The sequence below is a fragment of the Solibacillus sp. GQ1 genome (genome assembly GCF_059758555.1).
Genome location: NZ_JCAXEX010000001.1, coordinates 461374 through 519044 on the forward strand (window position 1 = coordinate 461374; position 57671 = coordinate 519044).

General features: G+C 40.0%; 52 protein-coding genes, 1 pseudogene and 1 other annotated feature (2 of these 54 only partly in view). Of the genes and pseudogenes, 52 read left to right on the forward strand and 1 reads right to left on the reverse strand.

Translation table 11 applies throughout. The features are described from left to right. From ftsL to AC6CH1_RS02315, 41 genes are all read left to right on the forward strand, one after another. Positions 1-246 carry the 3' portion of a cell division protein FtsL gene (ftsL, locus tag AC6CH1_RS02115; RefSeq protein ID WP_498316213.1) on the forward strand. Its footprint begins 135 nt before the window's first position, so the window shows 246 of its 381 coding nt (coding positions 136-381); its start codon lies off the left edge, out of view; the stop codon is at positions 244-246. Positions 247-284: 38 nt separating this feature from the next. Continuing rightward, a complete protein-coding gene (locus tag AC6CH1_RS02120) occupies positions 285-2474 on the forward strand; it encodes a penicillin-binding protein (RefSeq protein ID WP_251689505.1) in 2190 nt (729 codons plus the stop codon). 59 nt (positions 2475-2533) lie between these two features. Next, on the forward strand, positions 2534-4450 hold the full coding sequence (locus AC6CH1_RS02125; RefSeq protein ID WP_251689504.1) for a penicillin-binding transpeptidase domain-containing protein: 1917 nt from the start codon (positions 2534-2536) through the stop codon (positions 4448-4450). A 141-nt stretch (positions 4451-4591) separates the two neighbouring features. Next, on the forward strand, positions 4592-5566 hold the full coding sequence (gene mraY, locus AC6CH1_RS02130; RefSeq protein WP_251689502.1) for a phospho-N-acetylmuramoyl-pentapeptide-transferase: 975 nt from the start codon (positions 4592-4594) through the stop codon (positions 5564-5566). Next, entirely contained in the window at positions 5563-6915 is a 1353-nt protein-coding gene (murD, locus tag AC6CH1_RS02135) for a UDP-N-acetylmuramoyl-L-alanine--D-glutamate ligase (RefSeq protein WP_498316214.1), read from the forward strand. Before mraY ends, murD begins: the two co-directional genes overlap by 4 nt. A gap of 42 nt (positions 6916-6957) precedes the next feature. Further along, positions 6958-8016 carry an FtsW/RodA/SpoVE family cell cycle protein gene (locus AC6CH1_RS02140; RefSeq protein ID WP_251689498.1) on the forward strand — a complete coding sequence of 353 codons (1059 nt, stop codon included), beginning with the start codon at positions 6958-6960 and terminating at the stop codon, positions 8014-8016. A gap of 5 nt (positions 8017-8021) precedes the next feature. After that, the gene (locus AC6CH1_RS02145; RefSeq protein ID WP_427711047.1) at positions 8022-8879 is read left to right on the forward strand and encodes a cell division protein FtsQ/DivIB; all 858 of its coding nucleotides are present in this window, start codon (positions 8022-8024) and stop codon (positions 8877-8879) included. After that, the gene (locus tag AC6CH1_RS02150) at positions 8860-9600 is read left to right on the forward strand and encodes a DUF881 domain-containing protein (RefSeq protein ID WP_251689494.1); all 741 of its coding nucleotides are present in this window, start codon (positions 8860-8862) and stop codon (positions 9598-9600) included. The genes AC6CH1_RS02145 and AC6CH1_RS02150 overlap by 20 nt, the downstream gene beginning before the upstream one ends. Before the next feature lie 23 nt (positions 9601-9623). Continuing rightward, positions 9624-10331 (forward strand): DUF881 domain-containing protein, encoded by a 708-nt coding sequence (locus tag AC6CH1_RS02155; RefSeq protein ID WP_498316215.1) that lies wholly within the window; start codon positions 9624-9626, stop codon positions 10329-10331. A gap of 14 nt (positions 10332-10345) precedes the next feature. Continuing rightward, positions 10346-10711: a small basic family protein gene (locus AC6CH1_RS02160; RefSeq protein ID WP_251689491.1), complete on the forward strand. Its 366-nt coding sequence runs from the start codon at positions 10346-10348 to the stop codon at positions 10709-10711. Between the two features lie 102 nt (positions 10712-10813). After that, positions 10814-12109, forward strand: coding sequence for a cell division protein FtsA (ftsA, locus tag AC6CH1_RS02165; RefSeq protein WP_251689489.1), 1296 nt, complete (start codon positions 10814-10816; stop codon positions 12107-12109). Between the two features lie 40 nt (positions 12110-12149). Further along, positions 12150-13313, forward strand: a complete 1164-nt coding sequence (gene ftsZ, locus AC6CH1_RS02170; protein ID WP_251689487.1) for a cell division protein FtsZ — start codon at positions 12150-12152, stop codon at positions 13311-13313. 318 nt (positions 13314-13631) lie between these two features. Beyond that, positions 13632-14453, forward strand: a complete 822-nt coding sequence (locus AC6CH1_RS02175; RefSeq protein WP_498316216.1) for a sigma-E processing peptidase SpoIIGA — start codon at positions 13632-13634, stop codon at positions 14451-14453. A gap of 13 nt (positions 14454-14466) precedes the next feature. Continuing rightward, entirely contained in the window at positions 14467-15177 is a 711-nt protein-coding gene (gene sigE, locus AC6CH1_RS02180; protein WP_079525036.1) for an RNA polymerase sporulation sigma factor SigE, read from the forward strand. 90 nt (positions 15178-15267) lie between these two features. After that, positions 15268-16038 carry an RNA polymerase sporulation sigma factor SigG gene (gene sigG / locus AC6CH1_RS02185; protein WP_008403388.1) on the forward strand — a complete coding sequence of 257 codons (771 nt, stop codon included), beginning with the start codon at positions 15268-15270 and terminating at the stop codon, positions 16036-16038. Between the two features lie 121 nt (positions 16039-16159). After that, positions 16160-16399 (forward strand): PRC-barrel domain-containing protein, encoded by a 240-nt coding sequence (locus tag AC6CH1_RS02190; protein ID WP_079525038.1) that lies wholly within the window; start codon positions 16160-16162, stop codon positions 16397-16399. A 75-nt stretch (positions 16400-16474) separates the two neighbouring features. After that, on the forward strand, positions 16475-17143 hold the full coding sequence (locus AC6CH1_RS02195) for a YggS family pyridoxal phosphate-dependent enzyme (protein ID WP_498316217.1): 669 nt from the start codon (positions 16475-16477) through the stop codon (positions 17141-17143). 11 nt (positions 17144-17154) lie between these two features. Further along, positions 17155-17691, forward strand: coding sequence for a cell division protein SepF (locus AC6CH1_RS02200; RefSeq protein ID WP_251689481.1), 537 nt, complete (start codon positions 17155-17157; stop codon positions 17689-17691). A gap of 22 nt (positions 17692-17713) precedes the next feature. Continuing rightward, complete coding sequence (locus tag AC6CH1_RS02205; RefSeq protein ID WP_079525044.1) at positions 17714-17974, forward strand: YggT family protein; 261 nt, start codon at positions 17714-17716, stop codon at positions 17972-17974. A gap of 197 nt (positions 17975-18171) precedes the next feature. After that, positions 18172-18960 carry a YlmH family RNA-binding protein gene (locus tag AC6CH1_RS02210; protein ID WP_498316218.1) on the forward strand — a complete coding sequence of 263 codons (789 nt, stop codon included), beginning with the start codon at positions 18172-18174 and terminating at the stop codon, positions 18958-18960. A gap of 95 nt (positions 18961-19055) precedes the next feature. Then, positions 19056-19601: a DivIVA domain-containing protein gene (locus AC6CH1_RS02215; RefSeq protein WP_251689476.1), complete on the forward strand. Its 546-nt coding sequence runs from the start codon at positions 19056-19058 to the stop codon at positions 19599-19601. A gap of 66 nt (positions 19602-19667) precedes the next feature. After that, positions 19668-19890, forward strand: a binding site (T-box leader). A gap of 243 nt (positions 19891-20133) precedes the next feature. Further along, positions 20134-22899, forward strand: a complete 2766-nt coding sequence (gene ileS / locus AC6CH1_RS02220; protein ID WP_498316219.1) for an isoleucine--tRNA ligase — start codon at positions 20134-20136, stop codon at positions 22897-22899. Positions 22900-22990: 91 nt separating this feature from the next. Further along, positions 22991-23707: an AzlC family ABC transporter permease gene (locus AC6CH1_RS02225; protein ID WP_498316220.1), complete on the forward strand. Its 717-nt coding sequence runs from the start codon at positions 22991-22993 to the stop codon at positions 23705-23707. After that, a complete protein-coding gene (locus tag AC6CH1_RS02230; RefSeq protein WP_251689470.1) occupies positions 23704-24030 on the forward strand; it encodes an AzlD domain-containing protein in 327 nt (108 codons plus the stop codon). The genes AC6CH1_RS02225 and AC6CH1_RS02230 overlap by 4 nt, the downstream gene beginning before the upstream one ends. A 270-nt stretch (positions 24031-24300) precedes the next feature. Continuing rightward, entirely contained in the window at positions 24301-24777 is a 477-nt protein-coding gene (lspA, locus tag AC6CH1_RS02235) for a signal peptidase II (protein ID WP_079525056.1), read from the forward strand. After that, positions 24777-25679 (forward strand): RluA family pseudouridine synthase, encoded by a 903-nt coding sequence (locus AC6CH1_RS02240; protein ID WP_251689467.1) that lies wholly within the window; start codon positions 24777-24779, stop codon positions 25677-25679. Before lspA ends, AC6CH1_RS02240 begins: the two co-directional genes overlap by 1 nt. A gap of 753 nt (positions 25680-26432) precedes the next feature. After that, a complete protein-coding gene (pyrR, locus tag AC6CH1_RS02245) occupies positions 26433-26975 on the forward strand; it encodes a bifunctional pyr operon transcriptional regulator/uracil phosphoribosyltransferase PyrR (protein WP_350477203.1) in 543 nt (180 codons plus the stop codon). A gap of 22 nt (positions 26976-26997) precedes the next feature. Beyond that, the gene (locus AC6CH1_RS02250) at positions 26998-28296 is read left to right on the forward strand and encodes a solute carrier family 23 protein (RefSeq protein ID WP_498316221.1); all 1299 of its coding nucleotides are present in this window, start codon (positions 26998-27000) and stop codon (positions 28294-28296) included. A 248-nt stretch (positions 28297-28544) separates the two neighbouring features. Further along, complete coding sequence (locus AC6CH1_RS02255) at positions 28545-29462, forward strand: aspartate carbamoyltransferase catalytic subunit (RefSeq protein WP_079525064.1); 918 nt, start codon at positions 28545-28547, stop codon at positions 29460-29462. After that, positions 29425-30699: a dihydroorotase gene (gene pyrC / locus AC6CH1_RS02260; protein WP_079525066.1), complete on the forward strand. Its 1275-nt coding sequence runs from the start codon at positions 29425-29427 to the stop codon at positions 30697-30699. The genes AC6CH1_RS02255 and pyrC overlap by 38 nt, the downstream gene beginning before the upstream one ends. Beyond that, a complete protein-coding gene (locus AC6CH1_RS02265) occupies positions 30699-31799 on the forward strand; it encodes a carbamoyl phosphate synthase small subunit (protein ID WP_251689457.1) in 1101 nt (366 codons plus the stop codon). The genes pyrC and AC6CH1_RS02265 overlap by 1 nt, the downstream gene beginning before the upstream one ends. Beyond that, positions 31792-34989, forward strand: a complete 3198-nt coding sequence (gene carB, locus AC6CH1_RS02270) for a carbamoyl-phosphate synthase large subunit (RefSeq protein ID WP_427711023.1) — start codon at positions 31792-31794, stop codon at positions 34987-34989. The genes AC6CH1_RS02265 and carB overlap by 8 nt, the downstream gene beginning before the upstream one ends. A gap of 1 nt (position 34990) precedes the next feature. Then, a complete protein-coding gene (locus AC6CH1_RS02275) occupies positions 34991-35764 on the forward strand; it encodes a dihydroorotate dehydrogenase electron transfer subunit (RefSeq protein WP_498316222.1) in 774 nt (257 codons plus the stop codon). Next, on the forward strand, positions 35761-36672 hold the full coding sequence (locus tag AC6CH1_RS02280) for a dihydroorotate dehydrogenase (protein ID WP_427711019.1): 912 nt from the start codon (positions 35761-35763) through the stop codon (positions 36670-36672). The genes AC6CH1_RS02275 and AC6CH1_RS02280 overlap by 4 nt, the downstream gene beginning before the upstream one ends. A 1-nt stretch (position 36673) precedes the next feature. Further along, positions 36674-37381: an orotidine-5'-phosphate decarboxylase gene (gene pyrF, locus AC6CH1_RS02285; protein WP_427711017.1), complete on the forward strand. Its 708-nt coding sequence runs from the start codon at positions 36674-36676 to the stop codon at positions 37379-37381. A gap of 1 nt (position 37382) precedes the next feature. Beyond that, a complete protein-coding gene (pyrE, locus tag AC6CH1_RS02290; protein ID WP_251689447.1) occupies positions 37383-38015 on the forward strand; it encodes an orotate phosphoribosyltransferase in 633 nt (210 codons plus the stop codon). A gap of 502 nt (positions 38016-38517) precedes the next feature. Beyond that, a complete protein-coding gene (locus AC6CH1_RS02295) occupies positions 38518-39528 on the forward strand; it encodes an ABC transporter ATP-binding protein (RefSeq protein WP_251689445.1) in 1011 nt (336 codons plus the stop codon). Further along, positions 39525-40472: an ATP-binding cassette domain-containing protein gene (locus tag AC6CH1_RS02300; protein WP_008403359.1), complete on the forward strand. Its 948-nt coding sequence runs from the start codon at positions 39525-39527 to the stop codon at positions 40470-40472. Before AC6CH1_RS02295 ends, AC6CH1_RS02300 begins: the two co-directional genes overlap by 4 nt. 1 nt (position 40473) lies before the next feature. Then, positions 40474-41436 (forward strand): oligopeptide ABC transporter permease, encoded by a 963-nt coding sequence (opp4B, locus tag AC6CH1_RS02305; protein ID WP_008403358.1) that lies wholly within the window; start codon positions 40474-40476, stop codon positions 41434-41436. A gap of 40 nt (positions 41437-41476) precedes the next feature. Continuing rightward, positions 41477-42391 (forward strand): ABC transporter permease, encoded by a 915-nt coding sequence (locus tag AC6CH1_RS02310; protein WP_251689441.1) that lies wholly within the window; start codon positions 41477-41479, stop codon positions 42389-42391. A 17-nt stretch (positions 42392-42408) separates the two neighbouring features. Next, positions 42409-44244 carry an oligopeptide ABC transporter substrate-binding protein gene (locus AC6CH1_RS02315; RefSeq protein ID WP_251689439.1) on the forward strand — a complete coding sequence of 612 codons (1836 nt, stop codon included), beginning with the start codon at positions 42409-42411 and terminating at the stop codon, positions 44242-44244. Positions 44245-44295: 51 nt separating this feature from the next. Here AC6CH1_RS02315 and AC6CH1_RS02320 read toward each other — a convergent pair whose 3' ends face one another. Next, on the reverse strand, positions 44296-45978 hold the full coding sequence (locus tag AC6CH1_RS02320) for an Rqc2 family fibronectin-binding protein (protein WP_498316223.1): 1683 nt from the start codon (positions 45976-45978) through the stop codon (positions 44296-44298). A gap of 448 nt (positions 45979-46426) precedes the next feature. Here AC6CH1_RS02320 and AC6CH1_RS02325 point away from each other — a divergent pair, with 448 nt between their 5' ends. The 11 genes and pseudogenes from AC6CH1_RS02325 to pknB form a co-directional block, all read left to right on the forward strand. Then, complete coding sequence (locus AC6CH1_RS02325) at positions 46427-47302, forward strand: YicC/YloC family endoribonuclease (protein ID WP_498316224.1); 876 nt, start codon at positions 46427-46429, stop codon at positions 47300-47302. Between the two features lie 16 nt (positions 47303-47318). Next, positions 47319-47936: a guanylate kinase gene (gene gmk, locus AC6CH1_RS02330; protein WP_079525094.1), complete on the forward strand. Its 618-nt coding sequence runs from the start codon at positions 47319-47321 to the stop codon at positions 47934-47936. Positions 47937-47940: 4 nt separating this feature from the next. Beyond that, the gene (rpoZ, locus tag AC6CH1_RS02335) at positions 47941-48165 is read left to right on the forward strand and encodes a DNA-directed RNA polymerase subunit omega (RefSeq protein WP_008403352.1); all 225 of its coding nucleotides are present in this window, start codon (positions 47941-47943) and stop codon (positions 48163-48165) included. 89 nt (positions 48166-48254) lie between these two features. Beyond that, positions 48255-48800 (forward strand): annotated as a pseudogene (coaBC, locus tag AC6CH1_RS02340) (bifunctional phosphopantothenoylcysteine decarboxylase/phosphopantothenate--cysteine ligase CoaBC); the annotation flags it as partial. A gap of 14 nt (positions 48801-48814) precedes the next feature. Next, complete coding sequence (gene priA, locus AC6CH1_RS02345; protein ID WP_498316225.1) at positions 48815-51223, forward strand: primosomal protein N'; 2409 nt, start codon at positions 48815-48817, stop codon at positions 51221-51223. Between the two features lie 23 nt (positions 51224-51246). Then, positions 51247-51738: a peptide deformylase gene (gene def, locus AC6CH1_RS02350; protein WP_251689432.1), complete on the forward strand. Its 492-nt coding sequence runs from the start codon at positions 51247-51249 to the stop codon at positions 51736-51738. A 3-nt stretch (positions 51739-51741) separates the two neighbouring features. Further along, positions 51742-52683, forward strand: coding sequence for a methionyl-tRNA formyltransferase (fmt, locus tag AC6CH1_RS02355; protein WP_498316226.1), 942 nt, complete (start codon positions 51742-51744; stop codon positions 52681-52683). Continuing rightward, positions 52680-54041: a 16S rRNA (cytosine(967)-C(5))-methyltransferase RsmB gene (rsmB, locus tag AC6CH1_RS02360; protein ID WP_008403347.1), complete on the forward strand. Its 1362-nt coding sequence runs from the start codon at positions 52680-52682 to the stop codon at positions 54039-54041. The genes fmt and rsmB overlap by 4 nt, the downstream gene beginning before the upstream one ends. 3 nt (positions 54042-54044) lie before the next feature. Further along, positions 54045-55193: a dual-specificity RNA methyltransferase RlmN gene (gene rlmN / locus AC6CH1_RS02365; RefSeq protein WP_285848811.1), complete on the forward strand. Its 1149-nt coding sequence runs from the start codon at positions 54045-54047 to the stop codon at positions 55191-55193. A gap of 10 nt (positions 55194-55203) precedes the next feature. Next, the gene (locus AC6CH1_RS02370; RefSeq protein WP_498316227.1) at positions 55204-55950 is read left to right on the forward strand and encodes a Stp1/IreP family PP2C-type Ser/Thr phosphatase; all 747 of its coding nucleotides are present in this window, start codon (positions 55204-55206) and stop codon (positions 55948-55950) included. 2 nt (positions 55951-55952) lie between these two features. Then, a protein-coding gene (gene pknB, locus AC6CH1_RS02375) for a Stk1 family PASTA domain-containing Ser/Thr kinase (RefSeq protein WP_251689426.1) crosses the window boundary here: on the forward strand, positions 55953-57671 show its 5' portion. Its footprint extends 258 nt past the window's final position; only the first 1719 of its 1977 coding nucleotides appear in the window; its start codon is at positions 55953-55955; the stop codon falls past the right edge of the window.

A 57671-nucleotide genomic window follows, 5' to 3' on the forward strand; every position in this document is an offset into this window, starting at 1 on the left:
TTCCTAGTACTTGCAATCGTAGTAGCATCTTTCGCTATTTCCATATTACATACTCAAGGAGAAATCCAAACGCTCAGTATGGAAATCCAAAAAATCGAACGCGACATAACTGAAGTCAATAATAATAATACAGATTTAAAAGTACAAGTAAGTGAACGCTCCACTCACCAACGTATTTGGGAAAAAGCGAAAGAACTCGGATTAACACTAAATGAGAAAAATGTGAAAGTAGTGCCGGGAGAATGAAAAAGAGAAGATTTCGTTACCAGATAGGAGCCTTTCTAATGTTTATATTCTTTGGAGGGCTCTTTTTACTATTATATTGGCGTTTTGCAACAATCCAGGCGACAGGAATGGTAAAAGGGCATGAATTGGAAGAAGAAGCATTATCAAGGTACGAAACTGGATATGTGTTATCTGCAGATCGTGGGAAGATTCTGGACCGCAATGAAAATGTGATTGCCGAAGATACATTAAGCTACCGTCTTGTAGCGGTAATTAAAGAATCGGCAACAGAAAATAAAAAAAATCCAAGGCATGTCGTCGATAAAGCAAAAACAGCAAAATTATTGGCGCAATACCTTCCGATGGAAGAAGAAAAAATTTATGAAAGACTAAACCCTTCCAAAGATTTATATCAAGTCGAGTTTGGACTGGCAGGGCGCGGCATCAGTCATGAAGTGAAAAAGAAGATTGAAGAGCTTGATCTGCCTGGCATTCTATTATATAGCGACAAAAAACGCTATTATCCGAACGGCGCCTTTGCCTCTCATCTTATAGGTTTTGCATTGCGTGAAACCGATGATGACGGAAATTCTTCGGTTGTCGGGAAAATGGGGCTTGAATATATTTATGATAAGCAGTTAACAGGAACCGACGGTAAGTTAACCTACCAGCGTGATGCACGTAACTATTTATTGCCAAGCAGTGATAAAGTTATACAGGAAGCACAGGATGGAAACGATATTTATTTAACAATCGATAAAACAATCCAAAACTTCCTGGAAGAAGCAATGACACGTGTTAACGACAAATATAATCCGCAGTCAATGGTTGCTGTCGTTGCGAACCCAAAAACAGGAGAGATTTTGGCGATGTCACAACGGCCAACGTTCAATCCTGACACGCGTGCAGGGTTAGATGGCAACTGGCTAAATGATGTTGTGGAAAATACGATTGAACCGGGTTCCACATTTAAAACATTTACGGTTGCAGCCGCAATCGATTCAGGGAATTGGCATCCGAATGCCGAATACCAGTCAGGCCAGTACAAAGTTTATAAAAACACGGTACGTGACCATAATACACACGGCTGGGGGAGAATTTCCTATTTAGAAGGCATTCAGCGTTCTTCGAATACAGCAATGACGAACTTGCTTGATATTATGGGATGGGAAACGTATGAGAGCTATTTAAAGGATTTTGGTTTCGGCCAAAAAACAGGTATTGACTTACCAAATGAAGCGAGCGGCATTATTAACTCACGCTATCCTTTAGAAAAATATACGACAACATTCGGTCAAGGTTCGACTGTTACACCGATTCAGTTAATTCAAGGGGTAACGGCAGTTGCAAATGACGGGAAAATGATGCAGCCATACGTAATTGATAAAATTGTCAATCCGAACACAGGTGAGATTGTAGTAGATTCAAAACCTACTATAAAAGGTGAACCAATTTCGGCAGAGACAGCACAGAAAACACGTGAAGTTTTAGCTTCGACTATATACGGTGAAGCAGGGAATGCGAAGCGTTTCCAAATTGAAGGTTATAAAGTAGCGGGGAAAACAGGGACTGCCCAAATGCCGAAAGCAAATGGTATCGGTTATGACTGGGGGAAAAATGAATTCCTTTATTCATTTTTAGGAATGGCACCTGTAGAAGATCCGCAACTGGCGGTATTTATTGCCGTTGCAAAGCCAAAACTAGGTGCAACCGAAATAGGTTCTGACCCAGTTTCACAAGTTTTCAATTCGGTTGTATTGAACAGTTTGAAGTATATGAATATCAATCCGTCAGACGTAGCGGAAGTTGAAACAACAAAAATTGAGGATTATGTAGGGAAGCAGACAGATACGGTCATGACTCAACTGGAAGCAGAAGGGCTGGTTCCTGTAATAATTGGTCAAGATGGAGAAATTACAGAACAGTTCCCTGCAGCAGATGCATCATTAACAAGTGGGAGCATCGTTTTCTTAAAGACAGATGGAGAAATTACATTACCATCGTTTAGTGATTGGTCACTACGTAATTTACTTGTTTATAAGTCACTATCAAAACTGCCGATTGAAATTGTCGGGGAAGGTTATGTTGAAAGCCAAAGTGTTTCTCAAGGGACGCCGATAACAGATGATTCACCGATCGTCGTCAAGCTAAAAACCCCTGAGGAGAAGCATTTGACCCCTCCGGCAAAGGATATGGAGCTTGAAGAAGAGGAAGACGAAGAATTTAGTGAAGAACTTCCACAAGATTAGTGAGATTTGAATACAAACTTCATCTTTAACATACGTTGTTTTAGGTGAGGTGTCATATTATGAAATGGGTAACTACAAAATCTAAAAAACGTTTAACATGGATCGCCATCGCACTTGTACTATACGGCGTGGCGATTTTTGTTAAATTAGTATCCGTTCAAATTATTCAGTATGATGAGCTTTCGACAAAGGCAAAAGAAAACTGGGACAGGGAAATTCCGTTCCATACACAGCGAGGCGAAATTACTGACCGAAACAATGAAGTAATTGTAACGAATAAACTTGCCCCGACTTTGTACTTCATGCCTTCACAAAACGAAGATAAAGAACAAGCAGCAGATGCCATTGCAAACGTGCTCAATAAGGATCGAGCCAAAATATTGGAAAGACTGCAGCAACGGGTATCCCTGGTAAAACTTGCTCCGGAAGCTAAAAACATCACTTATGAGGAAGCGGAAAAAATTCAGCAGCTCCAAATTCCGGGTTTATACAGTGGTGTCGATTATGTAAGATCTTATCCGCACGGTAATTTGCTCGCACGCTTTTTAGGGTTTACAGGTGCAGATAACCAAGGTTTGGCAGGAATCGAATACGAATATGATGAATTATTAAAAAGTTCGGATGCAGCTATTCGGTTATTTACTGATGCAAAAGGGAATGCATTGGAGCATGTGGATGATGAATGGAAAGACGGAAAAGACGGTGCGACAATTCAGCTGACAATTGATTTAAAGCTTCAGAAAATTGTCGAACGTGAATTATCGCAGGCGATGCTGGAGTATGATGCAGATCAGGCATTGGCCATTGCCATGAATCCAAATAGTGGTGAAATACTGGCGCTTGCATCATTCCCGACATACGATCCGACGAAATTTTCGGAAGTAGAGCCAAGTATATATAACCGTAATCTTCCTGTATTTATGTCTTATGAGCCGGGTTCAACATTTAAAATTATTACGCTCAGTGCTGCTATTGAAGAAGGTGTAGTCAACATGGAGGAAGAACATTTTCATGATCATGGCTATACAATGGTCGAGGGGGCACGATTGCGCTGTTGGAAACGTGAAGGACATAAAGATCAGACTTTTTACGAAGTTGTACAAAATTCCTGTAACCCTGGATTTGTAGAACTAGGACAACGAGTTGGTTCAACAAAGTTGCTTGAGTATATTCACAAATTCGGATTTGGGAAAAAAACGGGTTCGAATATTTCCGGTGAATCAACAGGCATATTATTTTCAAAAGAAGCATTTGGTCCGGTAGAGCATGCTACGACCTCGTTTGGTCAGGGTGTTTCCGTTACGCCGATTCAGCAGATGCAGGCGGTCTCAGCAGCAATTAATGGTGGTACATTATATACACCGTATACGGTTTCGAAAATACTGGATTCCAAAACAAACGAAGTCATTATGGAGCAAAATCCGGAAGCGAAAGTGCAGGTTATCAGTGAAGAGACATCGGAAAAAGTGCGTCATGCTCTGGAGCTTGTAGTTGCAAAAGGTTCTGGTCGCCAGGCATTTCGAGACGGCTTACGCATTGGGGGCAAAACAGGGACAGCACAAAAGGTGGAAAACGGACGCTATAAGGACGGAGACTATATTGTATCGTTCATCGGTTTTGCGCCGGCCAATGATCCGGAAATTATCGTTTATGTTGCGATTGACAATCCGAAAAGTTCTTTGCAATTCGGAAGTGTTATCGCTGCACCGATTGTAGGCCGCATTATTGAAGATGCAGCACCGCTGTACAATATCGAAAAGCAAAAAGATCAAATAGAACGGAATTACGTTTGGGGCGATGAATTGACGGAGCGTACACCAAACTTTATTGGAATGACAAAAGAAGAAGTAATTCCACATTTATATCCTTATAAGATTGAATGGCACGGAGAAGGCGAAAAAGTAATTCAGCAAGTCCCATCAGCTGATAGTCTCATTCTCCAAAGTGGTAGTGTCCATTTATATTTAGGAAATTAAATTGAAATTCCATCTTTCAAAATGCAACTAAAACAACTATTATAGTGAAGGACGTTTTTTCACAATAATATCTTAAGGTCGTAATCGTTGAAAATCAAACGTTCCACCATATTCAGACAGAAGTTTTAAAGGAGATATATTATGACATTATCAACAACATTGACCATACTCTTTTCATCATTTTTAGTAACGGTCATTTTAGCACCAGTAGGAATCCCTCTTTTACGCCGATTAAAATTCGGGCAAAGTATACGTGAAGAAGGCCCTCAATCACATATGAAAAAAGCGGGTACACCTACAATGGGTGGTTTAATTTTCTTGTTAGCCATTATTATTTCGACAATTATCGTAGCAATGATTTTCGACTTGTTTACAACACAAACGATTGTATTATTACTTGTTTTAGTTGGATTTGGCGTAATTGGCTTTTTAGATGATGGGCTAAAAGTTATATTTAAACGTAATTTAGGATTGACTTCTCTTCAAAAATTAATTGGTCAAATCGCAATTGCAATTGCGGCATTCTTACTATTACGTCTAGGTTCATTTGATACATCTGTAGGGATTCCGTATACCGATGTATCGATTGATTTAGGAATTCTTTATGTTGGGTTTTTAATTTTCTGGCTAGTAGGTTTTTCAAATGCAGTCAATTTAACAGATGGTTTGGATGGGCTCGTATCAGGAACGGCTTCAATCGCTTTTGCAGCATTCGGTGTCATTGCATTATTTAACGAGCAAGCCGATATCGCCTTATTTGCATTTGCTGTAACTGGTGCATTACTTGGATTTCTGATTTTTAATGCAAACCCAGCAAAAGTGTTTATGGGAGATACAGGTTCCCTTGCGCTTGGCGGTGCATTGGCAATGATTTCGGTACTGGTAAAACAAGAATTGTTGTTACTGTTAATCGGTCTCGTATTTGTTATTGAAACATTATCCGTTATTTTACAAGTAGGTAGCTATAAACTCCGTAAAAAGCGTATATTCAAAATGAGTCCGATTCATCACCATTTTGAATTATCTGGCTGGTCAGAATGGAAAGTCGTACTAGTATTTTGGTCAACAGGGTGTATCGTAGCACTTATAGCAGTATTAGCGGAGGCGTTATTATGATGGAATATGAAGGATTAAAAGCTAAAAAAGTACTCGTTTTAGGATTGGCGAAAAGTGGTGTTGCGGCTGCTGAACTTTTGCATCGGTTAGGTGCATTTGTAACAGTCAATGATGCAAAGCCATTTGATGCAAATCCTGAAGCGCAGGAGCTTTTGTCGAAAGGAATTACCGTAATTTGTGGACGACATCCAGAAGATTTGCTTGATGAAGGTTTTGAGCTTATCGTAAAAAACCCTGGGATTCCATACACAAATCCGATCGTTGCCGATGCGATAACAAAAGGTCTGCCTGTTATTACAGAAATGGAACTTGCCTATTTAGTAAGTGAAGCGCCATTTATCGGTATTACCGGTTCGAATGGTAAAACAACAACGACAACATTACTTTACGAAATGCTGAAAGTAGGCCGTTTAAAACCATTAATCGCCGGGAATATTGGAACCGTTGCTTGTGGTGTTGCAGCAGAAGCAAAAGCAGATGAGGTCATCGTTACCGAATTATCATCGTTTCAGTTAATGGGAACACGTGAATTCAGACCACATATTGCAATTTTGACAAATCTTTATGAAGCCCATCTAGATTACCATGGGACATTTGAAGAATATGCTGAGGCTAAATTTAGGGTCACACGCAACCAGACAGCTGAAGATTATTTTATTTATAATGCGGATCAGGAAGTTGTGGCGAAATATGCCCAAAAATCAAATGCCCAACTCGTTCCATTTACGACAAAAGGTCATGCAAAACAAGGAATCAGTGCTGATAAAGAAAACATTTATTGGCAAGGCGATGTGATCTTAAAACGTGATAATATTGTATTGCCGGGCGAGCATAATTTAGAAAACATTTTATGTGCTGTAGCAGCAGCGCTACTGCAGCAATGTCCTGTTGAAGCAATTGAAGAAGTTTTATCAACATTTGCAGGGGTACGTCACCGTACGCAGTTTGTCCGTGAATGGCAAGGACGTAAAATTTATAATGATTCAAAAGCAACAAATGTACTGGCAACGAAAAGTGCCTTGGCTGCATTTGAGCAACCGATTGTATTATTGGCCGGCGGATTAGACCGTGGGCATTCATTTGAAGAGCTTCGTAAAGAAATGACACGTGTAAAAGCAGTTGTCGCGTTTGGCGAGACTGCACTTCGCTTTATCGAATTTGCAAAATCATGTGGCATTACGAATATTGTGCGTGCAATTGATGTAGAAGATGCAGTCGGTTACGGAGCAAAAATGTCTGAAGAAGGTGACATCATTTTACTGTCACCGGCATGTGCAAGCTGGGATCAACATGCGAGCTTTGAAATTCGGGGCGACTTATTTATAGATCGTGTTATGAAACTTTCATAGGAAAGGATAGTTACACTGTCGCAAAAAAATCAACAGTATTTTATGATCACTGCGATTGTATTGTCGCTTATTGGTATTCTCTTTATTTATTCTGCAGGTACATATTGGGGGAATGTTCACTATGATGGACAAACCCCGTTTTACCTGAAGCAGTCCATTTATTTCGTCGTTGCACTTATCATTTGTGCAGCCATTATGAACTGGGAGTTTCTACAGCAACCGAAAGTGTGGAAGATTTTTTATATCATCTCGCTTGGCTTACTTGTTGCTGTTCTTATTCCGGGTATCGGGATTGTCCGAAATGGTTCTCAAAGTTGGATTGGAGTCGGTCCTTTAACGATACAACCGGCTGAAATTGCGAAAGTAACGACAATTATTTATATTAGTGCATTATTAACACAGCGGAAATCGTATGAGCGCATTGTTCAATTGAAGCATTTTCTCATATTGATCCTTCCGGCAGCCTTAATTATGCTTCAGCCTGATTTCGGTGCTGTCTTTATTTTAGTTGTAGTTGTTTTAATTATATTTTTTATTGCACAATATCCGTTGCGCTTATATGTTGTCCTCATCACTTTAGGTATAGGGGGCCTTGCCGGGTTAATTATCGCGGCTCCATATCGTCTTAAACGGATCGAAGCGTTTATCAATCCTTGGGCAGACCCGTTAGGAAGCGGCTTCCAAGCTGTACAATCTTTATTTGCGATAGGTCCGGCAGGCTTGTTTGGACATGGATTATTAAAAAGTAGACAAAAGTATTTATACTTACCGGAACCGCAGAACGATTTTATATTTGCAATTATTTTAGAAGAAATCGGCCTTGTCGGTGGAATGGGACTGCTGCTTATTTTTGCGTGCTTTTTAATTCTTGGATATCGCTTGGCATTACAATGTAAGCATGTATTTCATTTTTATGCAATATGCGGGCTTACAACGATGATTGCTGTACAGGCAGCGCTGAACATAGGGGTAGTTATTAATTTACTGCCTGTAACAGGTGTAACACTGCCATTTATAAGCTATGGCGGAACATCGCTTGTTGTTGTCTGGGTAACAGTAGCGCTTATTTTAAATTTCTCTTATGAAAGAAGGAAGGAGTAAGGATAATGGAAAAAGTAATCGATATTACAGAACGAGTACCAGCTATGAAAAAACGCAGAAGACGCCGTACAAATTTTAAATTTTTAGCACTAGTGACGATTTTTCTTTTTATCATTATCATCCTTCTTTATTTTCAATTACCTTATAGTGATATAAAAAAGATTGATATTAAAGGGGCAGCCCTTAAGGAAGATACGTACTATATCGAACAGTCAAATTTAAAAATTGATGATTCGTTATGGGGCTTTAAAATTTCGGAAGTGGAGCAGGCAATTGCTCAGCACGAATGGGTAAAATCCGTAAATGTCGAAAGAAAATTCCTGAATGAAGTTCAAATTACAATAGAGGAATGGCAAAAAGTAGCCTATATTTCACAAGACGGGGAATTTTACCCTATGCTTGATAATGGCATTGTTTTTGAAGAATCCAATGAAATTGTTCCGATCGATGCCCCGATTTTTCGGGACTTTGAAAATGAGTCACTTCGAAAAAAGCTGTTAAAGGAACTTGCGAATCTAAAACCGGAAGTACTGTCGCTCATTTCACAAATTAATGCAAATCCTACAGAAGCGGACCCGTATTCAATTACGCTATTTATGAATGATGGCTATGAAGTACGCGCAGATGCGAATACTTTAGCAGAAAAGTTAAATTACTATCCATCGATCATTGCGCAAATTGAAAGCGAGGACGTTTCTGAAAAAGGAATTGTAGATATTGAAGTCGGTTCATATTACCGACCTTTTTCAGGAGAGTATTCATTAATAAAAGAAGACACTGAAGAAACTACAGATGAAACAGAAAATGCGGGAACTGATGAAGGGGGGCAACTGGAAGAACAAAATGAAGAAGAGCCAGAATGATAACAGAAGGCAGCCGAGGAAAAGTTCAACTTTATTTTCAAAAAAGTATGGCGCTATACTCATTGTATGCGTGATCACAGGATTTATTATCGGCTTTTCCTATAATTTATCAAAGGACAAGCGTACATTAAGTTCTGCCTCTCCTCAGTTTGAACAGGAAAACCGGTACATGGAAGATTTGATTGAAAAACAGGAACGAAACAAAGAGCTTGCAGATGAGTTGGCCCAATTAGAGGAGAAAATTCGAACGTATGAAAAGCAGTTCTCTTCGAACGAAACGCAATATGAACAGAATCGGCAGGATGCTGAGCAATTGCGACTTTTACTAGGAATAACAGATGGAATGGGACAAGGGATCAAAATAACACTGCAAGATGGGAATTATAATCCAAATTCTACTAACCCGAATGAGTATATTGTGCACGAAAGTCACATATTTAAAGTATTAAATGAACTAAAAATTGCAGGTGCCGAGGCAATTTCGATTAATGGGCAACGTTTAAAACCGAATTCTTACATTGCCTGCAATGGTCCGGTCATTACAATTGATGGACAACAGTACCCAGCACCATTTGTAATCGAGGCGGTAGGTAATCAGGATGTACTTGTTTCTTCGTTAGAATTGGCAGGGGGAGTATTTGACCAATTATTAAATGAACAAATTGTTGTTACTTTGGAAAAAGATGACCTAATAGAAATGCATACAGTCAGCGATGAATAAGGCATAAGATCGGAGGGAGGATGATGACGAAAAAAATGTACCGCAATATTACAATTATCTCGTTTATCATCGGCTTTATGCTCGCAGTGCAGTACAACACTATTCAAAATCCGGCCGAAAGAAATACAGTCGATGTTTGGGAAATTCGCCAGCAATTATTTGCGGAACAGGAGCAGCATTCCGAACTGTTGAGAGCAATAAGCGAATTAACCGAAACTGTCAATAAATACGAGGATGCAGAATTTGATAATCCGGAAATACTATTGCAGCAAACTGTTGATCAACTTAAAGAACGTGCAGGGATCCTTCCGGTTGAAGGACCGGGGTTAACGTTATCAGTTGGCTCTTCACCTGAATTAATGGGCTTAGGCTATGAAATAAAACCTGTATCTCCTGAACTGTTAATTCGGCTTATAAATGATTTAAATCGCTATAATGCCCGGGCAATTGAAATCGATGGCAAACGTTTAAGCTACAATTCAGCCATTCGAGATATTAATGGGAAAACGACGATCAATAGCGAGCCGATTCAAAATACGGATATCGAAATAAACATCATTACATTTACGTATGAGCAAGCCGAAAAGATGAAAAACCATTTGCTGGCATCTACGTTCCAGAATGAGTTTTATATTGATAATCTAGTATTGACGATTCATGAAGCAGAGCAGAATATACAAATTGATTCAGTTGCGCCTGTACAAAAAATTAAGTATTTATCAGAAAAGTAGAAGGGGATGCGAATATGTGGTTACCACTTTTAGGTCTTATATTAGGTGTGGTATTAGGGATTTTAACAGATATTCAAATTCCATCTGTTTATGAAAACTATTTATCCATTGCTGTACTGGCGGCTCTCGATACAATGGTCGGCGGTATCCGTGCATTAATGCAACAAGTTTACGATGACAAAGTATTTATTTCCGGTTTTTTCTTTAATATAATTTTAGCAGCAGGATTGGCTTTTCTCGGTGTTCATATAGGTGTCGATCTTTATTTAGCCGCTATTTTTGCATTCGGAGTTCGACTGTTTCAGAATATCGCAGTCATTCGTCGGTTATTATTGACAAAATATGAGAACAGAAGATTGAAAAAGGAGGAAAACTCTTAACAATCACGTTAAAATATCATTACAATTTATCGTTTTACTTAGACAATCAACGAAATTTACAATAGAATGAACTATAGGAGTAATCGAAGGAGGTGCAGAAAGTTGAATCATCAAGAAATTTATGTTTCTCTCGATATTGGATCATCTTCAATAAAGGTCCTGATCGGAGAAATGAACGGTGATCAATTGCACGTAATTGGTGTAGGTCATGTGAAATCAACAGGGATAAGAAAAGGTGCAATAGTTGATATAGATGCAACTGTACAGTCCATAAAAAAAGCTGTAGATCAAGCAGAGCGAATGACTGGTATTAATATAGAAGAAGTGGTGCTTGGAGTTCCTGCAAACCAGACAGTTCTACAGCCTGTTAAAGGGGTTGTAGCGGTAAACGGTGAAGACCGGGAAATCACGGACGATGATTTAGCTAGAGTAATAGACTCTGCACAGGTAATGTCGATTCCACCAGAGCGAGAGTTAGTAAATTTGATTCCGAAACAATTTATCGTAGACAACCTAGATGAGATTAAAGACCCGCGTGGTATGATTGGCATTCGTTTAGAGATGGATGCGACAATGATTACGACATCCAAGACGCTTGTACATAATGTTTTAAGATGTGTAGAACGTGCAGGCTTGCAAATTCGCGAAATTTATCTACAACCATTAGCAGCAGGGAATTTTGCGCTGACGGAAGATGAGAAAAATCAAGGAACTGCTTATATCGATTTAGGCGGCGGATCGACAACTGTTGCGGTATTCCAAGACGGACTGCTGACAAATACAGCTGTTATTGCGGTAGGTGGAGATCATATTACGAAAGATTTATCGATTGTATTAAAAACACCGACAGAACAAGCCGAAAAAATCAAAAAGCAGTATGGACATGCCTTTTACGATGATGCTTCCGATGAACAAACGTTTGATGTTCCTGTTGTTGGTACTGATACAACAGATCAATACAGTCAACGCTTCATCTCGGAAATTATCGGAGTACGTTTAGAAGAGTTATTTGAATTAGTATTGGATGAATTAGCACGTATGGGGGTACAGGATTTACCGGGTGGTGTCGTCATTTCTGGCGGGGTAGCACAGCTTGAAGGAATTGCTCAGCTGGCGCGACAAGTAATGTTAACGCGTGTTCGCATTTATACACCTGATTACATCGGTGTACGTGAACCGGCCTTTACAACGTCAGTAGGTTTAATTCGTTATGCACATGCAGAAGACGAATTTTACGGAAGAAGCGAGCCGGTACCAGCTTCTTCATATGCAGCACCTTATCCTACTCAACCAACTCCTTCTAAAAAACAATCAAATGTGCCGGAGAGAGTAGATAGCGCAAATAAAGTAAGTGTGATTGATCGCGCGAAAAACTTATTAAACAAATTTTTCGATTAATACGAAAATGAATGACGTGAACAATTAGGAGGAGAAGAGTATGTTAGAATTTGAAACGGATGTTGAACAATTAGCCGTTATTAAAGTAATCGGCGTTGGCGGAGGCGGTAACAATGCCGTAAACCGCATGATTGAACATGGTGTACAAGGTGTAGACTTTATCGCTGTAAATACAGATGCGCAAGCTTTAAATCTGTCAAAAGCTGAGTATAAACTACAAATTGGCGGTAAATTAACACGTGGACTAGGTGCAGGGGCAAACCCGGAAGTAGGAAAAAAAGCTGCTGAGGAAAGTCGCGAACAATTGGAAGAAGTATTACGTGGTGCTGATATGGTATTCGTAACTGCCGGTATGGGCGGTGGTACTGGTACGGGTGCAGCACCGGTAATCGCATCAATCGCACGTGACTTAGGTGCATTGACAGTAGGTGTTGTAACACGTCCGTTTACATTTGAAGGCCGTAAACGCCAAACTCAGGCAATCGGCGGTATTACTTCAATGAAAGAAGCAGTTGATACATTAATCGTCATTCCAAACGATAAATTACTGCAAATTGTTGATAAATCAACACCAATGCTGGAAGCGTTCCGTGAAGCGGACAATGTATTGCGTCAAGGTGTACAAGGTATTTCAGATTTAATCGCAACACCTGGTTTAATTAACCTGGACTTTGCCGATGTAAAAACAATTATGTCCGATAAAGGTTCTGCATTAATGGGTATCGGGATTGCTGCTGGTGAAAACCGCGCAGTAGAAGCTGCTAAAAAAGCAATTTCTTCTCCATTACTTGAAACATCAATCGATGGAGCAAAAGGTGTCATTATGAATATTACAGGCGGAACGAACTTAAGTTTATTTGAAGTTCAGGAAGCTGCCGATATTGTACAGCTCGCTTCAGATGAAGAAGTAAATATGATCTTCGGTTCTGTAATTAACGATAACTTAAACGATGAAATTATCGTAACGGTAATTGCAACAGGTTTCTCTGATGACTTTATTATCCAAAAGCCGCAGCCTGTGCGTCCGTCAATCGGTGCTCGTCAACAAGCTGCAACAAGCACAAATCAACCGCAACAACAGCAGCCTGTACGCCAGCAAGATCCGGTGCAGCAAGAAGCGCCACGTCATACGCAACAAACAAACTATCAGCAGGACGATGCATTGGATATTCCGACATTTTTACGCAATCGTCGCAATCGCTAATAGTACAAACTTCAATTATATGAAAAACGGTTATTTACATGTATATGTGAATAATCGTTTTTTTTAGTTTAAGAGATGTTGTGAAAAGTAGCGTGGCTATGCATGTATAGGCAAGAAAAAGTAGATTCACAGATTCCCACCATCACATTAATACCTCCCCCTATGCCCCTATGATTCTTTAACTTTCCTGCTCCCAACTTTTTGTCGATTGGATTTGAATGTCGTAACAATATGTCATACGATTCTTCCAAATTTATGCAACAGTTAGACAAAAAACTCTGGGGGGGTTTGATAATCTTATTTACAGGAGGACAATACATGTATGCAGAGTGGATTCTTTTAATGAATTTTTTAATGAATCTCGTACTACTAAAATTTACCGCAACAATAACATATACCATCATTCCAATTTGGAGATTACTATTAGGGGCCTTTTGTAGTGCGCTGATCGCTGTTTTATTTATGGGAAACATATTCATGTTGCTTGTAAGTTTCATCGTACTATTAGGCATTGCCTTTTCATTTAAATGGAAAATATTTTACGAGCAAGGGAAGTGGATTGTTGTCGCTACTTTGCTCGCAGGTGGGTTAATAACAGCATTACAACCATTTTTGCTTGCATCTCCGTTTTTCGTTTATATTTTTTTATGTTTCGGCATAGTATGTATTAGTTTGACAGTGATGAAACAAGGCTGGTTTCAAAAACTGCAGAATGTTGCACAAAGTCGGTATGTAACGACAAGCAAAGTGGAACTGTTCGAACAACAAATGGAGCTCGTCACATATATCGATACCGGAAATGAATGCACTGAACCTTTAAGTCAGGCACCGGTCCATTTTATTTCGTTTAAAACAGTTCAATCGATGTTACCAGAAGAATTTAGTGAATGCCTGCTCAAATGGAATGAGCAGGAGCCTTACTCACTGACAATGTTTTCTAAGGAAATACAGAAAAGAATACGTATTGTTCCTATTACAACGGTTCAAAAAGGCACATTACTCGTACCGGCCTTTCGCGCCACAATTGTCATTCAGAACAAGACGTATCCAAATCACTATGTTGTATTTACGAAAAATGATGCGCGCTTTCCGCAAAATGCACAAATGATTGCACATGTGTTTGTCCTAACGAATTCATAAGGGAGGATCGATATTGCTTAAAAAAATTCAATCGATAATTTTAAACATACTAAGCTACTTTAGAAGAAAAAAAGGGACATACTATATAGGGGGACATGATTCATTGCCTATTCCATTAACTAGAGAAGAAGAAGTTGTCGTAGTCGAAGCATTTATGAATGGTGACTTGCATGCCAGAGATATGTTAATTGAAAGAAATTTACGTTTAGTCGTTTATATTGCAAGACGTTTTGATAATACAAGCACGCCGATTGAGGATTTAATCAGCATCGGTTCCATTGGCCTTATTAAAGCGATTGAAACATTTAATTTGGATAAAAACATTAAATTAGCGACGTATGCATCGCGCTGTATCGAAAATGAAATATTGATGCATTTACGAAAGACGAGCCGCATGAAAGGCGAAGTTTCCTTTGATGAACCGTTAAATGCGGATGCAGACGGCAATGAACTATTACTTTCAGATATATTAGGGACAGAAGAACATATTATAACACTTGATGTAGAACGTAAAATTGAGCGTCAGCATATGTTTAATGCCATTAATCAGCTGACACCTCGTGAAAAATATATTATGGAATGTCGTTTTGGCCTAAACGGAAAAGAAGAAATGACGCAAAAGGAAGTAGCGGACCATTTAGGTATTTCACAATCTTATATTTCAAGATTGGAGAAAAAAATTATTATGGATTTACGTGAATTCTTGAACGAACCAATTGCATAAGATGGTTAAATTTGGCGCGCATAGCGATGACCATTTCGGACAAAATGATTGAAAAGACAAAAGACAATCAAGTTCGGAAGGTGAAGTTGGATGCGTACAAAAGTGGAATTGTGTGGTGTGGATACATCTACATTACCAGTACTGAAGCCAGATGAAATGAAAGATTTATTTATACGATTACAGCAAGGAGAATGGATTGTTCGGGAGCAGCTTGTTTTCTGCAATTTACGCTTAGTGCTCAGTATTGTCGGCCGATACGCTTATCGTGGCGAACAGGCAGATGATTTATTCCAAGTAGGATGTATTGGTTTATTAAAAGCAATTGATAATTTTGATTTGAAGCATAATGTTCGATTTTCAACATATGCTGTACCGATGATTATGGGAGAAATCCGCAGACACCTGCGCGATCATCATGCACTGCGTGTTTCTCGTTCATTGCGTGATATTGCGTATAAAGCGATGAAAGCGAAGGAACAATTTATTGCGGAACATTTAACAGAACCCACAATCGAGCAATTGGCACAGGCAATTGAGATGAAAAAGGAAGATGTATTGTTTGCTCTTGATGCAATTCAAGACCCGATGTCACTGCAGGAACCGATTTATTCCGATGGTGGCGATGCGATCTTTATGATTGACCAAATTAAAGATAAAGTGACAGAAGAGCATTGGGTCGGCTCGATTTCATTGCAAGAAAGTATGAAAAAGCTAAATAGCAGACAAAAAATGATTATAGAAAAGCGCTTTTTCCTAGGAGAAACTCAAACGGAAATTGCCCAGTCTTTAGGTATTTCACAAGCGCAAATATCAAGATTGGAAAAGAGTGCGGTAGAATTGATGAAGCGGGATTTCCGTTAATTAGATAGAAATTCTGAGGGACTGTCCAACACGTAGGGCTGTCCCTTTCATCATAATTTCACAATGTTTGAATACTTATAATGAGGTAAAAGTAAATTAATGATACAGAGAGGATGGAGGAATGCGATTTTCATCCGTTCAGGAAAAGGAAATCATTGAGGCAACAAGCGGAAAATTTATCGGTTATATTGTAGATGCGGAGGTGGATGAAAAAGAAGGAGCCATTACTGCATTTATAATTTCCCCGCCAAAAAAGTTTTACCATTTATTTCAAGGGGAAGAGTTAGTTAAGAAAATTCTCTTTAGTAATATACTCACAGTCGGAAAAGATGTCATCTTAGTGAAATCACCGGATGAATAGTTCACGCTATTCATTGAAAATTAAACTATCACTTGATACAATGAGAGAAACTATTGTTGTAAAGTTGGGAAAAAAGTGACGAAAATCATAGAAAATTTAAAACAGATTCAACATCAAATAGAAATTGCAAAACAACGTGTCAATGCTGAACAGGCAGTCCAGATTATTGCTGTAACGAAAGAAGTAGATGTCAACCGGACAGAAGAGGCAATTGAAGCGGGTCTTGTCCATTTAGGAGAAAACCGTCCTGAAGGCTTATTAAATAAGCTGGATTCGATTAACTCAGCTGTTTCCTGGCACTATATAGGTTCAATACAGACGAGAAAAGTAAAGCAAGTAATTGATCAGATTGATTATTTACATTCTCTTGATCGATTAAGCCTGGCAGAAGAAATTGAAAAAAGAGCAACAAAACGAGTGAAATGTTTCTTGCAAGTAAATGTTTCCGGTGAAGAATCGAAACATGGCTTAACGAAAGAACAAGCGCTGGATTTTGTAAAGCAGCTTGAGCAATTTTCAAAAATTGAAGTAGTAGGTTTAATGACAATGGCTCCTTTTACTGAAGATGAACCGATGATTAGACAAGTGTTTAAACAGTTAAAACAATTGCAACAAGAAGTGTCACAATTGAACATTCCAAATGTACCTTGTACTGAATTATCGATGGGCATGTCAAATGACTACGAAATTGCAGTTGAAGAAGGGGCAACATTTGTTAGAATTGGAACAGCTCTTGTTGGCTAAGGAGGATTAATATGAGCATTAAAAATATTTTTGACAAGTTCTTTTATTTAGAAGAAATAGAAGAAGATTATGCTCCTGCCCAAACGCAAACAGTGCAAAAACAAGCACCAAAAGCAGTTCAAAATGAACCACAGCAATTTTACCAGGATTATGGACAAAAGCAGCAACCACAACTCATTCAAAACCGAATGAAGAAGGAGCGTAAAATGCAACAGCAACCACCACGCAATGAAGTCGTGATGCAAAATCATAACAATGTTGTGAGCCTTCAAGCTGCGTCTTCATCGAAGAATTCCAAATTAGTATTATTAGAACCACGCGTGTATGCAGAGGCGCAGGATATCGCAGAACATTTGAAAAATAAACGTGCTACCGTTGTTAATTTACAGCGCATCGACCGAGATCAAGGGAAGCGAATAATCGATTTTCTGAGCGGAACAGTGTATGCTTTAGGTGGAGATATTCAGCGTATTGGAAATGATATTTTCTTATGTACACCAGAAAATGTAGAAGTATCAGGAGAAATTTCTAATTTAACGTTCGAGTAATTAAATTTTGTGAGGTAAAAATATGATTATATTTTCAATTGTATCAACAGCATTTCTTGTTTACCGTTTTATGCTGATTGGATACATATTAATGTCTTGGGTTCCGGCATTGCAAGAATCGGCTGTTGGTCGTTTCCTGGAAACAGTATGTGAACCGTATTTAGGATTCTTCCGCAAATTTATTCCACCGATTGGGATGATTGATATTTCACCAATTGTCGGTTTATTCGCGTTAGTATTTATCGAGCGAGGCGTCTATGGCGTCCTAGCATTTTTCTTATAATCTAATTGAACTCCTGCCATTGTAGGAGTTTTCTTTATTTCCGGTTGTTTCGCGGTTATCGGATTGAAATGGGGCAACATTCAACTGGAAAAGGTTTTAAATTGGCTGAATGCATGCTGTATACATAAATTAAAAGTTTAATTTAATCAGAAAGTGGAAAAATTAGTAACACAGTTTAAAAGAAAGTAGGAATTATGATGGAGCATTTAATCCAACATTTTCGTAAAGATGAACAACCTTTCATTGAGCAAGTTATTGGATGGCAGCGTGAAGTAGAGGATCGCTATGCTCCAAAATTGACCGATTTTTTAGATCCGAGACAGCGTTTTATCGTAGAGTCCATCGTTCAGCAATCAGATGATCTCCATGTGTTCACTGAAGGTATATTTGAAGAGGCGGAACGTAAACGAATGCTGATAGCCCCTTCGTATTATGAGCCGGCAGAAACCGATTTTCAAATTGCTGTATATTCACTGAATTACCCGACAAAATTTATTCAGCTGCGCCATCCTGATGTGTTAGGGGCCTTATTATCGATTGGCTTAGACCGGAGCAAGTTTGGGGATATTCGGCTTGCCGATAATACGGTCCAATTTGCCATTGCATCGGAAATCGCGGATTATGTACGGATGCATTTAACGAGTATCGGCAAAGTGAAAGTAAGTGCCGAGGAAATGGATGCCACTACACCGTATATCCAAAATGAGGAGCAATGGGTCGAAAGCTCGCATACGGTTTCTTCAATGCGCCTTGATGTGGTTTTAGCAACAATCGTTAATATCTCCCGCCAAAAATCACAAAGTTTAATCAATGCCGGAAAAGTAAAAGTTAACTGGACTGTCAGGGAAGCTGTGGCCTTTGAATTGCAGGAAGGCGACATTATTTCAGCAAGAGGATATGGGCGGTTAAAAGTCATCCTGACAGAAGGACGGACAAAAAAAGATAAGATTCGATTACAAGTAGGACGTTTAGAGCAAAAAGTATAATTTTCAACTGTTTTTTAGGAAAACATGATGTTATTCCCTAAAGAAACGTTTATAATACTTGTAAGAATGTACGTAAAAAAGGAGAGTAGAACGATATGCCATTATCACCTCTTGATATACATAATAAGGAGTTTACACGTGGGTTCCGTGGTTATGCAGAAGACGAAGTAAATGAATTTTTAGATCAGATTATAAAAGATTATGAAATTGTTTTACGCGAGAAAAAAGAGCTCGAAGAAAAGATTAAAATGATGTCGGAACAGATGAATCATTACAATTCATTGGAAGACACATTACAGAAATCAATTGTTGTTGCTCAAGAGGCAGCTGGCGAAGTTCGTCGCAATTCCGAAAAAGAAGCAAAGCTCATCGTTAAAGAAGCTGAAAAAAATGCAGATCGTATTGTAAATGACGCATTGGCAAAAGCGAGAAAAGTGACGATTGAGATTGACGAATTGAAAAAACAGTCAAAAGTATTCCGCAACAGATTTAAAATGTTAGTGGAAGCACAGCTTGATTTACTGAATACAGGGGATTGGGATCAATTACTGGAATATGACGTTGACTTAACGGAAATTCAGGAAAACAATCGTAAAGAAATCAAAGAAGAGAACCAAAATGACGAAAATGCCGTGTATTAGTCAACGGTACTTGACATTTTATACAGCCTTTTCATATACTGAAAAATAATGAATAGGATGCACTTGCATCAGGCTTTGACGGAGACAGTAAATTTAACATTGTGGTATAGCGATTCGAGGATGGTGAGAGCTCGAACAAAGCAAGTTAAATCGAAAATCACTCCTGAGCTAAATAACTGAAATTCGAGTAAGTTATTTCGTAGCACACGACGTTACAGTGTCTAATGAGGCTAATTTTATTTAGCGAATTTAGGGTGGTACCACGAGACTAATGCTCCTCGTCCCTTTTTACAGGGATGGAGGGGCTTTTTTGTTATTTAAAAAGCTACCAAATCCTTAAGAGCATTAAAAAACATGAGTAATTTAGAACGCTACATTATTAGCTAAAAGCTGTTGATTAGAATTTAGGGGAAAATTGAATGAATGCTAAAATCGTCACGTCCTGTGACAATGCATTCGTGAGCAACATTGTGTTGGCCCCCGACCCGGATTAGAAATCAACACTCGATAAGATCACTAGGAGGAATTTACAATGGTAGAGTATAAAGACACGTTATTAATGCCGAAAACCGACTTCCCTATGCGCGGCGGTTTACCAACAAAGGAACCGCAAGTTCAAGCACAATGGGATGAAATGGATATTAACAAATTAGTGCTGGAGCGTACACAAGATCGTCCTCACTACTTGTTGCATGATGGCCCTCCATATGCAAACGGAGACATCCATATTGGTCACGCATTAAACAAAGTTATCAAAGATATGATTAACCGCCAAAAATCAATGTCAGGTTTCCATGTTCCATATATTCCAGGTTGGGATACACACGGTTTGCCAATCGAGCAGGCATTAACAAATAAAGGTGTTAAGCGTAAAGAAATGTCGGTTGCAGAATTCCGTGAGCTTTGTGAAAAATACGCTTATGAACAAATCGAAAACCAAAAAAGCCAATTCCGTCGCCTAGGTGTACGTGGTGACTGGGAAAATCCGTATATCACATTAAAACCTGAATTCGAAGCACGCCAAATTGAAGTATTCGGGAAAATGGCGGAGAAGGGCTATATTTATAAAGGTCTAAAACCGGTGTATTGGTCACCGTCTTCTGAATCTGCTTTGGCAGAAGCGGAAATCGAATATAAAGATGTAGAATCGTATTCAATTTATGTTGCATTCGGCATTAAAGACAGCAAAGGCGTAGTACCGGCAGATGCCAAATTTGTCATCTGGACAACAACGCCATGGACAATTCCAGCAAACTTAGGGATTTCAGTTAACCCTGAATTCACTTATGTTGTCGTTGAAACAAACGGCAGCAAATATATCGTAGCAAAAGATTTACTTGAAAAGTTATCAGCAACATTTGGCTGGGAAGATGTTCAAATCGTTCAGGAAGTACAAGGTGAACAGCTTGATATGATCGTTGCAGAACATCCTATTTACAAGCGTGATTCATTAGTAATGGTTGGTGACCACGTAACTGCTGATGCTGGTACGGGTTGTGTACACACAGCACCGGGCCACGGTGAAGACGACTATCAGATCGGGAAACGCTATGGTCTTGACATTTTATCACCAGTAGATAACGGTGGCTGCTATACAAATGAAGCACCTGGTTTTGAAGGATTATTCTACGAAAAAGCAAATCCGGTTGTTATTGAAAAATTAAAAGAAGAAAATGCTTTATTGCATGTTTCTAAATTTACACACTCATACCCGCATGACTGGCGTACGAAAAAACCGGTAATTTACCGTGCAACACCACAATGGTTTGCATCTGTTGAAATGTTCCGTGATGAATTATTAGATGCCGTAAAAGCGACAGAATTTACACCGGCATGGGGAGAAACACGTCTTTACAATATGATTCGCGACCGCGGTGACTGGGTAATTTCTCGTCAGCGTGCATGGGGTGTGCCAATTCCGATTTTCTATGCGGAAGATGAAACACCGATTATCACACCAGAAACAATCGCGCATATCTCAAAATTATTCCGTGAACACGGTTCAAATATTTGGTTCCAGCGTGAAGCAAAAGACTTGCTTCCAGAAGGTTTTACACATGAAGGCAGCCCGAACGGCAAGTTTACAAAAGAAAACGACATTATGGACGTATGGTTCGACTCAGGGTCATCTCACCAAGGTGTTTTAGCAGAGCGCGGACTGAAATATCCTGCTGACCTTTATCTTGAAGGTTCTGACCAACACCGCGGCTGGTTCAACTCATCATTAATCACATCAGTTGCGATTAATGGGCATGCACCATATAAAGGTTTATTAACACATGGTTTCGTATTGGATGGCGAAGGACGCAAAATGTCTAAATCACTTGGCAACACGATTGACCCGATTAAAGTAATGAACCAATACGGTGCCGACATCATTCGTATGTGGGTAGCATCTGTCGACTATACAGGCGATGTTCGAATTTCAATGGATATGTTGAAGCAAGTTTCTGAAACATACCGTAAAGTGCGTAATACATTGCGCTTCCTGCACGGAAATGTGACTGACTTTAACGAAACAACTGACCGTGTAGCTTATGAAGAATTACGTGAAATGGATCAGTATATGTACATGCGCTTACAGGATGTTGTAAAGACAATCCGTGAAGCTTATGACCGTTATGACTTCTCAACTGTATACACAACTGTAAATAACTTTGTAGCTATCGAGCTTTCTTCATTCTACTTGGATATCGCAAAGGATGTTGTATATATCGAAGGAACAGATAATAAAGACCGTCGTGCAATGCAAACAGTTATGTATGATACATTAATGGCACTAGTAAAACTATTAACGCCAATTATTCCACATACGACTGAAGAGTTATGGAGCTACATCGAATTCGATCGCAAGCCACAATCTGTCCAATTAACAGATTTCCCTGAAGTAGTAGAACAGGCAAACTTTGCAGAACTACGTACGAAGTGGGTAAAAGTAATCGCAGTACGCAATGAAGTGTTAAAAGCATTGGAAGAAGCGCGTAATGCAAAAACAATCGGTAAATCACTGGAAGCAAAAATTTCGGTTTATGCAGATAGTGAAACAGTCGAGCTATTGAATGATGCAAACATCGATTTTGCACAGCTTTCAATTGTATCTCAATTCGTTATCGCAGGCAGTAAGGAAAATGCACCTGCAGAAGCGTTGGTACTTGATAAAACAGCGTTAGTTGTTGAAAAAGCTGACGGTGAAAAATGTGAGCGTTGCTGGACAATTTCAGAAACAGTAGGCGCAAGCGAAAATCACCCTACATTATGTAAACGTTGTGCAGATGTTGTAGAAAACTATTACGTATAAAAATCCGGAACGCTATTGCCATTTTGGCAATGGCGTTCCTTTATACCTTTTTTATTTTTTGAAAAAATAAATTATTTAGGAGTTGTACATTTTGGAACGAATCGAACAGAAGTTATTAACTCCTGATACGTTTCTGCAGGGGGTAAAAGACTGTGTGCCGACATTGCTCGGCTATATTAGTATCGGTCTTGCATTTGGTGTTGTCGGAATTGCTTCGGGAATTTCGGTATTGGAAGTATTTTTACTTTCGGTACTTGTATATGCAGGATCCGCCCAGTTTATCTTTTGTGGCCTGTATTTAGCCGGTGCCCCTGTAACGGCGGTCATTGCTACCATTTTTATCGTCAATTTACGGCACTTGCTTATGTCTTTGACTATTGCCCCGTATTTCACAAAGTATTCCATGCTGCGTAATATCGGGTTCGGGACATTGCTGACAGATGAAACATTTGGTGTTTCCGTCGTTAGTGCCGGAAAAGAAGGACGTCTTGGCGGGAAGTGGATGGATGGCTTAAACATAACGGCCTATACAACTTGGATTGCGGCATGTACGATAGGCGGCGTTATCGGGCAATGGCTGCCGGACCCGGAAAAGTGGGGATTGGACTATGCTTTGGTGGCAATGTTTGTCGCACTGCTTGTTCTGACACTTGCGAGCATTCCAAAAGAAAAATTAATGCATTACATAAAACTAATCCTCATTATGGTTATCAGCATGTACGGGATGCTTTACTTTATGCCCGGGCATTTAGCTGTCCTGTTATCAACCGTAATTGTTGCAACGATTGGGGTGGCATTGGAAAAATGACAACCTCGGTAGCGATGGTATTACTAATTTTAGGCTGCGCCCTAGTAACGTGGATTCCTAGAATATTACCGTTTATATTAGTGAAAAATATGAAGATGCCGAAAATCGTGCTGCGCTGGCTTGCCTACATACCTGTCTGTATATTGTCCGCCCTCGTAATAGAAGGCTTCTTCGAGAAAGAAGAAGCAATCGTTACGGTTCATTGGCTTAATGTGATGGCGTTTATTCCTACGTTATTTATTGCTTTACTTACCAAAAGTCTATCGAAAACAGTTATTGCCGGAGTGTTGACAATGGCAGGATTGCGATTATTTTTTGGTTGAAGGTTTAGAGGGTTTTGAGCTTGTTTAGTTGAATGTGACTAAACAAGCTTTTTTCATAATTAAATGTAGTAGCTGCTCTTTTAATAGCTAATATGGATTCGAATGTAGAAGCTTGATCACCGAAAGTAGAATCTTTAGCATGAAAAGTAGATCTTTTACCTAAAAAGTAGAAGCTGCTGCTTTTATTGTCACTTTTCACACATTAAAAATATCAGATGGTCTGATATTATGTTAAAATAGGTAAGATATATCGTAAACGGAGGATTTGCTGTGTATAAATATTACGGAATCGCAATAATTGCAGTCATTTTGGATCAATGGACAAAGTGGCTCATTGTTAAAAATATGGAATTAGGGGAACGCATCAGTGTGTGGGATCCTTGGTTTGGCATCTTATCGCATCGTAATCGTGGTGCGGCATGGGGCATGTTGGAAGGACAAATGTGGTTGTTCTCACTCGTAACAGTTGCTGTCATTATCGCAATTATTTATTTTAATCATACAGAAGCAAAGGGTAAGCCACTATTTCATGTAAGTTTAATGTTGTTATTAGGTGGTGCGGTCGGTAACTTTATTGACCGTTTATTCCGAGGAGAAGTAGTTGATTTTGTCGATGTTTTTATACCGGTAATCAATTATCATTTCCCAATCTTCAATATCGCAGACGCAGCTTTAACAATTGCTGTTGTAATGCTTTTCATTACGATCATACTAGAAGAAAAAAAGGATAAGAAAAAGGTGAAATAATGACAGTAGTCACATTAACAATAGAAGAATTTGCAGGGGAACGTATCGATAAGGCGCTTTCACAAATGGAAGAATCTTGGTCACGTTCGCAAATTAGTAACTGGCTGGATGCAGAACGTATTTTAGTAAACGGTGCAACCGTAAAACCAAAATATAAAGTAAAGCAAGGGGACGTTATTGAAGTAACGATTCCGGAAGTAGAAGATTTGGAAATCATTCCAGAAGATTTAAATTTGGAAATCGTTTACGAAGATGCCGACGTATTAGTTGTGAATAAACCGCGTGGAATGGTAGTTCACCCGGCACCAGGCCATACTTCAGGCACATTAGTAAATGGTTTAATGCATCATTGTAAAGACTTATCAGGCATCAACGGTGTAGCACGTCCAGGTATTGTACACCGTATTGATAAGGATACGTCCGGTTTATTAATGGTTGCAAAAAATGATGTTGCTCATGAAAGTCTTGTTAATCAGCTTGTTGAGAAGTCGGTAACACGTAAATATACGGCTTTAGTACATGGTCATATTGCGCATGAAAAAGGAACAATTGATGCACCAATCGGCCGTGACCAAAAAGACCGTCAAAAGCAGGCAGTTGTCGATAAGGGCAAGCATGCGGTTACACATTTCCAAGTAATCGAGCGTTTCGGTGAGTTTACTTTAGTGGAGTGCCGTCTTGAAACAGGACGTACTCACCAAATCCGTGTGCATATGAATTACATCGGCTTCCCGTTAGCAGGCGATCCAAAATACGGTCCAAGAAAAACTATCGATTTCGGCGGCCAAGTATTACATGCAGGTGTATTAGGATTTATTCACCCTGTAACGAAAGAATATTTAGAGTTTGAATCACCACTACCGGAAGATTTCAAACAATTATTAGAAGAATTACGCGGGTAATCGCGAACAGCCGTCTCCTTTTTTGGGGGAGGCTGTTTTTTTAGGTTGGGAAGCATTGCCCCGGCTTTTATTAGAATTTTTGAAACAGATATTAGAACTTACTGCGGCGATATTAGAAGATGTAGAGCTTTTATTAGAAAACGGGTGGCAAGGGGGTCGATTTGAGATGCTATTATCTGTATGTAGAAGCATTCAGGTAGCCTAAACTGAATTTATTAGAATATATCTACGGATATTAGAAAAAAGCTTTGGAAATATTAGCACATTGAAAAGATTTATTAGAAAATTTAGAACACTTATTTGAACAATTCGCCATTATATTAGAAGATCGGATTTTTATTAGAAGATTTCAAATTATATTAGAACATTCACCACACTTAGTAGAAAATCCTCACCTCGTAATAAATTCAAACTCCTCAAACATTAATTTTCAGTTGTCTGACCTTCACAAAGTTTATTGACTTATAAAATAATCAAGCCTATACTGACAACAGTGAGCTACAGAACTTGACGAGAGCAAGCAGGTAGTCACGGCAAATCAAATCAATCTGAATATTGTTCACCTTTAATGGCAGTCCAGAGAGGCTGAGAAGGGATAATGTGAAGCAACGGAATTTTTGTGCGCAAAAATACCCGTGTGCAGTTTTTCAACATGACTTTTCAAACCCTCTAGAACTTTCTAGGGGGTTTTTTGTTTGAAACTTACATTGATCATACCCTGTGAACACGGAAAAAACGAAAGGAGAAAAAAACATGGAAAACTTTACAGTATTACTTGATGGACCATCGATGAACCGTGCGATTACACGAATTGCACACGAAATTATTGAACGTAACAAAGGCATTGATGAAGTGATTTTAGTCGGGATTAAAACACGCGGTGCCTATTTGGCAAGACGGCTTGCGGAAAGAATCGAAACGATTGAAGGAAAAGCGATTCGCACAGGAGAGCTTGATATTACATTGTACCGAGATGATTTAACACCTAAGCACGATCAGGCACAAGTTAAGCAAGTCGATATTGAGCACCAAGTAAAGGATCAGAAAGTTGTACTGATCGATGATGTTCTTTATACAGGAAGAACAGTTCGTGCAGCATTGGATGCCATTATGGACTTAGGCAGACCGGCACAAATCCAGCTTGGGGTTCTCGTTGACCGGGGCCATCGCGAATTGCCGATACGTGCTGATTATGTAGGGAAAAATATCCCGACATCAAGCGTTGAACGCATTGTCGTCAATCTAGTAGAAACAGACAAAGAAGATATTGTAACAATTCATAAATTTGAGGAATAAGTGAATACAGGGAGAGAACATCATGACGAAAGCAGTATTGGATATTCATGAAAAACCTACAGTAGGGCAGCTGATTACATTTAGTTTCCAGCACATGTTTGCCATGTTCGGATCAACAATTTTAGTACCAAAATTAGTCGGGTTAAGCCCATCCATTGCGCTTTTAACAAGCGGAATTGCGACAATTATCTTTTTGATTATCACACAGTTTAAAGTACCGGCTTACTTAGGTTCATCATTTGCCTTTATCTCTCCGATTATATTAGTGGCAGGCTTAACAGAAGCAGGTGTTTCCATCAACCCTGGAAATGCAATGATCGGGGCAATGATGGTCGGGATTGTTTATGCAATCGTAGCATTATTAATCTGGAAAACAGGCTATAAATGGCTGATGAACATTTTGCCGCCGATTGTCGTTGCACCGGTAATCATCGTAATCGGATTAGGATTATCAGGCACGGCAGTAGATATGGCGATGAATGTGGACGGCGAATATAGCGGGCTTCACTTCTCGGCAGCATTAGTAACATTAGCTACGGCGATTATTTTCAACGTATTCTTTAAAAATATTTTAAGCGCAATGCCGATTTTAATGGGAATTGTAGTCGGCTATGTATATTCAGTCATTATTGGAATCGTTGACTTCACGGCAGTACACAATGCGAAGTTCTTCGCATTGCCGGACTTTTTAATCCCTGGTGTAAACTACGAGTTCCAACTTACAGGAGCAATTTTTATCGGGATGGTGCCGATTGTCATTGTAACGATTTCAGAACATATTGGTCACCAGCTAGTATTGGGGAAAGTTGTAAACCGCAACTATATTAAGGACCCGGGCTTACATCGTTCGCTGTTAGGTGACGGTCTTGGAACATTTGCTTCAGCGCTGATCGGTGGTCCGCCAAAAACAACATACGGCGAAAATATCGGGGTTCTTGCGATCACACGTGTATATTCAGTGTATGTCATTTTAGGGGCAGCGGTTGTTGCCATCGTCGTATCGTTCTCAGGTCAGCTGATGGCACTGATTGAAACAATCCCGACAGCAGTACTTGGCGGTATATCAATCCTGTTATTCGGGATTATTGCAGCAAGTGGTTTACGTATGTTAGTGGAAAGCAAAGTAGACTTCGGAAATAACCGAAACATGGTCATTGCATCCGTAATATTGGTAGTCGGAATTGGCGGGGCAGCAATGCGCTTTACAGAAACCTTTGCGATTGAAGGAATGGCATTAGCATCAATCATCGGTGTCATCTTGAATCTTGTATTGCCAGGTCGTGAAGTTACAGAAAAAGATATTTACGAAACAGAAGACTAAAATAATATACCTTTTAAAGATTGTCCAGAGAGGCAAGGAAGGGTATGACATGCATGAAAGGTTCATCAACAGGATGATGCCTTACCTTGTCACACCCTCCAAGCCTCGCTAATGATGATAGCGAGGCTTATTTATGACGAGATATTGTATATTTAAACAAAAAGTAGATTAAATATTCATAATGTAATAAAATAATATCAAGCTAGCATTTGCGCCGGGGCGTAATTGATATAAGTGGAGGTACTCACATGAAAAACTTATTATCGATGGAACATTTGTCAAATGAAGAAATAATGATGATTTTAAATCGAGCACAGCATTTCGAAGATGGAGAAAAACCTGTGTTACAACGTGAATTTCATGTAGCAAACCTTTTCTTTGAGCCAAGTACACGTACAAAAACGAGCTTTGAAATGGCAGAGCGTCGACTAGGATGTACAGTTATTCCGTTTGATGCGGAGTTCTCGAGCACAACAAAGGGAGAAACGCTGTACGATACAGTCAAAACATTGGAAATGATCGGAATCGATGCAGTCGTTATTCGGGATAAGGAAGATGAATATTACAACGAACTTCTAGAAGGTATCGGGTGTGCGGTGATCAATGCAGGAGACGGCGCAGGCCAGCATCCTTCCCAGTCACTGCTGGATTTATATACGATTCAAAAAGAATTCGGGCGATTCGAAGATTTGAATATTACAATCGTCGGTGATATTTCACATAGCCGTGTTGCAAAATCAAATGCGACTGCACTTACTCGTTTAGGGGCAAATGTTCGATTCCTTTGTCCGCCAGCATGGGCAGGCAATTTCGAAGCGGCACATAGCTGGGATGAAGTACTGGAAGACAGCGATGTCATCATGCTGCTGCGTATCCAGCATGAACGTCACTCCGTAAGTAAAAACTTTTCAAAAGAAAGCTACCATGCAGAGTATGGCTTAACAATTGAACGTGAACAGCGAATGAAAGAGCGGGCTATCATTATGCACCCGGCACCGGTAAACCGCGATGTGGAAATTGCGGATGCCCTTGTTGAATGCAGTCGTTCCCGCATTTTTGAACAAGTGCGAAACGGTGTATTTACACGAATGGCCATTTTAGAAACGATTTTGAAAGGAAGAGATCAATATGACTACAGTTATACAAAATGTGAAGCTACTCAATGAGGAAGGCGAATTAGTAGTATCTACTATTGTAATAGAAAACGGCAAAATCGCTTCGATTAATGGAGACATTCCAGCTGGCGCTAAGCTGATTGATGGTAAAGGCCATTTCGCATCACCAGGTTTTGTCGATGTACATACACATTTACGTGAGCCTGGCTTTGAACATAAAGAAACAATTGCAACAGGCTCGGCATCTGCAGCAAAAGGCGGTTTTACAACAATTTGTGCGATGCCAAATACGAAGCCGGTACCGGATTCGGTAGAAAACATGCAGCTCATTAACGGATTGATCAAAGAAAGTGCAGTAATTCGAGTATTACCATATGGTTCATTAACAAAAGACATTTCAGGTGAAGTACGCACGAATATGCAAGAGTTAAAAGAACAAGGTGCAGTCGCTTTCTCGGATGACGGAATCGGTATCCAGCTAGCGTCGACTATGTATGAGCAAATGCAGCAGGCAGCAAAAATCGATGCGGTTGTTGTTGCACACTGTGAAGATAATTCACTTATTTACGATGGGGTTATGCATGAAGGAAAACGCAATAAAGAACTTGGATTACCAGGGATTCCTTCTATTTGCGAGTCAGTACAAATTGCACGAGATGTACTGCTGGCTGAAGCGGCTGGTGCACGTTACCATGTATGCCACGTATCGACGAAAGAATCCGTACGTGCTGTAAGAGATGCAAAAGCAGCAGGAATTAAAGTGACTGCGGAAGTTTGTCCACACCACTTATTATTAGAAGAAATGGACATTCCATCAGATGATGCGAACTGGAAGATGAACCCGCCATTACGAGCTGCAGACGATAAAGACTCACTGCATGCAGCACTGCTGGACGGTACGATTGACTGTATCGCGACAGATCATGCACCGCACACAGAAGAGGAAAAATGCTGCGGTATGGTTGGGGCACCATTTGGTATTGTTGGTTTTGAGACAGCATTCCCATTATTGTATACAAATTTTGTAGCGACAGGGAAATGGACATTAAAGCAATTAGTCGACTGGATGAGTGTAAAAGCAGCCCAAATTTTCGATCTTCCATACGGAACATTGGAAGTAGGCGCTTCAGCGGATCTTGTACTAATCGATTTGGATAAGGAACAGGCAATCGATGCAGAGGGGTTTGTTTCTAAAGGACGCAATACACCATTTAACGGATGGACAGCAAAAGGGTGGCCGGTAGTAACGATGTTTGAAGGCAATATTGTATATCAGGAGGCAGAATAATGAAGAAGCGTTTACTAATTTTAGAAGATGGCACTGTATTTACAGGTACTGCATTTGGAAGTGATAAAGCAAGTCAAGGAGAAGTTGTATTTACTACAGGGATGACAGGCTACCAGGAAACTATTTCAGACCCATCATTTTACGGGCAAATTGTTACTTTAACATACCCGTTAGTCGGAAATTACGGCATTAACCGTGATGACTTTGAAGCAATTACTCCTGCAATCCGCGGTTTTGTAGTGCGTGAATTGGCAGAGCAGCCATCAAACTGGCGCTCGGACATGTCATTGGGGGATTACTTGGCAGCGCAAGATATTCCTGGCATAGAAGGAATCGATACAAGAAAATTAACGCGCATTATTCGTACAAAAGGAGCTGTACGAGCGATTTTAACTGAAGCAGATGCCGAAGTAGATATCGCACAGATCGTAGCTCAATTACAGGAAACACCGTATATTACACACCATGTCCGCGAAGTATCGCCAAAAGCGGCATACCCGTCTCCAGGACGTGGAAAACGTGTTGTACTGATCGACTTTGGAATGAAGCACGGAATTTTACGCGAACTGAATAAGCGTGACTGTGATGTACTGGTCGTACCTTACAATACGACTGCCGAACAAATTTTAGCAATGCATCCGGATGGCATCATGCTTTCAAATGGTCCAGGGAACCCGGAAGATGTAGCAGAAGGAATCGAAACAATTAAAGGACTAATCGGAAAAGTGCCAATCTTCGGTATTTGTCTAGGGCACCAGCTGTTTTCACTAGCTTGTGGCGCGAAATCATTTAAATTGCCATTCGGTCACCGAGGCGGAAATCACCCGGTAAAAAATCTGCGTACTGGTCGCACGGATTTAACGAGCCAAAACCATGGCTATGCAATTGATATCGAGTCATTAAAAGATACTGATCTAGAGTTAACGCATGTCGCTTTAAATGATGGGACTTGTGAAGGGGTACGCCATAAGAAATATCCGATTTTCACTGTGCAGTATCACCCGGAAGCATCACCAGGTCCTGAAGATTCAAACTACCTATTTGACGAATTTATCGAAATGATGGAAATTGAAGCAGCAAAGGAGAACCAATATGCCTAAACGTACAGATATAAATACAATTTTAGTAATCGGCTCAGGTCCGATCGTAATCGGTCAAGCAGCGGAATTTGACTATGCAGGGACACAAGCATGTCTTTCATTAAAAGAAGAGGGCTATAAAGTAATTTTAATTAACTCGAACCCGGCGACAATTATGACAGATACTGAAATCGCAGACAAGGTATACATCGAGCCAATCAGCCTTGAATTTGTATCGCGTATTTTACGTAAAGAGCGTCCGGATGCCATTCTATCTACATTAGGTGGTCAAACAGGATTAAATATGGCAATCGAGCTTGATGAATCCGGCATTTTAGATGAACTAGGAATTGAAATTCTAGGTACGAAACTGGATGCGATTCATAAAGCGGAGGACCGTGACTTGTTCCGTAACTTAATGTATGAACTTGGTGCACCGGTTCCAGAGTCAGATATTATTCATAACATGGAAGAAGCAAAAGCATTCGTTGCAAAAATTGGTTATCCGGTAATTGTCCGTCCGGCATTTACACTTGGCGGAACAGGCGGCGGAATTTGCTATAACGATCAGGACTTACAGGAAATTGTAACGTCTGGTTTAAAATATTCTCCTGTAACACAATGTTTACTGGAAAAATCAATCGCAGGCTTTAAAGAGATTGAATACGAAGTAATGCGTGATGCGGCGGATAATGCAATCGTTGTATGTAATATGGAAAACTTTGACCCGGTCGGTATCCATACAGGTGACTCGATTGTTGTTGCACCAACACAAACATTATCGGATCGTGAAAACCAAATGCTGCGAAACATTTCACTCGATATTATTCGCGCATTAAAAATCGAAGGTGGCTGTAACGTTCAGCTGGCATTGGATCCTTACTCATTCCAGTACTATGTAATTGAAGTAAACCCGCGTGTATCGCGTTCATCTGCATTAGCATCAAAAGCGACAGGCTATCCGATTGCAAAGCTTGCAGCAAAAATCGCAGTAGGACTTACATTGGATGAGATTAAAAATCCTGTTACAGGTTCAACATTCGCTTGCTTCGAACCGGCACTTGACTACATTGTCGCAAAAATTCCACGTTGGCCATTTGATAAGTTTGAATCAGCAAAACGTAACCTTGGTACACAAATGAAAGCGACTGGGGAAGTAATGGCACTTGGTCGTACATTTGAAGAAGCGATTTTAAAGGCTGTTCGTTCATTGGAAACAGGCCATGTGCATATTGAAATGAAAAATGCGGATGATTTAACTGATGCATGGATTGAAAAGCGTATTAAAAAAGCAGGGGATGAACGTCTATTCTTTATCGGTGAAGCAATTCGCCGTGGTGTGACAGTGGAAAAAATCCATGAATGGTCTGCGATTGATATGTTCTTCTTAACGAAGCTGAAAAAAATTGTAGATATGGAAACAACATTGGCAGAAAACATTGGCAATCAGGAAATTTTACGCACAGCGAAACGATTAGGCTTTGCGGATAAAAAAATTGCACAGCTTTGGGGAATGGAAGAGCAAGCGGTTTATGATTTCCGTAAAGAGCATGGAATTATTCCAGTATATAAAATGGTTGATACATGTGCGGCAGAATTCGAATCGAATACACCATACTTCTATGGCACATATGAGGATGAAAATGAGTCCATCCGTACTGACAAACCTTCTGTAGTAGTACTTGGCTCAGGTCCGATCCGTATCGGTCAAGGGGTTGAGTTCGACTATGCAACAGTTCACTCTGTATGGGCAATTCAGGAAGCAGGCTATGAAGCAATCATCATTAACTCAAATCCAGAAACGGTTTCAACTGACTTCTCGATTTCGGATAAATTATACTTCGAGCCATTAACAATTGAAGATGTGATGCATATTATCGATCTGGAGCAGCCAATCGGTGTAGTTGTACAGTTCGGCGGACAAACAGCAATCAATTTAGCGGATAAGCTTGAAGCAAACGGTGTGAAAATTTTAGGGACATCACTTGAAGATATCGACCGTGCTGAAAACCGTAATAAATTTGAAGCGGCATTACAAGAACTGAAAATTCCGCAGCCTCCTGGCGATACAGCAACATCAGCTGAAGGTGCGATGAAAATTGCGGAAGGTTTAGGTTTCCCTGTATTAGTTCGCCCATCATATGTACTAGGCGGCCGTGCAATGGAAATCGTCTATAACATGGAAGAACTTGCTCACTATATGACAAACGCGGTTGAAGCATCACCGGATCACCCTGTATTAGTAGACCGTTACTTAACGGGACAGGAAATTGAAGTCGATGCCATTTGCGACGGTGAGAATGTATTAATTCCAGGGATTATGGAACATGTTGAACGAGCAGGTGTGCACTCAGGTGACTCAATCAGTGTATATCCACCACAAAAGTTAACAGATGCTCAGAAAGAAACATTAGTAGACTATACGACTCGCCTGGCAAAAGGCCTTGGTATTGTCGGCTTAATGAATATCCAATATGTAATGAGCAAAGGCGAAATTTATGTAATCGAAGTAAATCCTCGCTCAAGCCGTACTGTACCGTTTTTAAGTAAAATTACAAACATCCCAATGGCAAATATCGCAACAAAAGCGATCCTTGGTCAATCGATTATTGAACAAGGCTACCCAACAGGACTGGCAAAAGAACAGCAAGGGGTATTCGTAAAAGTACCGGTATTCTCATTCGCCAAATTACGCCGTGTCGACATTACATTAGGACCTGAAATGAAATCTACAGGGGAAGTAATGGGGAAAGACGCAACATATGAAAAAGCATTATATAAAGGCTTCGTGGCAGCAGGCATGGAAATTAAAACACATGGTACCATCCTGTTCACTGTATCTGATAAAGATAAACAGGAAGCAATCAGCCTGGCGAAACGCTTCTCAACAGTAGGCTACCGCATCGTAGCAACAGAAGGTACAGCAAAAACATTTGAAGCAAATGGTATTAAAACAGATGTTGTTGAAAAAATCGGGGGTAAAGGCAAAACATTGATTGATATGATTCAAAACGGTGAAGCCCAATTAGTAGTCAATACATTAACAAAAGGGAAACAGCCGGCACGTGATGGCTTCCGTATTCGCCGTGAATCGGTAGAAAACGGCGTACCATGTCTGACTTCATTAGACACAGCAGAAGCAATGCTGCGCGTAATTGAATCAATGACATTTACAGCAGAAGAAATGCCGAAAGCGGAGGTAGTACACTAAAATGATTCGTCAAGAGAAAATGACAGTTGTAGCACAAAAGCAAATTGCGACGAACATTTTCGAATTGACACTACAAGGACAACTGGTTCAGGACATGTCGCCTGGCCAGTTTGTTCATGTAAAGGTGTCAAATACATTCGAGCCCTTGTTGCGTCGACCAATCAGTATTGCCAATGTAGATAAAGAAAAAAATGAATTCACGATGATTTACCGTGCTGAAGGTCGCGGCACAAAATTTCTGGCAACAAACCGTGAAAATGAAATCGTGGATGTATTAGGTCCGTTAGGGAACGGGTTTCCTGTTGACGCGGCAAAACCCGGCCAGACAGCGCTTTTAGTAGGTGGGGGAATAGGTGTCCCGCCGCTCCATGAATTAGCGAAACAACTGAATGCGCGCGGCGTGAAAACGATCCATGTACTAGGCTTCCAATCAGAGGATGTATGCTTCTACGAGGAACAGTTCAACGCTTTAGGCGATACGTACTATGCAACAGTAGACGGAACGAAGGGAACTAAAGGGTTTGTTACAACGGTATTTGATGAAGTAAAACCTGAGTTCGATCTGCTTTATTCATGTGGTCCATTGCCGATGCTGCGTGCTTTAGAAGGCTATTACCCTGAAAAAGAGGGGTACCTATCCTTTGAGGAACGGATGGGCTGCGGTATCGGTGCGTGCTTTGCATGTGTATGCGATACGACTGAAGGTTACGGAAAAGATTATGTTAAAGTGTGCTCGGATGGGCCAGTATTCCCGAAAGGAGTTGTGGCATTATGAGCCGTTTAAACTTACAATTGCCAGGTTTGGACTTAAAAAATCCAATTATGCCTGCGTCAGGCTGCTTTGGCTTTGGGCGCGAATATGCCCAGCTTTATAACTTGTCAAAGCTTGGTGCCATCATGATTAAAGCAACAACAGTGGAAACGCGTAAAGGAAATCCGACACCGCGTGTAGCCGAAACATCAGCTGGTATGCTTAATGCAATCGGTCTGCAAAATCCAGGGATTGAAAAGGTAATGGCAGAAGAGCTGAAGTTTTTGGAAAGCTATGATGTCCCGGTTATTGCCAATGTTGCCGGAACAGAAGTTGCGGATTATGTGGAAGTAGCAGAGCGTATTTCAAAGGCATCTAACGTAAAAGCGTTAGAATTGAATATTTCTTGTCCGAATGTAAAATGCGGCGGCATACAGTTCGGGACGGATCCGGAAACAGCCAGACAGTTAACTGCTGCTGTAAAGGCGGTTTCAAGTGTACCTGTATATGTAAAACTATCTCCGAACGTGACAAATATCGTAGACATTGCCAAAGCGGTTGAAGCAGGTGGTGCGGATGGTATAACGATGATTAACACACTTGTGGGAATGCGTTTGGACGAGCGTACAGGGAAACCTGTCATTGCAAACGGGACAGGTGGCTTATCAGGTCCAGCCATAAAACCGGTAGCGATACGTATGGTGTATGACGTTTATAAAGCAGTAAACATTCCGATAATCGGCATGGGCGGGGTAACTTGTGCACAGGATGTAATAGACTTTATGTCCGCTGGTGCATCAGCTGTAGCAGTCGGGACAGCAAACTTTGTTGATCATTTCGTATGCCCGACAATCATTGAAGAATTACCGGACTTGCTGGACACATTAAATGTGGACCATATTTCAGGAATTATCGGAAGGAGCCACCGTTAATATGAATACAAAACCTATTATTGCTTTAGATTTTCCCGGTGAAAAAGACGTTATGAGCTTTTTAGCACAATTCGAAGCGAAACTTTTCGTTAAAATTGGAATGGAACTGTATATGCAGGAAGGTCCTAATATTGTAAGGAAAGTAAAAGAACAAGGGCATGATATATTTTTAGATTTAAAACTTCATGACATCCCGAACACTGTGAAATCAGCGATGAAAGGCTTAGCGGGGCTTGGTGTGGATTTAGTGAATGTCCATGCAGCAGGTGGCCGTACGATGATGGAAGGTGCATTAGAAGGTTTGGAGGCCGGTACACCAGCCGGGGCTAAAAGAGCAGCATTAATTGCCGTTACACAACTGACGTCTACGACAGAACAGCAAATGCAAGATGAGCAAAAAATTGCCTTATCTTTAAATGAATCCGTTTTACAATATGCGCAGCTGACAAAACAAGCTGGTCTTCAAGGTGTAGTCTGTTCTGTTCATGAGGCACAGGCAATCCGTGAAGCATGCGGTGATGACTTTTTACGGGTGACACCGGGGATTCGTATGCTTGGTGGGGAAGCACATGATCAACAGCGTATTGCAACACCGGATGGAGCTAAAAAGGACGGTTCATCACTAATTGTTGTAGGTCGTGCCATTACTGGTGCTGTCAATCCGGTAAAAGCGTATCAAGAAGTTTGTAACTTATGGGAGGCTAACTAAAATGTCATTACAAAACGAAATTGCACATGCAATGCTAAAAGTAGGAGCAGTGGAATTAAATCCAACCGATTTATTTACATGGGCTTCAGGAATTCAGTCACCAATTTACTGCGATACACGTTTAACAATTTCGGATCCTGTTATTCGCAAACAGATTGCCAATGGACTATCATCATTAATCAACGAGCATTTTTCTGACTGTGAAGTAGTTGCGGGTACTGCTACTGCGGGAATTCCTCATGCTGCCTGGGTTGCGGATATTTTGCAATTGCCAATGGTGTATGTGCGTTCAAAAGCAAAAGAGCATGGGCGCGGAAACCAGATTGAAGGAAAATATGCCAAAGGTCAAAAAGTAGTCGTAATTGAGGATATCATCTCAACAGGAGGTTCTTCCATTACTGCTGTTGAAGCGTTACGTAATGCAGGTTGTGAAGTATTAGGGGTAGTATGTGTGTATACATATAATCTGCCTAAAGCAGATAAGGTATTTGATGAAGCTGGCGTTAAATTTGTTTCTTTAACAAATTTCGATTACTTAATCGCTGCAGCAAAAGAAGCAGCTGCTATTCAGGAAGATGATATTCCATTCCTGAAAAAGTGGCATCAAGACTTAAAAACGGGAAATCTAAAATAAAAAAATATTAAAAATATTCGAAAACGTGTGAAGTTATCAAAATTATACTTTACACGTTTTTGTTATAGTTATATAATTCCATTATGCAAATTATCAGTTTTTTCAATAATGAAGTTTAATGAATTTAAATTTTATTAAACCGCATAAAAAAGTATTTCTAGTTGTTTTTATGTTGAAAAGACATAATTATAATCATAAAGCGTTATTTTTTATAGTAAATTATCGGAAAATTTAAACTTAAAAGAATAGTTTGCTATTGATAAATTTAAAATGTTAAATTAGAATAGTTAGAAAGTTTAATAATTGACATGTAAATATATTTTATGGATAATTTACGGTGTAGTACAAAAAATTAACAAATTATTAATATTTTAAAAAGACTGAGTATTAGCAAGGTTTAAATTTTTTTGAAAAGGGTATTTTAATCTATTTGGAAAAATTTAATATAGAGCGAGTTTAGCAGAGTCGAATGTATGTTTAAGGAGAAAGGAGCGGTTATTTAATGTCTACGAATGAATTATTAGAAATCCGAAATTTACGTACGAGTTTCCGAATTAAAGATACATACTACCCAGCTGTAGACAATGTTTCGTTAACGCTTCGCAAAAATGAGATTTTAGCAATTGTTGGTGAATCAGGTTGCGGGAAAAGTACTTTGGCAACATCAATAGTCGGGTTGCACAATTCAGTTACTACAAAAGTTGAAGGTGAAATACTTTACAACAATCAAAACTTAGTTAAATTGACAGATGAACAGTTTAATAAGTTAAGAGGAAATGACATCGGCTTCATTTTCCAAGATCCACTTTCTGCATTAAACCCATTAATGCGTATCGGAGAGCAAATTGAAGAAGGGTTAATTTATCATACAAAATTAACTAAAGAACAACGTGAAAAACGTGTTATTGAATTACTGGATCAAGTAGGGATTGCGAATATGCAACGTGTTGCAAGTCAATTCCCGCATCAGTTATCGGGTGGTATGCGTCAGCGTGTTATGATCGCGATCGCATTATCAGGAAAGCCTGCAATTATTATTGCGGATGAACCGACAACAGCGCTTGATGTAACAATCCAAGCGCAAATTTTAGACTTATTAAAGTCACTACAAGATGAAATTCAATCAGGTATTATTTTAATTACACATGACTTAGGGGTTGTTGCTGAAGTAGCGGACCGAGTAGCTGTAATGTATGCCGGAGAAGTAATAGAGGAAGCACCTGTTGTGGAATTATTCAGAAATCCGAAGCACCCGTATACAAGGTCTTTACTGAAATCAATTCCTCAAACAAACAGTGAGAATGAAAAATTAGAAATAATTCAGGGGATGGTTCCTTCTTTAATGAAGTTACCACGCCAAGGCTGCCGTTTCTCATCACGTATCCCGTGGATTCCGCAATCAGCACATGAAGCAAATCCACAGCTTCATGAAGTTGCTCCTGGCCATCTTGTACGCTGTACTTGCTGGAAAGAATTCCATTTTGAGGATGAGGAAGGGAGCGTAAATCAATGAGTTTCATGCAAGTAGAAGATTTAAAAGTTCACTATCCGATCCGAGGTGGATTTTTTAACACAGTAGTTGACCATGTTTACGCAGTAGATGGTGTAACGATGGAATTTGACCGAGGAAAAACTTACGGTCTTGTAGGTGAATCAGGCTCAGGTAAATCAACAACCGGTAAAGCGATTATCGGATTGGAGAAAATCACATCAGGCCGTATCCTGTACGAAGGTGAAGATGTAACAAATGCACGCCGTAAACGTGATTCAGCCTATAACCGAGATATCCAGATGATATTCCAGGATTCGCATTCCAGTATGAACCCGCGTAAACGTGTATTAGATATTTTAGCAGAGCCAATTCGTAATTTCCTGAAGTTGTCTCCGCAAGAAGAGCGCAAACGTATTAATGAGCTACTGGCAATTGTAGGGATGTCAGAGGACGTACTACTTAAATATCCGCACGAATTTTCTGGTGGACAAAAGCAACGTTTAGGGATTGCCCGTGCTGTTGCATGTAACCCAAAAATGATTATTGCTGATGAGCCCGTTTCGGCACTTGATTTATCCGTACAGGCACAAGTTTTAAACTTTATGAAGGATATTCAAGAGCAATATGGAATTAGTTATTTATTCATCTCTCACGATTTAGGTGTTGTTCGCCATATGTGTGACCACATTTCTATTATGTATAAAGGTAGATTCGTAGAAACAGGTAAGCGTGAAGATATTTACACAAATCCGCAGCATATTTATACAAATCGTCTGCTTTCTGCAATTCCTGATATTGAGCCTGAAACTCGAATTGAACGTAAGCTTGAACGTCAGCAAGTTGAAGCAGCATATCGCCAGGAACAACATAAATATTACGATAAGGATGGAAAAGTATATCCTTTAAAATCGATTTCAGACTCACATCGAGTAGCAATGTCTGAAGATGAAAAGGAGCGTGTATAGTATGTGGAAAACGATAGTTCGCCGTGTATTAATAATGATTCCGCAGCTATTTATTTTAAGTCTCCTAATTTTCATATTAGCGAAACAAATGCCAGGGGATCCATTTACAGGATTAATTACTCCTGAAACAGATCCGAATGTTATTGAAGAATTACGTGTTAAAGCAGGTTTTTATGATCCATGGTATGTACAGTACTATAACTGGATAACAAATGCAGCACAAGGTGACTTCGGTCAAAGTTATACATTTAAAAAGCCGGTTGCAGATATTATTGGGGATCGTGCTATGAACACTTTATTACTTTCATTGCTTAGTGTAATTTTCCTTTATGTGCTGGCGATTCCTCTAGGAGTACTGGCTGGACGTTACCACGATTCATTTTTAGATAAGTCTATTGTACTTTACAGCTTTATCTCTTATGCAATACCTGCATTCGTACTGTATTTAATTTTCGTATTCATTTTCGGATACCGGCTAATGTGGTTCCCGACAAGTGGTACGGTGGAAATAGGGGTAGATCCAGGAACCTGGAGTTATTATTGGAGTAAATTCTACCATTTATTGTTACCTGCAGCCAGCTATGCACTGCTAGGTACGACGGGTGTCATTCAATATTTACGTTCGGAAATTATTGATGCAAAAACAATGGATTATGTTAAAACAGCACGCAGTAAAGGGATACCGATGAAGAAAGTATATTCACGTCATATCTTCCGTAACTCTTTGTTACCGATTGCGGCGTTCTTAGGATTCACGATTACCGGTTTACTCGGTGGATCGATTTTCATTGAAACTGTATTCGCTTATCCGGGAATGGGTAAATTGTTTGTCGAATCCATTTCAAGTCGTGACTACAGTGTAATAACGGCATTAGTAATGTTATACGGCTTCTTAGCATTATTAGGTAGTCTATTATCCGATATTATCTTAAGTATAGTGGATCCGCGAATTCGCATAGACTAATCAATCAATTAATAATGACTAAGGAGAGGTGATTTTAATCATGGAAAACAAAAATGAACAGACATTAGAAAAATTAGAATCTCAAAGCTCTCCACCAACTGGTTTTCAAGTAATATGGCGAGAGTTTAAAAAAGATAAATTAGCAATGTTCTCATTAATAGGAAGTATTCTGTTAATGATTGCGATTATGATTATGGCATTCTTTACAATTGATCAAACTGAAGTAATGAAAATTCAATTATTGGATCGCTTTACTGAACCAGGTGTCCGAGGGTATATTCTTGGGGCCGATGAAGCCGGTCGGGACATGCTTGGCCAGCTCATTATCGGAGCGAAGAATTCAATTTTAATCGCAATTGCGGTTACGGTTATTGCAAATGTTCTCGGTATTATGCTTGGTATTATTATGGGATATTACGGTGGTTTCATCGATAATTTCTTCATGCGTATTATTGATTTCTTTATCACTCTACCAACTACAATGATTATCATCGTAGTCGTAACAATCATTCCATCATACGGGATATTAGACTTAATTTTAATTATTGCAGCATTTCAGTGGATGTCGACGGCCAGACTTGTGCGATCTAAAGCACTTTCTGAAGCACGACGCGATTACATTAGTGCTTCTAAAACAATGGGTACAAGTGATTTTGCGATCATGTTTAAAGGGTTATTGCCAAACTTAAGCTCGATCTTAATTGTCGAAGTGACATTAAGCTTTGCGGGAAATGTAGGGATTGAAACTGGTCTTTCATTCTTAGGTTTCGGTTTACCACCGTCAACACCAAGTTTAGGAACTTTAGTAAGTTATGCTATGAACCCGATAATTTTATCGAGTAAATGGTGGGTATGGTTGCCTGCATCAATATTAATCTTAGTAATGATGCTTGGTATAAATTATGTTGGTCAAGCGTTACGACGCGCAGCTGACGCAAAACAACGTTTAGGATAATAAGGGAGGAAAAACAGATGAAGAAAAAGAAAGGTTTAATGCTGTCATCAGTATTTGCTACGGCATTAGTATTAGCAGCTTGTGGAGGAGATGACGAAACGTCAACTGAAAAACCAGCTGAAAATGATGGGAAACAAACAGAAGAAAAAACAAATGAAGGCGGTTCTTCTACTGCAGAATCTCCAACATTACCATCAGAAGTTACAAATGATGGAGATGCAATCGAAGGCGGTACATTACAATTCGCTTTAGTAACAGATTCTCCTTTCCAAGGAGTATTCTCATATGAATTATATGAAGATGGTTATGATGCAGATATTTTAGGCTTCATGACAAACGAAATTTTCGAAACAGATGGTGACTTCCTTGTAACGGATAAAGGGATTGCGAAGTTAGATGTAGATGCAGATAACAACAAAGTAACAATCACTATCCAGCCTGACGAAGTGAAATGGTCTGATGGTCAGCCAATGACTGTTGAAGATATCATTTATGCTTACGAAATTATCGGTCACCCTGACTATACAGGTATCCGTTATGATGATGACTTCAAAAACATCATCGGTGCTGCTGAATATAAAGCAGGTACTGCAGATACAATCTCTGGTATTAAAAAGATCGATGACAAAACAGTTGAAATTTCTATGACTAAAGTTTCTCCGGCTATCTACTCTTTAGGTGATGGTTTATGGGGTTATGCAGTACCAAAACATGTATTGAAGGATATTCCTGTTAAGGACTTAATCTCTTCAGATGCGGTACGTAAATCTCCTGTAACTTTAGGACCGTTTAAATTAGATAAATTAGTTGACGGTGAATCTGTTCAGTTCGTAGCGAACGAGCACTACTGGAGAGGTCAACCGAAGTTAGACAAAGTAGTATTACAAGTAGTTCCTTCATCTTCTATTGGTGAAGCATTACGTACAGGTAAATACGATATGGCATCTGCATATCCGACAAACCAATATGATGGCGTTAAAGATCTTGAAAACTTAACAGTATTAGCTCGTCCGGAGTTAGCATACTCTTACCTTGGCTTCAAGCTAGGTAAATGGGATGCAGCTGCAAGTGTAAACGTTACAGATGAAAATGCAAAAATGAATGATGCTAACTTACGTAAAGCAATCGCATACGCAATGGATATCGAGCAAGTTGGTGAGCGTTTCTACCAAGGTTTACGTTCACGTGCAACTTCATTAATTCCACCAGCATTCGCTTCATTCCATGATAATTCTTTAGAAGGATTCAACTATGATCCTGAAAAAGCAAAAGCATTATTAGATGAAGCTGGATACAAAGACGTTGACGGTGACGGAATCCGTGAAGATAAAAATGGTGAAAAATTCGAAATCCGTATGGCAGGTATGTCAGGTTCTGATACTGACGAAGCGATCGTTGAATACTACCGTCAAAACTGGAAAGATGTTGGTTTAGATGTACAGTTAACTACTGGTCGTTTAATCGAATTCAACAGTTTCTACGACAAAGTAAAAGCGGATGATCCAGAAATCGATATGTTCATGGCTGCATGGGGTACTGGTACAAACCCATCTCCACTTGGATTATACGGTGAAGGAGCTTCATTCAACTACAGCCGTTTCGTAACACCGGAATTACAAGCATTATTAGTTGATATCGATTCTAAAGAAGCGGTTGATGCAGAATACCGTGCGGATGCATTCCGTAAGTGGGAAGAGTATATGTTCGAACAAGCAACAACAATTCCGACATACTTCCGTACAGAAATCATTCCAATTAACAAACGTGTGAAAAACTACAATGTTGATTATGCTAATGATACTATGGACAATTTACACCTACTGGAATTAACGGCTGACGCACCAATTAAATAATTATTAACAAAAAGAACCGCTTAGAAAATTTCTAAGCGGTTTTTTCCTTGTTTACTTTTTCAGCTGCATAACAATCGCTTCATCCGGTGTGACATAAAGTGTTTTTTGTTCAAAATAAATAACAAACCCTGGTTTTGCGCCATTCGGTTTTTTCACATGGCGAATTTCCGTATAGTCTACCGGTACAGACGAAGAGTCGCGTGCTTTAGAAAAATAAGCACTCAATACAGCGGCTTCCGTTAATGTTTGTTCATCCGGGTTTTCCGAATGGATGACAACATGTGATCCCGGAATATCTTTCGTATGCAGCCATACTTCGTTGCGTTTTCCAATTTTGAATGTCAAATAATCATTTTGCTTATTATTTTTGCCGACCGAAATTAAAATACCAGAAGATGATACAAATTTTTCGGGTTCAGGTTTTGTCGGTTTCTTTTTACGCTTTGCCTGGCGGATTCGAAGTAATCCTTGTTCTGCCAGCTCTTCACGGATCTCTTCAATATCTTTAGTGGAAGCTTGCTGCACTTGCTGTGTAAGCATTTCCAAATAGTTGATGTCTTCCGTTGCTTTATGCTTCTGTTCCTCAATCATAATTAACGCTGTCTTCGCTTTATTGTACTTCGTGTAATAGCTTTGCGCATTTTCGATTGGTGTTTTTCTCGGGCTAATCGGTATTCTAACTGTTTCGGCGTTTTCGCTGTAATAGTTTTCAACGTCGACGTATTCAGCGCCTTTTTCGAAATTATAGAGATTAGCCATTAAAAGCTCACCGTAAAGTTGGAACTGCTCCAGATTTTGAGCACGTTCATAATCTTTTTGCAGCTTTTTTTGTTTCAGTTTTAATTTATTCAATTCATTTTGCAGCCAGCGTTCGAGATCACCGGCTTGCTGTTTCACCCGGTCCCGTTTTGCACGGGCGAAAAATACACGGTCAAGCAGTTCGCCAAGTGTTTCATAATTCGTAACAGCGCCTGATAAATGAGTTAGCGCTGTTGGCGAGAAATAGATTTTCCCTTCCTGCTCAACATAGGTCGGGTTAGCGCTCGTTGCAATTTCGTTCATCAGCTGTCTGCATGCTGTTACCGCATCATTTTTCGTAATGCGGTACAGTAACTCGTTTGCATGCAAAGGAGAGAAACCGGCAAATTGTTCGACAATATCTTTAGTAGTTGGTTGTTTTGAAAAAACCTCTTTCAACTCTACATCGGATAAACTTGTCAGTGCAATTTTTTGTTGTTGTGGCGGTGCGATATATTGCTGACCTGGTAAAACAGTCCGATAGCTGTTCATCGATGGCGGCAAATGTTTGATGCTGTCAATAATGACATCATTTTGAGCATCGATTAACAGCAAGTTACTATGACGCCCCATAATTTCGATGACGAGTTTTCGCTTTACGGCATCGCCGATTTCATTTTTACTGTCGATTTCAAAAGTGATTACCCGTTCAAAGCCGTCCTGAACAACAGATGAAATAAAGCCTCCTTCAATATGTTTGCGTAACAGCATACAAAACATTGGCGGGTCAGCCGGATTTTCAATCGACTGATCTGTTATGTGAACGCGGGAATAGGAAGGGTGGATAGAAAATAATAGTTTACTGTTTTGGCCTGCTGCACGAATTTGCAATACAACTTCAAGTGCATTCGGCTGATAAATTTTTGTAATACGTCCGGAAGTCAGGCTTTGTAGTTCCTTGCTCATCGAACGAGTAAATAGTCCGTCAAATGCCATCTTTATGCCTCTTTCATTAAATAAGTCTTTTTGATTGTTTAATCATACCATTTTTTCGTTTAAACCTGTAGTTATCGTAAATTACTATATATTAAGGAAGCGTATTATTTATATGAGGGAAATATGATTAAAGCCTGTTGATTGGAATGGAGGGGTGGCGACTCCAGCGGGAGCAGCGAAATTTATTTTGCGACGAAAGCGCAGCGTCAGGAGCACTGACGCCTGAGACTACAGGCACAGGCCACGCCCGCGGAAAGCGTCCGCCCCGGAATGGAAATCAACTCCCTAATTATAGAAAGCCAATTCTTTCCTTTTTACATAAAATAAAAAGTATTTTATTACATCCTAACTATGATAAAATATATATTTGGATAATAGACGTTAACGCAAAATTGATAACACATATGCTATAATTGAAACAATTAAGTAAAGAAGGATGTGACGAACCTTGGTACGTAGTATGACCGGATTCGGCAGGGGGGTCACAACAACGAAACACTTTCAACTCACTGTTGAAATTCGTGCTGTGAATCATCGTTTTTTAGAAATTAATACAAAGTTTCCAAAAGAATGGATGGAATCTGAAGTAGTAGCAAAAAAAATGTTGTCGGATGCAGTTTCTCGTGGGAAAATAGATGTTATCATTTTTCTGAAGGAGCTCCATGACACTGAACAGACGATTCAAATCAATTGGTCACTGCTCAATGCTTTTCTCCAAGCAAAAAAGGAGTTGTCACAAACAGTTCCGATGGAGGAAAAGTGGACAATGCAGGAAATTGTAAGTTTGGACCAAGTGTTGCAAGTTGAAAAAATTGAGTTCATGCAGGATGAGATTATCGATGCTGTTAAAAATGCTTTGGCAGAAGCAATCCAAAACCTCATTGCGATGCGTGATCGTGAAGGGCAAGGATTGCAGCAAGTGATGCTGCAGTATAAAGCGGATTTGGAAGCGCAAATTGCTGAAATTCGGCAATTTGCACCGCTCGCAGTTGAAAAATATCGTGAACGTTTAACGGGCCGTTTAGAAGAAGTGGCAAGCGGTCATTCATTGGACGATCGTTTACTTACAGAAGTTGCGATCTTTGCAGAGCGGATTGATATTACAGAAGAGCTTGACCGTTTAGAGAGTCATTTTAATCAGTTATCCGAAACGTTAACTGAAAACATTGCGATTGGACGCAAGCTTGATTTCATTATGCAGGAAATGAACCGGGAAATTAATACAATCGGTTCAAAAAATCAGTCTACCCAATGTTCAGCAGCAGTCGTGCAGGCGAAGACGATTTTAGAAAAAATGCGTGAACAAGTTCAAAATATTGAATGATATAAAGGAGTTACTTATGAAAAAACAACGTGGATTATTAATTGTTTTATCTGGTCCATCAGGTGTGGGTAAAGGGACAGTTCGAAAAGAGCTCTTTTCACAGCCGGATACGAATTACGAATATTCGATTTCAATGACAACACGTAATCCTCGCGAAGGAGAAGAAGATGGTGTAGACTATTTCTTTAGAACACGTGAGGAATTCGAAGCGTTAATCGAGCAAGGAGGCTTACTGGAACATGCAGAATTTGTCGGCAATTATTACGGTACGCCACTTGCATATGTACACGAAACGCTAGAAGCAGGACGCGATGTATTTTTGGAAATTGAAGTACAAGGAGCAGCACAAATTCGTGAAAAAGCACCAGATGCGTTGTTTATTTTTTTAGCACCACCAAGCATTTCCGAATTGGAACAACGTTTAGTTGGGCGTGGTACGGAAACAGAAGATGTAATCGCCCGTCGTATCGCTACTGCTCGTGAAGAAGTCGAAATGATGAGTTTATATGATTATGTTGTAGAAAACGACCAAGTTCAAAATGCATGTGATAAAATAAATGCTATCATAGTAGCAGAGCACTGCCGCCGTGAACGTGTGGAAAAACGCTATTTGTCAATGTTGAGAGGAGAATGAAACCATGTTATATCCATCAGTAGATAAGTTAAAAAAACAAATTGATTCTAAGTATTCTTTAGTGAGCTTAGCTTCAAAACGTGCGCGCCAAATGCAAGAAGAGGGCGGCGAGCACTTAAGCTCATACGTTTCTTACAAACCAGTAGGAAAAGCATTGGAAGAAGTAGCTGCCGGAAAGCTTCGCAAAGTTCAACAAGACGCTTCAACTGTTTACGAAGACGAAATCTAGTTGGTAATTTACTAAAAGAATACTCCCTGAGTAGAAGCTCCCTAAGAATTTTTCTTTGGGAGCTTATCCTTTGAAAGGACGGTAAAATAATGAAAAAAAACAATATACTATTGTGTGTGTCGGGTGGAATTGCTGTATATAAAGCGGTAGCGTTAGTAAGCAAACTGTCTCAGGCAGGCTTTAACGTAAAAGTGATTATGACAGCTTCTGCACAAAAGTTCGTTACCCCTTTGAGCTTCCAAGTGATGTCTAAAAACGACGTGTTTTTTGATACTTTCGATGAAAAAGATTCCAATGTTATTGCCCATATTGATTTGGCAGATTGGGCCGATTTAGTTATCGTAGCTCCTGCAACAGCCAATATGATTGCGAAAATGGCACATGGTATGGCGGATGATATGGTGACAACAACCTTACTTGCAACGACTGCACCTGTATGGGTGGCACCGGCTATGAATGTACATATGTATGAACATCCGGCCGTTTTACGGAATATTGCACAACTTCATGAAGATGGCATCCGCTTTATCGAACCGTCTGAAGGATTTTTGGCATGCGGCTATATAGGGAAAGGGCGTCTGGAAGAGCCGGAAAAAATTACGGCACTCGTAGAAAGGCATTTCCGTGAGCAATCAGGAAGCGATGGACAATGAGATTTGCACAAGTAATCGTCGATGTTTCCGCATATCCGGTTGACCGTCCTTTCGATTATTTAATACCGGAAGATTGGGAAGAGCTGATAGATATAGGATGTCGTGTCAAAGTGCCATTCGGACCGCGCAATGTGCTTGGATTTGTCGTCGGCATTACAACTGAATCAGACGTTCCGGTTGAAAAAATAAAGCCGATTTCGGAAATACTCGATTTGGAATCTATTTTAACGGAGGAAATGCTGAGCTTGGCAAAATGGCTGAAGCATCAAACAATCTGTTATGAAATTGATGCATTACAAGTAATGCTGCCGGGTGCTTTGCGGGCCAAGTATGAGAAGTTTGCTGTCCTGCTAGGCGAAATTCCGCAATTACCTGAAATGCTGCAGCCTTACTTCGAGAAAACTGAAAAAGTGAATTTAGCCCAATTTGAAAAGGCAAACTTATTAAAACCAGTAAAACGGGCAGTAAAAGACGGCCTTCTCAATATTGAAAATGAAGTGAAACAAAAAGGCCAAGTAAAACAAGTACGCAAAGTGCAAATATATTCCCGTGAACAAATAGAAGAAGTTATCGGACAAATGGGGAAACGGGCACCGAAGCAGCTGGCATTAATGGAATGGATGCAGGAGCATGCGGGAGCCGTCGTTTTACCGGAACAAATTTATGAAGCTGTTCAAGTGACAAGCAGTGTATTAAACAGTGTCATTGATAAAGGGGCAGCAGCGTATATACAAGAAGAAGTTTACCGCGATCCGTTTACAAAGGAAGTCGTGAAAACAGACTTCTTACAATTGACAGATGAGCAAGACGTGGCACTGAAAAAAATTACGGAAGCGATAGATGATAAGCGTCAAGAGACTTTTCTGCTTCACGGCATTACAGGCAGCGGGAAAACAGAAGTGTATTTGCAGGCGATCCAGCGTACAATCGCAGACGGCAAAGAAGCGATTGTACTCGTACCTGAAATATCATTGACACCGCAAATGACAGAGCGTTTCAAATCGCGTTTCGGTAATGAAGTAGCGGTCATGCATAGCGGATTGTCGGTCGGTGAAAAATATGATGAATGGCGGAAAGTGCAGCAAGGGAAAGTTAAGGTAGTCGTGGGTGCACGGTCAGCTGTTTTTGCACCGTTTAAAAATCTCGGTTTGCTTATATTGGATGAAGAACATGAGTCAACATACAAGCAGGAAGATTCCCCCCGCTACCATGCACGGGATGTCGCGATATGGCGCGGAAATTATTATAATTGTCCTGTTATATTAGGGAGTGCGACACCTGCATTAGAATCGTTTGCACGTGCGAAAAAAGGTGTATATACATTGCTGACATTGTCACAGCGGGCAAAAAATCAGCCATTGCCGTCTGTTCAGATTATCGATATGCGGGAACAGCTTCAGGCAGGAAACCGCTCGATGTTTTCTGAACCGCTAATGGAGGCATTAAGGGACCGTCTAGATAAAAAAGAGCAGACCGTGCTGTTTTTAAATCGCCGCGGCTATTCATCGTTTGTATTATGCAGGGATTGCGGAACAACAGTGCAATGTCCTAACTGTGATATTTCGTTAACGTATCACCGCTATCAGGAAAAGCTGAAATGCCATTATTGCGGTCACGACGAATATATTCCGGAAACATGTCCGGAATGCTTAAGTGAAAACATTCGTTATTTCGGTACCGGTACACAAAAGGTGGAAGAAGAAATTTATAAGCTGTTTCCGGAAGCGCGTGTCATGCGGATGGATGTCGATACGACCAAACAAAAAGGGGCACATGAAAAAATGCTCGATGCGTTCGGTCGAGGCGAAGCGGATATTCTGCTCGGTACGCAAATGATTGCAAAAGGACTTGATTTCCCGAATATTACATTAGTCGGCGTATTGAGTGCCGATACATCGCTTCATTTACCGGATTACCGGGCTGCGGAAAAAACATTCCAGCTTATGACGCAAGTTAGTGGACGAGCAGGACGCCATAATAAGCTTGGTGAAGTATATATCCAAACGTATACACCGGAGCATTATGCGATCCAACTGTCTAAAGATCAGCATTATACACCGTTTTATGAACGTGAAATGCATGCTAGGCATATTGCCGGATATCCGCCTTATTATTATATTGCGCTTATTCAAGTTTCTCATGAAGACGTCATGTTTGCTGCAGAATATGCAGGACGTGTCGCGGAGTATTTGCGTTCCAATTTATCATTTAAAGTTTCCGTTATCGGACCGACAACAGCCAGTATCGCTCGTCTCCAAAATAGATATCGTTATCAATGTTTGATAAAATATAAAGTAGAGCCAAATTTAATTCCGGTTCTTTTACAGCTTATAAAACTGTATCGATCGGAATGGATTAAAAAAGGCATAGTGCTAACAGTTGATTTAGATCCGACAATGATCTAATGCATATAGAAAGAGGTATTAAAATGGCAATTAAAGAAGTTGTGAAAAACCCAGCGAATGTATTATCACAAAAAACGCGAGAAGTTGAAGTGATCGATGAAAATATCATTCAACTTTTAGATGATTTATATGACACGATGGTAGAAAATGATGGTGTAGGCATTGCTGCACCTCAAATTAATGTTGATTTACGTGTAGCAATCGTAGAATTAGGCGAAGATATTTTAGAAATGATCAACCCGATCGTAATTGAAACACGTGGTGAAGAAGAAGATGTAGAAGGCTGTTTAAGTTTCCCGGACCTGTTTGGAATGGTCAAGCGTCCAACTTACGTTAAAATCGAAGCATCTGACCGTGAAGGACGTATTTATGAACTTGAAGCTGAAGACTTTGAAGCACGTTGTATTTTGCATGAAATCGATCATTTAGACGGTGTTTTATTTGATTCGAAAATGACGCGTGTATTAACAGAGGAAGAATTAGAAGAGCTTTACGCGGACGCTGAGGAGGAATAATCGATGACAAAAATCGTATTTATGGGAACACCTGCCTTTTCAGCACCAATTTTGCGTATGCTTCATGAAGAAGGCTATGACATCGCAGCGGTTGTGACACAGCCGGACCGTCCAGTTGGTCGTAAAAAAGTACTAACGCCGCCGCCTGTAAAAGAGGAAGCACTACAATTAGGCTTACATGTTATTCAGCCTGAAAAGCTACGCGGTTCACAGGAGCTGGAAGAAATTTTGGCATTAAATGCTGACCTTGTCGTAACAGCGGCTTTTGGACAAATTTTGCCGAAAGAACTGCTTGATGCACCGCGATTAGGTTGCATTAATGTCCATGCGTCATTATTACCTGCTTACCGAGGCGGTGCACCAATTCATCAGGCAATTATTGATGGACAGGCAACAACAGGCGTAACGATTATGTATATGGCGGAAAAACTGGATGCCGGGGATATTATTTCGCAACGGGAAATTGCTATTGAAGATACGGATAATACGGGCACAATGTTTGATAAATTAAGTGCCGTTGGTCGTGAACTATTAAAAGAAACAATGCCATCGATTATCGACGGGACAAATTCCCGCATTCCACAGGATGAATCACTCGTAACATTTGCGCGCAATATTAGCCGCGAACAGGAGTTGATTGATTGGAATAATGTAGCGCGTGCATTGTATAATCAAGTGCGCGGATTACACCCTTGGCCTGTTGCCTATACGACATTTGAAGGGGCTAACTTTAAAATCTGGGCGGCAAAGGTTGGCGAAACTTCAACAAACGCTGCACCTGGAGAAGTCGTGAAAATTGAAAAAGATCATTTTGAAGTAGCGACAGGTGATGGCAGTACATTGGCGCTGTATGATGTACAACCAGCAGGGAAGAAACGCATGACAGCAGAAGAGTTTTTACGTGGTACGGGCTCGAAATTACAGATTGGGGACCGTTTTGAATGAGTAAAAAGAAACAAGTGATTTGGGACGGTAATGTTCGGGATGCCGCTTTAACGATTTTATTGACGGTCGATAAAAGCCAGGCATACAGCAATTTATTATTACACCAAACAATTGAGAAATATAAAATCGATGCGAAAGACCGTGGCCTGTTAACAGAGCTCACATATGGAACATTGCAGCATAAACTGACACTGGATTATTATCTGGAGCCATTTATTCGCGGAAAAGTGGATATTTGGGTACGCTGGCTGTTGCGTATGTCGCTCTATCAAATGCAGTATTTAACACGTATTCCAGCACACGCCGCTGTCAATGAAGCAGTGGAAATTGCAAAACGACGAGGCCATAAAGGGATTGCCTCAATGGTAAATGGTATTTTACGATCAATTTTACGTGAAGGTGTTCGTTCAACCGATTTAATAGAAGATGCAAATGAGCGTCTGGCAATCGAAACGAGCCATCCGCAATGGCTGGTCGATCGATGGGTTGAAAGCTACGGCTATGATAAAACACGTGAAATGCTGCTTGAAAATAATATTGCACCATTGCAGACAGTACGTGTCAACACGACGAAAGCAACTGTTGAACAAGTATTGACAACGCTTGAACGTGAAGGTGTAAAAGCGCGCCGCAGTGAGTATATACCTGAATGTCTGCATCTTGAAAGCGGGCAGGCTGCACGTACGGGAGCGTTCCGAAATGGGCTTATTACGATTCAGGATGAAAGCTCGATGCTGCCGGCAAAAGTGCTGAATCCGCAGCCAGGTATGAAAGTACTTGATATGTGTGCAGCACCAGGAGGGAAAACAACGCATCTTGCTGAAGTTATGAAAAACGAAGGTTCAATTTTAGCGACCGATCTTCATCCGAAGAAATTGGATTTAATCGAAGAGAATGTTGCGCGTCTAGGATTGAATATTATCGAAACAGCTCCGCTTGACGGAAGAAAAGCAGCTGGCTTCCTACAAAAGGAAGGCTATGATGCCATTCTGGTTGACGCACCTTGCTCAGGTTTGGGCGTAATGCGACGCAAGCCGGATATTAAATATACAAAGCGAGAAGAAGATTTAGAGAGCCTGCAAACAATTCAGCTTTCGATTTTAAATAATGCAGTCCAGCTATTAAAACAAGACGGACGATTAGTGTATTCAACATGCACAGTAGACCGCAGTGAAAATGAAGGTACGGTACAAGCCTTCTTAAAAGAGCACCCTGAAATGAACTTGGTGCCGATTGAAAATTTACCAACACAACTAGAAGCGAAGCAACAGGACGGGATGCTGCAAGTATTCCCGCAAGATATAGGCAGTGACGGATTTTTCGTAGCTGCATTCGTAAAAAAAGGAGCGTCCAATTAACTAATGGAGCAAGAACAATTAAAACAATTTGATGAACGAATTCAGGATTTAGTGGAAGAAACAGCAGATAAGCCGGTACGACGTGTGAAAAAGGAAAAGCCACAGTTAAAACCTTCAATCTATTCTTTACGTTTAGATGAAATGAAGGAATGGCTAACAGCAAATGGAGAAAAGGCTTTCCGTGCAGCGCAAATATATGAATGGCTTTATGAAAAACGTGTCCAAACGTTTGAAGAAATGTCAAACTTACCGAAATCATTGCGTGAAAAGCTGGAAGCCGAGTTTGCATTAACGACACTTTCAACAATTATTAAGCAGGAATCAAAAGACGGTACAATCAAGTTTTTATTCCAGCTGCAGGACGGCTATTCAATTGAAACGGTATTGATGCGACATGATTACGGAAATTCAATTTGTGTAACGACACAAGTAGGCTGCCGTATCGGTTGTACATTCTGTGCATCTACATTAGGTGGGTTGAAGCGTCATTTAATGGCAGGAGAAATTGTTGAGCAGGTCGTAAAAGTACAACAACAGCTTGATGAAACAGAAGAGCGCGTATCATCAATCGTAATTATGGGTATTGGTGAGCCTTTTGATAACTATGATGCAATGATGAACTTCCTTAAAATTATGAATGATGACAAAGGATTAAATATCGGTGCCCGCCATATTACGGTTTCGACTTCAGGAATCGTGCCGAAAATTTACGAATTCGCAGATGAAGGTATGCAAATTAACTTTGCGGTTTCTCTACACGCACCGAACCAAGAGGCCCGTCAGAAATTAATGCCGATTGCTAAAGCATATAAATTAGAAGAATTGATGGAAGCAGTAAAATACTATACGAAGAAAACAGGACGTCGTGTCACATTTGAATACGGTTTAATGTCAGGGCAAAATGATACAGAAGAAGTAGCGATGGAACTGGCGAAGCTGATTAAAAATATTAAATGTCATGTCAACTTAATTCCGATTAACTACGTGCCGGAGCGTGATTATATTCGTACATCACGCAGTAAAATTTTTGCTTTTGAAAGAACGCTTAAGGAGCAGGGGATTAACGTAACAATCCGCCGTGAGCAAGGTGCAGATATTGCAGCTGCATGTGGCCAGTTACGTGCACAGGAACGATCACACGAAACAAAGTAGGTGGACTATAGTGAACTTTACAGTGGAAAGTGATATTGGGTTAAAGCGAAAAATAAATGAAGATCGGGCCGCGTTTTTTGAGCGCCCCGATCATTTTAAGCTTGCGATTTTAGCAGATGGTATGGGTGGTCATAATGCTGGTGATGTAGCGAGTGAAATGGTTATTACCGAAATGCATGCACTCTTTAAAGAAGAAAATGCAGAAAGTTTTGCAACAAAACAGTTAAAGCTGGAATGGTTGCGTAATGCGGTGTCACATATTAATCAAAAAATATATCATTATTCATTAACACATGAAAATTGTCAAGGTATGGGAACGACAATGATTGCTGTGTTGCTTGACAAGAATGATTGCACGATAAGCCATGTCGGCGATAGTCGTGTATACCATATTACAAACGAAACAGTAAAGTTAGTAACGAGAGATCATTCTTATGTAAATATTTTATTGGAAAATGGAGAAATTAGTGAAGAAGAGGCACAAAATCATCCTCAACGGAACTTTATTTTAAAAGCACTCGGTACAGAAATATCGATTGAACCTGATTTTTATGAAATCACTTTATCAAATGAGGCCTTTTTACTCATTTGTTCTGATGGGTTAAGTAATAAACTGTCTACAGAGGAAATGGGCGAAATTATTACAGCAACGGCTTCCATTCAGGAAAAAGGAAAAAAATTAGTTCAGATTGCAAATGATCGTGGCGGAGAAGATAATATTTCCCTTATCTTAATGACAACGGTGCAGGAGGTGTAACAATGCTAGTAGGAAAACATATAAGTGGCCGTTATAAAATTTTAAAATTAATTGGCGGTGGCGGGATGTCAAATGTATATTTGGCACACGACATTATTTTAAGTCGTGACGTCGCAATCAAAATATTGCGTTATGATTTATCAAATGAAGAAGAATTGCACCGTCGTTTCCAGCGTGAAGCATTGTCTGCAACAAGTTTGACTAATCCTAATATCGTAAGCATCTATGATGTTGGCGAAGATGGGGATATGCACTATATTGTCATGGAATACATTAAAGGGAAAACATTAAAACAATACATACAAGAGTTTTCACCTTTATCTGCAGCGCGAAGTGTCCATATTATGAAGCAGCTAACATCGGCGATTGCCCATGCACATGAAAACGGCATAATTCATCGAGATATAAAGCCACAAAATATATTGATGGACGAAGAAGGCAATGTGAAAATTACTGATTTCGGGATTGCAACATCACTTGGAGCAACAAGCTTCACTCAAACGAACTCAGTCATCGGAACTGTCCATTATTTATCCCCGGAGCAGGCGCGCGGCGGTTTAGCAACGATGAAGTCGGATCTATATGCACTTGGGATTGTCTTTTATGAGCTGTTAACAGGAGAATTGCCATTTTCGGGAGAATCTGCTGTATCCATTGCATTAAAACATCTGCAGTCGGAAACACCTTCAGTACGTGAATTCGATGCAAGCATTCCGCAAAGTGTGGAAAATATTGTTTTAAAGGCAACAGCAAAAGATCAAAACCACCGCTACAGCAATGCAGAAGAAATGGAAGAAGATTTAAATACATGCTTATCATTACAACGCGTGAATGAACCTAAATTTATGCCGCCGGTAGATGACGGGGCGACAAAGCTGATCCCGATTATAAAAGATCCCAAACCCGTACCTATCCTGGTGCAAGAGCCATCTACCGGTATAACGGAACAAACAGTCCGGATTGATTCAAAACCGCCATCAGAGGAAGAACCGAAGCCGCAAAAAACGCCAAAACAAAAAAAGAAAAAGAAAAAATGGCCGCTAATCGTTGGGCTATTAGTTCTTTTAACAATTGGTGCAGTAGTAGCTGCTGTTCTCCTGACTCCAAATAGAGTAGTCGTAGAAGATGTGACAGATATGACGGTTGAAGAAGCGATTCGAATTTTAGAAGAGCAAGGCTTCGTTATAGGAGAACAAGAAGAACGCAACAATGAAGAGATTGAATCCGGAAATATCATCGAAACGAATCCGCAAGCAGGTCGGGAACGTGAGAAAGGTACTACGGTTGATTTAATCGTCAGCATCGGTAAGGAAATGACAAAGATGGAAGATTTCATCGGCAAGCAGCGGGATGAGGTAATGGATGCGTTAGAAGAATTTAACGACTATGATTTCAAAGAGGAATATTCTTCTGAGCATCCAGCAGGCGAAATTATCGCTCAAACACCTGAAGCCGGAGAGGAAATTCACGTCAATGAGACGGATGTTGTTTTAACGGTTAGCAGAGGGCAAGAGCAAGTAACGGTGCGTGACTTAAAGGCATTTAACGAAGCAAACCGTTCAGAATATGAAAAAAGCTCAGGTTTTAAAGTGAATGTAACAGGTGAAGAACATTCGGATAAACCGGCCGGTGAAGTAATCAGTCAAACACCAAAAGCAGGCACAAAGCTTGAAAAAGGCGGCACAATCAATGTCGTCATCTCAAAAGGGCCAAAAGCAAAA

Coding starts and splice junctions, on each gene's coding strand:
- ileS (WP_498316219.1), top strand. CDS start 20,134: ATGGTAGAGTATAAAGACACGTTATTAATGCCGAAAACCGACTTCCCT.
- AC6CH1_RS02160 (WP_251689491.1), top strand. CDS start 10,346: ATGTGGTTACCACTTTTAGGTCTTATATTAGGTGTGGTATTAGGGATT.
- opp4B (WP_008403358.1), top strand. CDS start 40,474: ATGTGGAAAACGATAGTTCGCCGTGTATTAATAATGATTCCGCAGCTA.
- gmk (WP_079525094.1), top strand. CDS start 47,319: ATGAAAAAACAACGTGGATTATTAATTGTTTTATCTGGTCCATCAGGT.
- AC6CH1_RS02155 (WP_498316215.1), top strand. CDS start 9,624: ATGACGAAAAAAATGTACCGCAATATTACAATTATCTCGTTTATCATC.
- def (WP_251689432.1), top strand. CDS start 51,247: ATGGCAATTAAAGAAGTTGTGAAAAACCCAGCGAATGTATTATCACAA.
- mraY (WP_251689502.1), top strand. CDS start 4,592: ATGACATTATCAACAACATTGACCATACTCTTTTCATCATTTTTAGTA.
- AC6CH1_RS02250 (WP_498316221.1), top strand. CDS start 26,998: ATGACGAAAGCAGTATTGGATATTCATGAAAAACCTACAGTAGGGCAG.
- AC6CH1_RS02145 (WP_427711047.1), top strand. CDS start 8,022: ATGGAAAAAGTAATCGATATTACAGAACGAGTACCAGCTATGAAAAAA.
- rsmB (WP_008403347.1), top strand. CDS start 52,680: ATGAGTAAAAAGAAACAAGTGATTTGGGACGGTAATGTTCGGGATGCC.
- AC6CH1_RS02150 (WP_251689494.1), top strand. CDS start 8,860: ATGAAGAAGAGCCAGAATGATAACAGAAGGCAGCCGAGGAAAAGTTCA.
- ftsZ (WP_251689487.1), top strand. CDS start 12,150: ATGTTAGAATTTGAAACGGATGTTGAACAATTAGCCGTTATTAAAGTA.
- AC6CH1_RS02190 (WP_079525038.1), top strand. CDS start 16,160: ATGCGATTTTCATCCGTTCAGGAAAAGGAAATCATTGAGGCAACAAGC.
- AC6CH1_RS02265 (WP_251689457.1), top strand. CDS start 30,699: ATGAAGAAGCGTTTACTAATTTTAGAAGATGGCACTGTATTTACAGGT.
- AC6CH1_RS02240 (WP_251689467.1), top strand. CDS start 24,777: ATGACAGTAGTCACATTAACAATAGAAGAATTTGCAGGGGAACGTATC.
- AC6CH1_RS02300 (WP_008403359.1), top strand. CDS start 39,525: ATGAGTTTCATGCAAGTAGAAGATTTAAAAGTTCACTATCCGATCCGA.
- sigG (WP_008403388.1), top strand. CDS start 15,268: ATGCGTACAAAAGTGGAATTGTGTGGTGTGGATACATCTACATTACCA.
- AC6CH1_RS02120 (WP_251689505.1), top strand. CDS start 285: ATGTTTATATTCTTTGGAGGGCTCTTTTTACTATTATATTGGCGTTTT.
- AC6CH1_RS02315 (WP_251689439.1), top strand. CDS start 42,409: ATGAAGAAAAAGAAAGGTTTAATGCTGTCATCAGTATTTGCTACGGCA.
- AC6CH1_RS02215 (WP_251689476.1), top strand. CDS start 19,056: ATGCCATTATCACCTCTTGATATACATAATAAGGAGTTTACACGTGGG.
- pyrE (WP_251689447.1), top strand. CDS start 37,383: ATGTCATTACAAAACGAAATTGCACATGCAATGCTAAAAGTAGGAGCA.
- AC6CH1_RS02230 (WP_251689470.1), top strand. CDS start 23,704: ATGACAACCTCGGTAGCGATGGTATTACTAATTTTAGGCTGCGCCCTA.
- AC6CH1_RS02295 (WP_251689445.1), top strand. CDS start 38,518: ATGTCTACGAATGAATTATTAGAAATCCGAAATTTACGTACGAGTTTC.
- AC6CH1_RS02320 (WP_498316223.1), bottom strand. CDS start 45,978: ATGGCATTTGACGGACTATTTACTCGTTCGATGAGCAAGGAACTACAA.
- AC6CH1_RS02275 (WP_498316222.1), top strand. CDS start 34,991: ATGATTCGTCAAGAGAAAATGACAGTTGTAGCACAAAAGCAAATTGCG.
- AC6CH1_RS02255 (WP_079525064.1), top strand. CDS start 28,545: ATGAAAAACTTATTATCGATGGAACATTTGTCAAATGAAGAAATAATG.
- AC6CH1_RS02205 (WP_079525044.1), top strand. CDS start 17,714: ATGATTATATTTTCAATTGTATCAACAGCATTTCTTGTTTACCGTTTT.
- AC6CH1_RS02175 (WP_498316216.1), top strand. CDS start 13,632: ATGTATGCAGAGTGGATTCTTTTAATGAATTTTTTAATGAATCTCGTA.
- AC6CH1_RS02125 (WP_251689504.1), top strand. CDS start 2,534: ATGAAATGGGTAACTACAAAATCTAAAAAACGTTTAACATGGATCGCC.
- pyrC (WP_079525066.1), top strand. CDS start 29,425: ATGACTACAGTTATACAAAATGTGAAGCTACTCAATGAGGAAGGCGAA.
- AC6CH1_RS02140 (WP_251689498.1), top strand. CDS start 6,958: ATGATCACTGCGATTGTATTGTCGCTTATTGGTATTCTCTTTATTTAT.
- pyrR (WP_350477203.1), top strand. CDS start 26,433: ATGGAAAACTTTACAGTATTACTTGATGGACCATCGATGAACCGTGCG.
- rpoZ (WP_008403352.1), top strand. CDS start 47,941: ATGTTATATCCATCAGTAGATAAGTTAAAAAAACAAATTGATTCTAAG.
- pyrF (WP_427711017.1), top strand. CDS start 36,674: ATGAATACAAAACCTATTATTGCTTTAGATTTTCCCGGTGAAAAAGAC.
- murD (WP_498316214.1), top strand. CDS start 5,563: ATGATGGAATATGAAGGATTAAAAGCTAAAAAAGTACTCGTTTTAGGA.
- fmt (WP_498316226.1), top strand. CDS start 51,742: ATGACAAAAATCGTATTTATGGGAACACCTGCCTTTTCAGCACCAATT.
- carB (WP_427711023.1), top strand. CDS start 31,792: ATGCCTAAACGTACAGATATAAATACAATTTTAGTAATCGGCTCAGGT.
- rlmN (WP_285848811.1), top strand. CDS start 54,045: ATGGAGCAAGAACAATTAAAACAATTTGATGAACGAATTCAGGATTTA.
- priA (WP_498316225.1), top strand. CDS start 48,815: ATGAGATTTGCACAAGTAATCGTCGATGTTTCCGCATATCCGGTTGAC.
- AC6CH1_RS02200 (WP_251689481.1), top strand. CDS start 17,155: ATGAGCATTAAAAATATTTTTGACAAGTTCTTTTATTTAGAAGAAATA.
- AC6CH1_RS02210 (WP_498316218.1), top strand. CDS start 18,172: ATGGAGCATTTAATCCAACATTTTCGTAAAGATGAACAACCTTTCATT.
- AC6CH1_RS02310 (WP_251689441.1), top strand. CDS start 41,477: ATGGAAAACAAAAATGAACAGACATTAGAAAAATTAGAATCTCAAAGC.
- AC6CH1_RS02280 (WP_427711019.1), top strand. CDS start 35,761: ATGAGCCGTTTAAACTTACAATTGCCAGGTTTGGACTTAAAAAATCCA.